Origin of the sequence: Paraburkholderia sp. WC7.3g (assembly GCF_050436345.1) — a bacterium.
In the GTDB taxonomy this organism is placed as follows: Bacteria; Pseudomonadota; Gammaproteobacteria; order Burkholderiales; family Burkholderiaceae; genus Paraburkholderia; species Paraburkholderia podalyriae.
This window is the reverse complement of sequence record NZ_JBNDMA010000004.1, coordinates 1,209,428-1,267,098: the sequence shown is the minus strand read 5'-3', so window position 1 is coordinate 1,267,098 and position 57,671 is coordinate 1,209,428. Positions and strand designations below refer to the sequence as shown.

Annotated in this window: 41 protein-coding genes and 9 pseudogenes (2 of these 50 running past the window's edge); 17 read left to right on the top strand and 33 right to left on the bottom strand. The window is 61.2% G+C overall.

What is annotated here, in order from left to right; translation table 11 throughout:
* From OKW43_RS39345 to OKW43_RS39300, 10 genes are all read right to left on the bottom strand, one after another.
* Positions 1 to 1,065: the 5' portion of an aminotransferase class III-fold pyridoxal phosphate-dependent enzyme gene (locus tag OKW43_RS39345; protein ID WP_376776492.1), read on the bottom strand. 294 nt of this gene lie to the left of the window's left edge; only the first 1,065 of its 1,359 coding nucleotides appear in the window; the start codon lies at positions 1,063 to 1,065; its stop codon lies off the left edge, out of view.
* Between the two features lie 5 nt (positions 1,066 to 1,070).
* Positions 1,071 to 1,802 carry an HAD-IA family hydrolase gene (locus tag OKW43_RS39340; RefSeq protein ID WP_429454073.1) on the bottom strand — a complete coding sequence of 244 codons (732 nt, stop codon included), beginning with the start codon at positions 1,800 to 1,802 and terminating at the stop codon, positions 1,071 to 1,073.
* Positions 1,799 to 3,238, bottom strand: a complete 1,440-nt coding sequence (locus OKW43_RS39335) for an NAD-dependent succinate-semialdehyde dehydrogenase (RefSeq protein ID WP_187638453.1) — start codon at positions 3,236 to 3,238, stop codon at positions 1,799 to 1,801. Before OKW43_RS39335 ends, OKW43_RS39340 begins: the two co-directional genes overlap by 4 nt.
* 83 nt (positions 3,239 to 3,321) lie before the next feature.
* Positions 3,322 to 4,074 (bottom strand): PAS domain-containing protein, encoded by a 753-nt coding sequence (locus tag OKW43_RS39330; RefSeq protein ID WP_429454071.1) that lies wholly within the window; start codon positions 4,072 to 4,074, stop codon positions 3,322 to 3,324.
* A 39-nt stretch (positions 4,075 to 4,113) separates the two neighbouring features.
* Complete coding sequence (locus OKW43_RS39325; protein ID WP_429454069.1) at positions 4,114 to 5,085, bottom strand: WD40/YVTN/BNR-like repeat-containing protein; 972 nt, start codon at positions 5,083 to 5,085, stop codon at positions 4,114 to 4,116.
* 29 nt (positions 5,086 to 5,114) lie between these two features.
* Positions 5,115 to 7,475 carry an efflux RND transporter permease subunit gene (locus OKW43_RS39320; RefSeq protein ID WP_429454067.1) on the bottom strand — a complete coding sequence of 787 codons (2,361 nt, stop codon included), beginning with the start codon at positions 7,473 to 7,475 and terminating at the stop codon, positions 5,115 to 5,117.
* Positions 7,476 to 7,537: 62 nt separating this feature from the next.
* Positions 7,538 to 9,361, bottom strand: a complete 1,824-nt coding sequence (locus tag OKW43_RS39315; RefSeq protein ID WP_429454065.1) for a DUF1302 domain-containing protein — start codon at positions 9,359 to 9,361, stop codon at positions 7,538 to 7,540.
* 73 nt (positions 9,362 to 9,434) lie between these two features.
* Positions 9,435 to 10,796 carry a DUF1329 domain-containing protein gene (locus tag OKW43_RS39310; protein ID WP_187638457.1) on the bottom strand — a complete coding sequence of 454 codons (1,362 nt, stop codon included), beginning with the start codon at positions 10,794 to 10,796 and terminating at the stop codon, positions 9,435 to 9,437.
* A 453-nt stretch (positions 10,797 to 11,249) separates the two neighbouring features.
* A complete protein-coding gene (locus OKW43_RS39305; RefSeq protein WP_429454063.1) occupies positions 11,250 to 11,990 on the bottom strand; it encodes a response regulator transcription factor in 741 nt (246 codons plus the stop codon).
* Positions 11,980 to 13,422, bottom strand: a complete 1,443-nt coding sequence (locus OKW43_RS39300) for an APC family permease (RefSeq protein ID WP_187638459.1) — start codon at positions 13,420 to 13,422, stop codon at positions 11,980 to 11,982. The genes OKW43_RS39305 and OKW43_RS39300 overlap by 11 nt, the downstream gene beginning before the upstream one ends.
* 1,003 nt (positions 13,423 to 14,425) lie before the next feature.
* Between OKW43_RS39300 and OKW43_RS39295 the strand changes: the two genes are divergently transcribed.
* Positions 14,426 to 15,172: a TetR/AcrR family transcriptional regulator gene (locus OKW43_RS39295; RefSeq protein WP_429454061.1), complete on the top strand. Its 747-nt coding sequence runs from the start codon at positions 14,426 to 14,428 to the stop codon at positions 15,170 to 15,172.
* A gap of 814 nt (positions 15,173 to 15,986) precedes the next feature.
* On the opposite strand, the gene OKW43_RS39290 is transcribed toward OKW43_RS39295, so the two are convergent.
* The gene (locus tag OKW43_RS39290) at positions 15,987 to 16,196 is read right to left on the bottom strand and encodes a hypothetical protein (protein ID WP_429454059.1); all 210 of its coding nucleotides are present in this window, start codon (positions 16,194 to 16,196) and stop codon (positions 15,987 to 15,989) included.
* Positions 16,197 to 16,378: 182 nt separating this feature from the next.
* Here OKW43_RS39290 and OKW43_RS39285 point away from each other — a divergent pair, with 182 nt between their 5' ends.
* From OKW43_RS39285 to maiA, 5 genes and pseudogenes are all read left to right on the top strand, one after another.
* A complete protein-coding gene (locus OKW43_RS39285; RefSeq protein WP_429454057.1) occupies positions 16,379 to 18,070 on the top strand; it encodes an FAD-dependent oxidoreductase in 1,692 nt (563 codons plus the stop codon).
* Between the two features lie 5 nt (positions 18,071 to 18,075).
* The gene (locus tag OKW43_RS39280; RefSeq protein WP_187638462.1) at positions 18,076 to 18,306 is read left to right on the top strand and encodes a DUF2783 domain-containing protein; all 231 of its coding nucleotides are present in this window, start codon (positions 18,076 to 18,078) and stop codon (positions 18,304 to 18,306) included.
* A gap of 30 nt (positions 18,307 to 18,336) precedes the next feature.
* Positions 18,337 to 19,671 carry a homogentisate 1,2-dioxygenase gene (gene hmgA, locus OKW43_RS39275; protein ID WP_429454054.1) on the top strand — a complete coding sequence of 445 codons (1,335 nt, stop codon included), beginning with the start codon at positions 18,337 to 18,339 and terminating at the stop codon, positions 19,669 to 19,671.
* Positions 19,668 to 20,974: pseudogene (fahA, locus tag OKW43_RS39270) on the top strand (fumarylacetoacetase). Before hmgA ends, fahA begins: the two are co-directional and overlap by 4 nt.
* Entirely contained in the window at positions 20,971 to 21,654 is a 684-nt protein-coding gene (gene maiA / locus OKW43_RS39265; RefSeq protein ID WP_429452100.1) for a maleylacetoacetate isomerase, read from the top strand. The pseudogene fahA and the gene maiA overlap by 4 nt, the downstream one beginning before the upstream one ends.
* A 76-nt stretch (positions 21,655 to 21,730) precedes the next feature.
* On the opposite strand, the gene OKW43_RS39260 is transcribed toward maiA, so the two are convergent.
* Positions 21,731 to 22,585: an IclR family transcriptional regulator gene (locus tag OKW43_RS39260; RefSeq protein ID WP_429454052.1), complete on the bottom strand. Its 855-nt coding sequence runs from the start codon at positions 22,583 to 22,585 to the stop codon at positions 21,731 to 21,733.
* A 51-nt stretch (positions 22,586 to 22,636) separates the two neighbouring features.
* Positions 22,637 to 23,360: pseudogene (locus OKW43_RS39255) on the bottom strand (IclR family transcriptional regulator); the annotation flags it as partial.
* Positions 23,361 to 23,602: 242 nt separating this feature from the next.
* Between OKW43_RS39255 and OKW43_RS39250 the strand changes: the two are divergent.
* A complete protein-coding gene (locus tag OKW43_RS39250) occupies positions 23,603 to 24,562 on the top strand; it encodes an MBL fold metallo-hydrolase (protein WP_187639616.1) in 960 nt (319 codons plus the stop codon).
* A gap of 153 nt (positions 24,563 to 24,715) precedes the next feature.
* Positions 24,716 to 26,042 (top strand): annotated as a pseudogene (locus OKW43_RS39245) (MFS transporter).
* 15 nt (positions 26,043 to 26,057) lie between these two features.
* On the opposite strand, the gene OKW43_RS39240 reads toward OKW43_RS39245, so the two are convergent.
* Positions 26,058 to 26,216 (bottom strand): hypothetical protein, encoded by a 159-nt coding sequence (locus OKW43_RS39240; RefSeq protein WP_429452109.1) that lies wholly within the window; start codon positions 26,214 to 26,216, stop codon positions 26,058 to 26,060.
* Here OKW43_RS39240 and OKW43_RS39235 point away from each other — a divergent pair.
* From OKW43_RS39235 to OKW43_RS39225, 3 genes and pseudogenes are all read left to right on the top strand, one after another.
* A pseudogene (locus OKW43_RS39235) lies at positions 26,139 to 26,690 on the top strand (ATP-binding cassette domain-containing protein); the annotation flags it as partial. The gene OKW43_RS39240 and the pseudogene OKW43_RS39235 sit on opposite strands and share 78 nt — an antisense overlap.
* 173 nt (positions 26,691 to 26,863) lie before the next feature.
* Entirely contained in the window at positions 26,864 to 27,886 is a 1,023-nt protein-coding gene (locus tag OKW43_RS39230; protein ID WP_429445436.1) for an IS30 family transposase, read from the top strand.
* 81 nt (positions 27,887 to 27,967) lie between these two features.
* A pseudogene (locus OKW43_RS39225) lies at positions 27,968 to 28,225 on the top strand (porin); the annotation flags it as partial.
* Between the two features lie 837 nt (positions 28,226 to 29,062).
* Here the strand turns inward: OKW43_RS39225 and OKW43_RS39220 are convergent.
* Positions 29,063 to 30,076, bottom strand: coding sequence for an IS110 family transposase (locus OKW43_RS39220; RefSeq protein ID WP_429454050.1), 1,014 nt, complete (start codon positions 30,074 to 30,076; stop codon positions 29,063 to 29,065).
* Positions 30,077 to 30,215: 139 nt separating this feature from the next.
* Entirely contained in the window at positions 30,216 to 31,565 is a 1,350-nt protein-coding gene (locus OKW43_RS39215) for an IS4 family transposase (protein WP_429454048.1), read from the bottom strand.
* Positions 31,566 to 31,681: 116 nt separating this feature from the next.
* On the opposite strand from OKW43_RS39215, the pseudogene OKW43_RS39210 reads away from it, so the two are divergent.
* Positions 31,682 to 37,087 (top strand): annotated as a pseudogene (locus OKW43_RS39210) (AAA family ATPase).
* Between the two features lie 352 nt (positions 37,088 to 37,439).
* Here OKW43_RS39210 and OKW43_RS39205 read toward each other — a convergent pair.
* The 12 genes and pseudogenes from OKW43_RS39205 to atzF all read right to left on the bottom strand — a co-directional run.
* A pseudogene (locus tag OKW43_RS39205) lies at positions 37,440 to 37,791 on the bottom strand (DDE-type integrase/transposase/recombinase); the annotation flags it as partial.
* A gap of 415 nt (positions 37,792 to 38,206) precedes the next feature.
* Positions 38,207 to 39,466 (bottom strand): IS6 family transposase, encoded by a 1,260-nt coding sequence (locus tag OKW43_RS39200; RefSeq protein WP_429454046.1) that lies wholly within the window; start codon positions 39,464 to 39,466, stop codon positions 38,207 to 38,209.
* A gap of 70 nt (positions 39,467 to 39,536) precedes the next feature.
* Entirely contained in the window at positions 39,537 to 40,367 is an 831-nt protein-coding gene (locus OKW43_RS39195; RefSeq protein WP_429454044.1) for a GntR family transcriptional regulator, read from the bottom strand.
* Positions 40,327 to 40,776 carry an oxalurate catabolism protein HpxZ gene (gene hpxZ, locus OKW43_RS39190; RefSeq protein WP_429454043.1) on the bottom strand — a complete coding sequence of 150 codons (450 nt, stop codon included), beginning with the start codon at positions 40,774 to 40,776 and terminating at the stop codon, positions 40,327 to 40,329. Before hpxZ ends, OKW43_RS39195 begins: the two co-directional genes overlap by 41 nt.
* Positions 40,773 to 41,438, bottom strand: coding sequence for a cysteine hydrolase family protein (locus tag OKW43_RS39185; protein WP_429454041.1), 666 nt, complete (start codon positions 41,436 to 41,438; stop codon positions 40,773 to 40,775). Before OKW43_RS39185 ends, hpxZ begins: the two co-directional genes overlap by 4 nt.
* A 5-nt stretch (positions 41,439 to 41,443) precedes the next feature.
* Positions 41,444 to 42,442, bottom strand: a complete 999-nt coding sequence (locus tag OKW43_RS39180; RefSeq protein WP_429454039.1) for a formamidase — start codon at positions 42,440 to 42,442, stop codon at positions 41,444 to 41,446.
* Positions 42,443 to 42,445: 3 nt separating this feature from the next.
* Complete coding sequence (locus OKW43_RS39175; RefSeq protein WP_429454037.1) at positions 42,446 to 44,080, bottom strand: ABC transporter ATP-binding protein; 1,635 nt, start codon at positions 44,078 to 44,080, stop codon at positions 42,446 to 42,448.
* 2 nt (positions 44,081 to 44,082) lie between these two features.
* Entirely contained in the window at positions 44,083 to 44,775 is a 693-nt protein-coding gene (gene biuH / locus OKW43_RS39170) for a biuret amidohydrolase (RefSeq protein ID WP_018424443.1), read from the bottom strand.
* A gap of 47 nt (positions 44,776 to 44,822) precedes the next feature.
* Positions 44,823 to 45,749, bottom strand: coding sequence for an ABC transporter permease (locus OKW43_RS39165; RefSeq protein ID WP_429454035.1), 927 nt, complete (start codon positions 45,747 to 45,749; stop codon positions 44,823 to 44,825).
* A complete protein-coding gene (locus tag OKW43_RS39160) occupies positions 45,742 to 46,875 on the bottom strand; it encodes an ABC transporter permease (RefSeq protein ID WP_429454033.1) in 1,134 nt (377 codons plus the stop codon). Before OKW43_RS39160 ends, OKW43_RS39165 begins: the two co-directional genes overlap by 8 nt.
* Positions 46,876 to 46,919: 44 nt before the next feature.
* On the bottom strand, positions 46,920 to 48,017 hold the full coding sequence (locus OKW43_RS39155) for a BMP family ABC transporter substrate-binding protein (RefSeq protein ID WP_429454031.1): 1,098 nt from the start codon (positions 48,015 to 48,017) through the stop codon (positions 46,920 to 46,922).
* A gap of 63 nt (positions 48,018 to 48,080) precedes the next feature.
* On the bottom strand, positions 48,081 to 49,922 hold the full coding sequence (gene atzF, locus OKW43_RS39150; protein WP_429454029.1) for an allophanate hydrolase: 1,842 nt from the start codon (positions 49,920 to 49,922) through the stop codon (positions 48,081 to 48,083).
* A gap of 521 nt (positions 49,923 to 50,443) precedes the next feature.
* Here atzF and OKW43_RS39145 point away from each other — a divergent pair.
* Positions 50,444 to 50,743, top strand: coding sequence for a hypothetical protein (locus OKW43_RS39145; RefSeq protein ID WP_429454027.1), 300 nt, complete (start codon positions 50,444 to 50,446; stop codon positions 50,741 to 50,743).
* A gap of 519 nt (positions 50,744 to 51,262) precedes the next feature.
* Here the strand turns inward: OKW43_RS39145 and OKW43_RS39140 are convergent.
* On the bottom strand, positions 51,263 to 52,069 hold the full coding sequence (locus OKW43_RS39140) for an IS5 family transposase (protein WP_429454025.1): 807 nt from the start codon (positions 52,067 to 52,069) through the stop codon (positions 51,263 to 51,265).
* Between the two features lie 44 nt (positions 52,070 to 52,113).
* On the opposite strand from OKW43_RS39140, the pseudogene OKW43_RS39135 reads away from it, so the two are divergent.
* A pseudogene (locus OKW43_RS39135) lies at positions 52,114 to 52,563 on the top strand (SET domain-containing protein).
* Positions 52,564 to 53,016: 453 nt separating this feature from the next.
* On the opposite strand, the gene OKW43_RS39130 reads toward OKW43_RS39135, so the two are convergent.
* The 4 genes from OKW43_RS39130 to OKW43_RS39115 are packed head-to-tail and all read right to left on the bottom strand — an operon-like array spanning position 53,017 to position 55,759.
* A complete protein-coding gene (locus tag OKW43_RS39130; RefSeq protein ID WP_429454757.1) occupies positions 53,017 to 53,298 on the bottom strand; it encodes a hypothetical protein in 282 nt (93 codons plus the stop codon).
* Positions 53,207 to 53,590, bottom strand: a complete 384-nt coding sequence (locus OKW43_RS39125; RefSeq protein ID WP_429454023.1) for a hypothetical protein — start codon at positions 53,588 to 53,590, stop codon at positions 53,207 to 53,209. The genes OKW43_RS39130 and OKW43_RS39125 overlap by 92 nt, the downstream gene beginning before the upstream one ends.
* Positions 53,591 to 53,622: 32 nt before the next feature.
* On the bottom strand, positions 53,623 to 55,440 hold the full coding sequence (locus OKW43_RS39120) for a PHA/PHB synthase family protein (RefSeq protein ID WP_429454021.1): 1,818 nt from the start codon (positions 55,438 to 55,440) through the stop codon (positions 53,623 to 53,625).
* Between the two features lie 7 nt (positions 55,441 to 55,447).
* Positions 55,448 to 55,759 (bottom strand): high-potential iron-sulfur protein, encoded by a 312-nt coding sequence (locus OKW43_RS39115; RefSeq protein ID WP_187639399.1) that lies wholly within the window; start codon positions 55,757 to 55,759, stop codon positions 55,448 to 55,450.
* An 844-nt stretch (positions 55,760 to 56,603) separates the two neighbouring features.
* On the opposite strand from OKW43_RS39115, the pseudogene OKW43_RS39110 reads away from it, so the two are divergent.
* From OKW43_RS39110 to OKW43_RS39100, 3 genes and pseudogenes are all read left to right on the top strand, one after another.
* Positions 56,604 to 57,007, top strand: a pseudogene (locus OKW43_RS39110) (amino acid permease); the annotation flags it as partial.
* 38 nt (positions 57,008 to 57,045) lie between these two features.
* Complete coding sequence (locus tag OKW43_RS39105; RefSeq protein ID WP_429454019.1) at positions 57,046 to 57,300, top strand: amino acid permease C-terminal domain-containing protein; 255 nt, start codon at positions 57,046 to 57,048, stop codon at positions 57,298 to 57,300.
* Positions 57,301 to 57,315: 15 nt separating this feature from the next.
* Positions 57,316 to 57,671 carry the beginning of an aconitate hydratase gene (locus tag OKW43_RS39100; RefSeq protein WP_429454017.1) on the top strand. Its footprint extends 1,612 nt past the window's final position, so only the first 356 of its 1,968 coding nucleotides appear in the window; it begins with the start codon at positions 57,316 to 57,318; its stop codon lies beyond the right edge, outside the window.

The window sequence follows — 57,671 nt, the reverse complement described above, 5'->3', positions numbered from 1 at the left end:
ATATTGGCCCTGCGTTGCCGCATTTGCCGCCACGTTCTCGCGCTCCACAATCTCCAGCGCGGCGAGTGCAGCTGCTGCTGCGACGGGATGGCCGCTGTACGTGTAGCCGTGCGAAATGGCGGCGCCCGACGCGTCCCCGGACATGAACACATCCGCGACCTTGCGAGAGATCGCTGTGGCCCCCAACGGGACGTAACCGGACGAAATGCCTTTAGCGAGGCACCACATGTCGGCCTTGACGTTCCAAAGGCGTGTACCGAACAGCTGGCCGGTGCGGCCGAAGCCCGTGACCACCTCGTCGGCGATGAGAAGCACGCCATAGCTGTCACAGATTTCCCGCACCAGCGGCCAATAGTTCGGCGGAGGAACGATTACCCCGCCCGCGCCCTGCACCGGCTCCGCAATGAATGCGGCCACCGTGTCCGATCCTTGGAACTGGATCTCGCGCTCAAGCAACTGCGCACAGATCTCACCAAGTTTGATCGGATCGTCGGTATAGGGGTTGCGATACACCCAAGGCGTGTCGATGTGAAAGCAGCCCGGCAGGAGCGGCTCGTACGGACGTCGAAAATTTGCGTTTCCGTTGACGCTCATCCCGCCGAAATGCACGCCGTGATAGCCCTGCTTTAGCGAAATGAACTTCGTGCGATCACCTTGTCCTTTTAGCTTCCAATACTGACGTGCGAGCTTCAGCGCGCCCTCCACCGCATCGGAACCGCCGTTGCTGAAGAAGACCGATGCCACGCCATCGTCTTTCATCATCCCGACGATACGTGCCGACAGCTCGATTGCCCGGGGATGCGACGTGCCACGGAACGTGTTGTAGTACGCCAGTTCGTCGAGCTGAGCGACGATTGCATCGCGGATCTCTGTCCGGCCGAACCCCAGGTTGACACTCCACAGCCCCGCGACTCCATCGAGTAGCTTGTGGCCATCTGCATCCCAAACCCAGCTTCCTTCGCCCCGGGTAATGATGTCAGGTGGTGTGTCGATCATTGCCTGCGGATGGGCCATTGGGTGCCACAAGTACTTCGCATTTGCGGCCTTGAGCTCATCAAGCGTCATCCTCGTCATGCCAGTTCCTCCACCGGTAAATTGAGCCGCGCGGTAATCGCGGCGATGTTTCCTTTTACGTCCCGCAAGTCGAAGTACTGAACCTGCAACCCTGCTTTCACGGCACCGACGATGTTCCTCATCTGGTCGTCTACGAAGAGGACTTCGTCCGGATTCGTCTTGAGTGAATCGACCGCCATCTGATATGCGCGGCGGTCCGGCTTCAGGATGCCGGTATGCGTCGCATCGACGATCGCAGCCATGTCTTTGAGAACCGACATTTGCGCCAGAAACTCCGGTCCGTAAAAGAGCTCGAGTTCATTCGAAAGAATCCCGATCACGACGCCGTTCGCTCTCGCACGCCGGATCAGCCTGACCATGCCCGGCCGCACCACCGCATCAGGGTCAGTCTGCCGGGTCCTGGTCAGCATTCCGCGTACTGTCCAGTCAGGCTCTCCAATTGCGGCACCGATCTCCCGTGCGCGGATCGCCCAGTAATCCCTTTCGCTGATGTCATCGCGCTGCATGGATTGCCACAGCGAGTCAGTGGATGGATCGACCGGCCCGAGCCACGTGAGCGTTCCGGCAGGCAAGCCGAGCGTGCGCTCTGTCTCTCGATGGCGCTCAAATACCGAAACGCTGATGACACTACCGAAGTCCAGGAGCAACGCCGTGGGGATCTTTTGCGGAAACCGTGCGCGACGCTGATCGGCCGAGCCGTCTGGTGTGATGCTTGGGAGGTCGTTCACGATTGCGCAACCGAAATGAGTTTAAGGTCCGTGTAGCCAAGTAATCCCTCGAGGCCGCTCTCGTGGCCGAGTCCGCTCTCCTTGACGCCGCCGAAGGGCGTCTCCGGCTGCGAAACGCCGAAGTGGTTGATGCCAACCATTCCCGCCTGGAGGTCGCTGGATAGCCGATGCGCAAAATCAAGGCTACCGGTGAACGCATAGGCAGCGAGACCAACCGGGAGCCGGTTTGCGCGTGATATCGCGTCATCAAGATCGTCAAACACGTCCAGTACCGCGATGGGACCGAACGGCTCTTCGTTCTGGACGCGGGAGTCCAGGGACGCATGCTCAATCACGGTAGGCTCAAAGAAGTAACCGGAGCGATTCACCCGTTTCCCGCCACAGGCGATCGTCGCGCCGCGGGTGGCCGCATCGTCAACGAACGCCTGCATTTCCTGCACGCGCCGGCTCTCGATTAGCGGACCGAATTGAACGCCTTCTTCAAAACCCGATCCGATCTTCAGCGACAAGGCCCCCTTCACGAATTCATCGCGGAATGCTTCGTACTGCGCGCGATGAACAATGAACCGGATGGGCGACGCGCATACCTGACCCGCGTTGCGGAATTTTGCAGGCACTGCGAGCCGGGCAGCCTTGGCACCCTCGTAATCCTTGCAGACAATCACCGGAGCGTGGCCACCCAGTTCAGCCGTGTAGCGCTTGACATGTCTTGCCGCCTGCTCACCGAGCAATCTGCCGACACGGACAGAGCCCGTGAACGAGATCTTCGCGATCTGTGGGCTTGAGATGAGCGACGATGAAATGAATGCCGGGTCGCCAGCTACCAGGTTGACGACGCCCTCCGGCATGCCCGCATCGACAAGGCACTCCACGATCGCCATGCAAGTTGCAGGCGTCTCCTCGGCGGGCTTGATGACCACACTGCAGCCGGCCGCGAGTGCGCCACCCAGCTTGCGGGAAGGGAGGTTTGCGGGAAAATTCCATGGCGTGAATGCCGCGACGGGGCCGACCGGAACGCGCGTGACTGTCTGGCTCAACACGTTCGAAATCCGCGCGGGCACACCGCGTATGGGCAATCGTTTGGCTTCCTCTGCGAGGAATTCGATGATGTCTGCCGAGAGCGTCACCTCGCGGACCGCTTCAGCCAGCGGTTTGCCCTGCTCGAGCGTGAGAATATGTGCTATTTCCCTGGAGCGCTCACGCATCAGGGCCGTCGCCGTGGAGATGATCCGGAACCGCTCGAGCGGCAGCATGCTTGCCCAGCGGCTAAAGCTTCTTCTCGCGGCATCAGCGGCTCGTTCGAGCTCGCGGCGGCCAGCGATGGGGAGATGGCCGAGCACTTCGCCATCTGCCGGATTGACGACCGGGACAGTGCCTTCGTCAGTCTTATCTATCCACTGGCCATCAATGAACAGTCTGAGTTTTGGGTATGACATGGTGCGAGCCGTAAAAAATTGTTAGAAACATTTTCTGTCTCGCCAGGCTACCCAACAATCAACCTTTGGGTGGATTTTGCTGGTCAGGTGCTGCTCATTACCTCACGCACGGTCTTCACACTCGCTGAAACGCGCTTGATCAGCTTGTCCGAATCGTCCGCCAGCTTTTTGATTTCCGCTGCCACCACAGCGAACCCGCGTCCGCTTTCTCCGGCGCGAGCGGCCTCGACGCGTGCATTGAAAGAGAGAATAGACAGCGCCCGTATTGTTTTCAGAATGTCGTCCACATCGGAAAGAATCGCGTTCGTGGATACCGTCAGTGCCACCAGGCGCTTCTCGGCGGCCATCTGTGCCGCCCGCTCGCCTTGTACCTCTATGACCAGTCCTTCGATGAACAGGAGTTTTCCGCTATCGTCGAACACGCCACCACCTACTTCTCGTACCCATACCGATTGCCGGTCCGCCCTCCTGATGCGGTAGTCAACGGTCCACGTCTGCCTGTGGCGCAATGCGGAGGTCACCGTTTGCAAAACGTATGGCTCATCTTCCGGTTCCGTCAGCGAAGGCAGCGTCCGCACGGCGTTGCCGACGAAATCGGATGCCGGATACCCGGTAAGGGCATGAATACCCGGCGTCGCGTACACAATCGTATATTCGTCGTCATTCATACACCGATACAGGAAACCATTCATTCTCGCCGCGATGCTTTGCATGATGGCGAGTTCAAGCTCCCGTCCGGGTATTCCGATCCGCGCATTGCTGCTGGAAGCGGAAAATAAGGTGCCGCCCTGTCTCAATTGATGTTTCCCATGGCAATCGTCTGGCGTCGAGCGCATCGCGCGCTCGACGGGATCTGAGCAGCGGTCGTGCCGGAGTCAATTACTCGTCAGGACTCCGTCTTTCGAGAAAAGTGCCGGCGCCGACGCGCGCAGGAGCACGACGGCTGTGAGCGCCTCGCGATCTTGCCGGTGTTTTGTCGTCAATCGCTGCGCCTTTGCACTGCCCTCGATCAGCAGACCGTCGAGTCCGACGCCATAGAAATTCTCGCCGTTCGCAACCAGATCGGTGATCGAACTAGTCGTCCCTGAGTCGACTGCGCTCCACGTGTCTCCATCGTCCCGGCTCACGTACAGATGACCGAGCAGCCCGCCAACGAATACCGTGCCGCCCGATGCGACTGTACCGGCCCAGAGGCTGCCCTTGCCACCAGTCTGACGGTATTCCCAGGTTGCGCCGTAATCCCTTGAGCGGAGCACGAGACCTTGCTCCGCTGCAACATACAACGTCCCGTTGCCGCCTGCGAAGATCCGGAACAGATTTCGATCGGCTTTGCTCGCGCCGGGAGGCGGCGGCAACTTCACCGTAGTCCAGTGCACGCCTCCATCCTCGGTCTGGAGCATCAGTGACCACAAGCCCACCGCCCACCCGTGGAGACGGTCGGCAAAATACACCGAAAATAGCGGCTGATCCGTGGATGCGTCTGACCGTTGCAACCTCCACGTCTCGCCGCCGTCTTCGGAAGCAAGGATAACGCCCTGCTGACCCACCGCCCAGCCGTGAGAGGCATCGGCAAAGTACACGCCAGTAAGCGTCGACGTAGCGGGCACCGAACGCGCCTGGATGTATGTTCTGCCATTATCGTCTGACAGCAGCACGATTCCGTGCGCTCCGACGGCAACAATGCGCGAACCAGCACGGGCGGCGTCGAGCAACATTTGGTGGGTTGCGTCGCGCCAGACACGTGCTGGCGTAACCTGTATCTCAGTCGGCGCGGCATAGGCTGTCTGTGCAGCGCCGCAGACAGCAATGCACAACCACATCGCGATACCCTTTTGTTTCATTCCCATGATGCGCCCTTCCTAACACATGCGTCGAATCAGTGATTGAGAACGCCGGGCGCTCTCACCGGCGTGCGACGGGGGAACAGCCTCTCCAGAACGACAGCAAGCGCCGGCAATGCCGTCATCGCCATCACCAGATTGACAATGAACATGAAGGCCAGCAGTTTGCCCATGTCTGCCTGGAATTTGAGTGCCGAAAAGCTCCAGGTCGCGACGCCGATCGCCAACGTAATTGCGGTGAATATGGTGGCGACACCAACCTCGAGCATCGCATGCTCGACTGCTTTCACGATAGATTGGCCGTTGGCCATGTGCAGTTGGAGACGGTTGTAGATATAGAAGGCATAGTCGACCCCGATGCCCACTGCCAGCACCATGACCGGCAGCGTCGCGACAGTCAGACCGATCTGCAGTACCTTCATTAACCAGTAACCAATAAATGTGGCCACCGTCAAAGGCGCACAGCAGGCCACGATCGCACGCACGTCGCGATAAGCCAGAAATACCAGGATCAATATGGCAGCGTAGACATATAACATCATCGGCAGCTCGCTTTTCTGAACTTCGTCGTTGGTCGCCGCAATAACACCGGCGTTTCCTGCCGCCAGACGGATTCGGACATCTTTCATTTCATGCGTAGTCCGGTACTGCTTGACGTCTTCGAGCAGGCGGTTGAGTGTCGTCGCCTTATGGTCCGTCAAAAAAAGGTGCACGGCGCTCATGCTGCAATCTTTATTCATATATCCTTTGATCCTGCCAATTTCAGCGGATAGCCCGCCGTAGTTTCCCGGATCGATCGGCACCACGTTCATCTTTGGAAATCCCTCGTTGTAGCCCTCGTTGTAGGCCCGCAGCATTGCCGGATAGGACTGGACAGAGACCACGCCCGGCTCGCTCTTCATCGTCGAAGCGAAGTCATCTTCGAACAGTCCGACGGCCGGGTTATCGCAGGCTGAACCCGACGACTCGAAAACGACGGTCAACCAGTCGAGTCCGACATCGTAATTGCTTGCAATCGATACCGCGTCGCGATTAAAACGGGCATCCGCCCGAAGCTCCGGCGCGCCGGGCTGGAGCGTACCGATCACCCGGTCCCGGCTTTGCCATACAGCCAGCGCAAAGACAGCCACCGTGACACCCACGACTAACCAGGCATTGCGCGGCTCGGCTACCTTCGCGAGCTTCCGCAACCAGGCCGATCGTCGCTCCCGTTTGTCGAGTGCCCGGTCAGCATATGCCTTAGTGAAATTGAAAAATGATGCGGCCACTGGGAGCATCACAAGATTCGTCACGATTTTGTAGCCGACGCCGAGCGATGCCGTAATTGCGAGTTCGCGCACCATTGGAATCGGGATCAGCAAAAGCGTAACAAATGAGACAAATGCGGTGACCAATGCCAACGTGCCGGGAATCAGCAGTCCGCTGAAACTGCTGCGAGCCGCTTCCATGGTTCCGCGCCCGTGCGAGAGTTCTCGCACGATGTAGTTCACCTGTTGTATGCCATGCGAGACACCGATCGCAAACACCAGAAACGGCACAAGGACGGCGAGCGGATCCAGCCCGAAGCCGAGGAGTCTGAGCGTACCGAATTGCCACACAAGAGAAGTCAACGAGCAGATGATGGGCAGGACAGTGAACCGTATCGAGTGGCTATACCAGTACACTGCGAGTGCCGTCAATAACAGCGCGATGCCGCAGAAGCTCAGGACCGCTTTTGCACCATCGGCAATGTCGCCAATCTGCTTCGCGAAGCCGATGATCTGTATCTCATACCCAGCATCTTCGAATGGCTTACGAATACGTGTATCGAGCAGATGGTTAAATTCGACATAGTCGAGAGTCCTGCCCGCGCTATCTCGCTCGTTCAGCTCGGCGGTAATCATCGCGCTGTCTTCGTTATGCGAAACAAGTGTGCCGATATACCCGCCGCCGGTTGCCGACTGGCGAATCCTGGCCACGACCGCCGGGGTCAACTGATCCGGCGTGACCGTACCATCGATGACCGGATTGGCACGAAACCCGTCTTCGGCGATCTCGTTGACAAATGCGTTCGGTGTCCACAGCGACAGCACCCCCTGCCGGTCGACGTTCGGCAAAAAGGTGACCGCCTGCGTGACACGATATAGGCGGGTCAATCCTTCTCGAGTCCAGATAGAACCAGTCCGGGCGCGCACGACAACCGTAATGCGGTTTGCTCCGAAAAGGTCCTTGCGGTACTTCTGGAAAGTCTGGATGTATTCATGGCCGACCGGCATCTGTTTCTCAAAACCAGCCTCCATACGCAGTTGGGCCGCAAAGAAAGCCATCGCAGTGGTAAACAGGGCAATCGTCAGCATGACGATTGCACGATGTCCGAAAAAGAAATGCTCAAGGCGGAGGACGATACGATTCAGCACGGAATCTTCCCTTCAAAGGTCGCGGCGCGCACAACGGCGCGTCGTATTACAATCCCTACATGTCAGAAGTTGCGAGTGGCGAACACGCCGACAAAATTTCGATCCGCAAATGGTTGGCCCACTGTATTGTGTCCTCCGAAGAAGGCTGTGTAGTTAATGCCAGCCTGCCAGACGGCAGGGTTCTGGTTAAACAGAACGTAGACGTTGACTGACTTCGCCCCCTGCATGTAGTTGGCGATAAACGTAGGCGTATAACCGTAGAGAGCATCGGAGAATGTGATGCCTGGAGTCACCTGCCAACCACGAATCAACGTGCCGTCATAGGTCCAGTTGAAGTCGACGGTCGCGCCGATTGAACTCGCTGTACCCTGTGCCGCGATGATCGGATAGCCAAGGCTCGAACCGTTATTCAGCCATGCGAAGTAGCCGGCCGCCGGCACCTGAGTCACGCTCTGGCCATTGATCGTGCTCGTCACGCCGCTCGAGCTCAGACCTGGGTAATAGATCCAGGTCAGTTCAGCCGTCAGCACCGCCATGTCGGCATGAATCAGCTTGAGGAACGGATACTCGCTTTGCGTAAGACTGAGCTGGCCGTTGATGTCATATTGAAGCTTCTTCCTGTCGGCCCATTGCGCGCAATTAGCACCGCTCACAGCGTTGGTATTGGCATCGAGCGGTCCGTTCGCCCCGAAGCAGCCGGAAAGTGCCACAGCATCGTGGGGGCGGTACGACAGCTCGGTGCCGATTGCCCAATCTCCGAGCGCAAAATTTGCGCTCACGCCGAAAAGCTGGCGACTGTGAAGGTACGACCACTGGCTGGAACCATTTGCCAGCGTCGAAAGTACCGGTGACTTGTCGGTGTAGTTTTCGTAGTAAAAGCCAAAGTTAACGTCAATGCTCTTCGGCTTGTAGCCAAGCTTCACACCGAACTGCGGCCTGGTGTTGGTCGGTAACACTGTCGATACGGGAATGCCGATCGAGTTGTAGGGCGGACCCGCGAACTGCCCGTTAACCAGCCCCTGATTGATCCCGGCAAGGGTTGTCGAGTTTCCGCTCTGCGGCCCGGCGATCGTACCAGCATCGAGCCCGCCGACGTTAAAATTGTTCGAATTAACGGTGGCCGGCTCCGCGCCACGTCCGAAGTTGTCGGCGACAGACCAATACGAGCCGACCGGAGGATAGCGGTTTCCGTTCCACTGGAACTGATAATAGCCTTCCGTACTGAATCCATGTCCAAGCCCGGTCGCAAAGCTCAACATCGGAGCCGGTATCAGCGCCTGCTTGATCTGCGCGCCAGGTATCAGCAACGTCTGGATGTCGACAGCATTGGTGGCGTTGATGCCACCTTGTGCAAAATAGCTCTCGCCCCAGTTAATCACCTGATTACCGAAGCGCACGTGGGCAGCTTGGCCACCAACTGTGAAATCCTTTTCGACCCAAAGGTCAAGCAGGCGTACCGGATATTCGACCTGTGCCAATGCGGTGCTCGATAGAGGTGTCCGCGCAGTATCATGTACGATGAAGTCGTACATTCCCGTGCCACGGACCATTAACTTGTAGCCTTCGCTCGGCATCGTCAGCAACAACTCGCTCGTGGCGCTGATATACGTGCTGAATGGCTGGCCCTTCCGGTAGTTCAGGTTGCCATTATCACCAAAAGACCATTGATCAACGTTGGCTGCAGCACCGCACCCGTACGCATTCGGATCGCCCGTCAGCGAACAGCTTGGACTTTTTGTACGAATGGCAGCACCGGCGGTCAGGTTGGTTACCCACGAACCCGTAAGGTCCCCAAAACCGGTAGTAAAGTCGTAGCCGTACGCATTACCCGTTACTGTACCGAGCATCGCCAGTGATATTGACGCGCCTACCCCTACCCTTTTCATCCCTGATCCCCATTTGTGGTTTTTGCGGAGGGCGTGCGTCTGTCAGGCGCACGCTCATCTCAACGCTTGCGGCCTACCGTTCGCTAATAGACCGCAGGTTCTCTGCTGTGTAGAAATCGGAACTGAACTTTGGATCGGTCGACTGCTCGACGTAACGCACGTCACTTCCCGCACCAATGACACCCTGATCGGCGACATATCGTCCAGACGTCACGTTGTACTGGACGAAAGGTTCGACATCGCACGTTCCACCCAACTCCCAGACGGGAATGGGATAGCCTTCCTTTGCCTTCCAAAGCTTGCCCTGTCCGTCATAGTCTTCCCCCGCGAGCGCCAGATAGGTATCTTCGTCAAGGTAAACGACCTTCTTCTGCGACACGTGCCGCATATTCGGCTTGAGCACGGCCTCGAGGACGTACACGCGATGCAACTCATAGCGGCGGGCCGACGGGTCGACCGAGTCCTGCTTGTACACATCACCCACACTCTTCTTGAAGTCATACATCCCAAAGTCGTTGTACGGGACGTACATCTCTTTCTTTCCTGCGAGCTTCCAGTCGAAACGGTCGATATCACCGTTAAAGAGCCATGGTTCGTCAACCGTGTACTGATTTTCGAACCCGATTTGCGGGGCGTCGTAGTCGTATGACGGCATACGGCGCACACGGCGCTGTCCGGAGAAGTAGTAGTAGGTCGGAGCTTCATTGTTGGCAAAATTGAAAGTCTGCACGAGACCCTGCCCCGCGAGTGCGGCTGGCGACTCGTAGGCGAAGTAGATCGAGAACAGCGCTCCATCGGCCTGCACCGCATTTGACCCCTTCTTGCCCCAAGGGAAGTACAGGGTCTGGTGGCTGACCACATCGATCCAGTCGGAGCTTCCGGGGCGCGGCGAAACAAGCGTATTAAGTTTGTTCCACTGGATGCCCACACCTCGATAACGCGTCAGGTAATTCCAGATTGCCTGCTGGCCGGTCTTTGCCGCCGGAAAAGGCACTCCTGGCAGTACGGCATTTTGAAGATGATTACCGCTCGCATCGAGCTTTGCCTCACCAGCATTCTTTTTGATGTTGTCCTGAACCCAGTCGGGGTATCCGCAGTCGCGATGCGTTGGGTAGACCTCCATGCGGTAGCCCTTGATCTGCTTGAACAGAGCGAGTTGCCCCGGCGACAGCTTGTCTGCATACTGCGCAACGTTGTCAGCCGTGATTGAGAACAGTGGCTTTTCCGACTTGTACGGCGAGTAGTCGCCCCGCGGTTTGCCCGGCGACCAGCCCGTCGGCGTTGCCTGAACGCCCCCATAAACAGGGATCTGGCCATCCTTGCTGGCCCCCCGTTCCGCCCCGGTTACGGTCTGGCTTCCGGCACCCTGCGCCCAAGCCGCCACAATGACAGCGCTGCATACGATTGCCAGCGCGGGTTTGATATAGAAGTGCATCGCCGACCCCTCTCCAAGAGAAACTTGATGCTGGGCATGACAATCGGGCGACCCGTTGATTCATGACCAGTTGAGGCAATTCTCAGCAGCCTAAATTGTCGCCGCGATCAACCGAAGGGATGATTTGACGGGCTCCAGGTCCTATGGATAACCCCGATATGGGCGGTTGATCACTTTGGGCGTGTGCGGTATGCGTCGCAGTAGAAAGTGAAGTCGCCGGCGCCACGCTGGCGCTCGGTTAGTTGTACTGATTAACTGACGAATCGCTAATGGCTCCAATTGTTGCCACATAACTGTCGCGTTCGTCGCGTGCTTAGTTTCCCGAGGCCAACCTGGGCTGCATAAGCCCGGCCCAGCAGCCAGCGCTCCCTATTTCATATTCTCGAGGATAAAAACAGCCTGGGTGTGTCGGCAGAATATCTGCCGGCACACCCAGGCGTCCTGGCACTGAGATCAATGCCCTTCGTACTCTGCGATCATCGATACGAGGCTGGCGCGATTCGGCACGCCCACTTTCTCGTATATCTTGAGAACATGCGATTTCACGGTCGCAACACTGATGTGAAGCGAATCGGCGATGCTACAGTTTGTCTGGCCTGATATCAGGAGCTCTACGACGTCGAGTTCCCGGCGAGACAGTGCAAACTCCTTGGACAAGTCCTGTCGCAATTCCGACCTGCTCCGCCCAGTGAAACCGCGCAGGTTGTACTCAATATACTGGTGCATTGAGTCCACAACGGCGGCAACCTGCGAGCAGTCCTGGTCGCGACCGAGCAACAGACTGATCCCTCCAAGAAGTCGCGTGTCGCTCCGGAAGGCAGTCTCAACGACGTCTTCGAAACCGTGTGCCTTCAAAAAACGTACGTAGTGCTGATTTTCTGGCGTAGTGATTTGTGCGACGGTCTGACTCAACAACGCAGCACGAGCCGTCTCACTCTGCAGCCGATGATATTCGAAAGGGTCGAACTCGCACATGCCAGCCTTGTATTCGCGATGAAATGCTTCCGGGACATCCAGGCGGCGAAATTTGCAGCTTTCCGTCCGTTCCTCGACGACGTAGAACGCCAGCGCTCGGACACGCGTCATCGTTGCCACAAACTCCATCGTCTCGTCGACAAAACGCGCACCGACCAGGGGACGTTCCGAGCGGAAGCGATCCGTGGGGCGACACTCCAAGTTCTGATCACACTTCATTTAGCAGTCGTCCAAGTCTGTTATACAGGGTCGGGCGTGCACTTCTGAGCCAGACGGCGAAGCCCGCACCAGCGGCTCCCACGCCAAGCGTCGCCCACGGCACCAGTTCCGACCAAATCGATTTGCTGCCGCTCAGCAAGTCCACATGGACCATGATTTGCCACAGGCACAGGAACAGCCCGACGGATGCCATCGCCGGGGCAATGGTACGCTGCCAAAGGGAAACACCACGCCCGTTCTTCCAGAAGAAACCCACGACGGCTAATGAGGCGAAGCCCTGCACAGCGACGATGCCTACGGATGCCACGACGCTCGACCACGGCAAGAGCCCCTGCAATGGATCAACTCCGCCAAGACCGCAGGCAACGATAAAAGCCAGCCCGCTTACGGTCTGTACGATGCTCGCCACGAAAGGCGTCTGCTGCACGGCATGGGTCCTCGCCAATGCGCTCCAGATAATGCCCTCACGCGCCAGTGAAAAGAAATATCGCGAGATCGTGTTATGAAAACTGATGAGGGCCGCGAGAAGACTCGTTATCATCAGCATGCCCATCGCGTCAGCAGCCCACGCCCCGACCAGTCTGGATGTCATTGCGAACCACATATTGCCGGGATCTTTTTCAGCTTGAACCAGCGCGGCTTCGGGACCATAGGCGGCGATGATCATCCAGACCGAAACTGCGTAGAGGACCATGATCAACGTGATCGCAGCGTAGGTCGCTCTCGGAATCGTCTTCAGAGGATTCTTCGCCTCTTCCGAATAGATTGCGGTGGTCTCAAAGCCCATGTACGAGCCGATGACAAACACCAACGAAGGCCCAAAGCCGCTGGTCAACACGATGGACGGCGCAAACGATGCAAGCGGAAAACCCTTCGGGCCGCCGCCATTCAGCACTACCGCAGCATCAAAGATCAGGATGATGGCGATCTCGCACAGCATCAGAAGGCACAAAAATCGCCCGCTGAACTCTACATTACGATAGCCAAAATAGTGGACCACGAGCGCTGTACCAGCCGCACTGAGCCACCATGGCACGGCTGCGCCTACATGGTCATGAAGCCATTGACTCAGAAAGAACCCCACCATCGCGTAGCAGGCGAGCTGAATAGCGTTGTATGCGAGCAAAGCGAGGAACGCTCCGCCTACCCCCGCCGGTCTGCCTAGACCCGCAGCAATATAGGCGTAAAAGGCACCCGCGTTCCTGACATGACGGCTCATTGCCGCGTAGCCGACACTGAAAAGCAGATAGACGGCTCCGGCAATAATGAACGATCCAGGGACACCCGCACCATTGCCCATAGCAATGCTCACCGGCACCGCACCGACGAGGGCCGTCAACGGGCCATTTGTTGCAATCACTAAAAACACAATCGACGTCAATCCCAGCGCGTCCTTGCGCAGCGCATGCTCCTCGCCAGCCTCAGTCTTCATAGCGTTCCTCTCCTACATCCCTATTAGTCATGACTTTCAGAATACATATCTGTGAATGCAAGACGGTTCTTTGGCCGAAATACGCGACACAGCCATGGTTCCGGTTTGCCTCTACTTCTGGATCGCTCCTTCAGCGGCGGTCCGATAGACAGCGTAGTACGCCAGAAACACAATGGGCCGGTTCAACGACGACACAGATGCCATCGATGATGTCTCAACTGCACCGCCTAAATCATGTCATCCGACCTAGTTACCTTTTATAGCCCGGCAATAAACCAACAGCAAGTAAGTGGAAGCACCTAGCCGAGCGCACTGCATCCGGCTCCCCCATCGGCTACGCACGCAATGGGAAAGCCGTTCCGGGTTTCGTTCCTCTCTGCGGAGGCAATTGGGGGAAGCGCATGAGAGCGGCCAGACTGCCTGTTTCGTACCTCCCTATAGCCGATCTGCTTTGCAAACTAGGTCATGTGACATATACTCATTTGGCGGACGGGCGGTCCGTGCTGGAGTGGATGCTGCGACCGAGTAGTCGCTTTTCCGGTGATATGCATTCGAACCGATGTGGCGCCGCGAAGACGCTGCAGAAAGGAGTGACGGCGCGCCGGTCAGACGGCGTCAATCGGCGTCAGGCCGCTGCGGAAGTACAGTGAAGAGCGAAGGAGAAGTTCATGGCTAGCACCGGAAAGTCATTGCGTCAGATGGTCGACTACTGGCTCGCCCCCTGCGAGGGCGAACGCGTCAAGGTTGCGAAGTTCAGAAACAGGCGGTTAACCCGGGAGCGGTATGTATGCATTGAGGCATCGAGGCCAGCAGGGCCAGTAGCCATGTTTTTCTTCCGTCACGATGATGGCAACTGGTGCATATACCCGCCACGCCTGGAACAGCCCGCGATGAGCCTGACGCCATGGAGTGGGTCTTGCACAGACGCGGTCGCATGACCGACAATGGGTTTTTGAGACCAACTAGTCGGCAATAACCTATTTGAGTGTGCCGCAATTAAACCATGGCCAACAAAACGTTTCCTGGCGAGGGTCCGTTACAGACGCGACGAGCGCCATTCGATACAGTGACTCAAGCACGGGCGCGCATTGACTCGGGTGCCGAAAACGGAAAACGAGCATTGACCGAGCGGGGGCGCAATGCCGTAGTGCGCATCTTGAAATGCGCGACCGATATTTTCGTCGCGGAGGGTTATGGCGGACTAACTATGCGGAAGGTTGCATTGAACGCGGGCATAGCCCTCTCCAACTTGCAGCACTACTTTCCAACCCGGGAGGCTTTGTTTGCCGCACTCATGAGGCAGACGATAACAGAATACGCTGAAACGAACGACAGCATTAGCCAGGATACCTCGCTCACCGCCGAGGAACGATTGGAAAAGATTGTCCGACTGCTGATCGAGGACGACAAACAACCTCGCACGCAGAGCCTGTTCATCAACATGTGGGCGCTCGCCCAAACCCAGGATTTTGCCCGCGAGATTATGGACGAGGCTTACGCTGTACAACGACGGATGATTCGTACCTTCGTCGAAGCCGTAAACCCGGACTTGCTGCCATCGGAGCTTTCGTGCCGCGCAGCGCTAATAACCTGCCAAATTGAAGGCCTGCTCATCTTGATTCCCCAGAGGAACCGCTTTCCCTCTGATGTTAGAGGAATCGAGGACGAGGCGGTCCGAGCTATTCTGGCTCTCGCTCGGGCGGAGAGTTCGCGCAGCAATGTTCAAAAGGCCCGACCAATAAGGCCTTGACGCTTCGCGGCGGTTGCCAGCTAACCTCGTCACAAGGCTACTTTCGAGGGACGGAATAAACCGGAGTTCTTCGGCGACCTCTGTAACGACGACGGTGCCGTAAATGAGGCCGCGCTTCGACGGTCGCGTCGCGCTCGCTCACAAGCGCTGGAACCGCAACCGGCGCGGCCACGGCAGCACCTATGCGCAGCGAAGGCGCGCACGTCTACATGCTCGGCCGGCGCGAGGCGCCGCTCGAGGTGATGGCGACTGTGACTGGCGCCATCGCAGTAGTCGCCGATGCAGCCGACGCGGTGCAGGTCCGCTCGGCGCTCGGGCGGATCTTGCAGCGTCACAACCGGCTCGACGCCGCGATAGCCCAAAGCCGCCGGCCTAGGCGTCGCCGCGCTCGGAGACCAGGCGACGACTGCGGCGCAGCACGTGCCGCGTCAATCTCGCCCTCGCGTTCCTCATCATGCGTGAAGCGCCGCCGATGCTGATCGACAGCTGCGGCGCGATCGTCGTCGTGAGTTCGTTCGCGAGTCTCGCAGCCGTGCCCGACGCGGCAAGGGTATGTCAACGCAGACGCTTCGTCATGCGACAAGCCCCTTCTGTTTTGCTCGCAGAGTGATGACCAATCCGTAAGTAGATTTCATCTATCGGCTTTGCGCTGTCCGCTGTCCGGACTGTGCAAGAAGTCCAGCGTGTACCGCCCCCTGAGCTTGTTTTCCAAGGGGCCAGAAGTAGCCGTACCTTTCGGGCGCGACGGCAGGAAGTGGCGAGATGACACTCATTTTCCTTTCGAATCAGCTGCTTGATGGCACTTTGGCGAAAATCACACGAATTCCGGCCGACCCTCCGGTAGGACCCTGGTGGTCTGCGCCGCGCCCGGAAGCGCCTTCCGCTCGCGTTCTGTTCCCTTCGCGTCGCTAACTCGCCCCGTCTTTCCCTGCATGAACGCACTGCGCTGCATCACGGTCGCACTCGCGATCCATCCGGCGTGGTGTATGACTTCGCCAGCTTCTTCGCTCTCCACGGCCAGCATGGCATCGCCTTTCAAGGCGCGACCCGACCGTTCCGCGACTCCGTCGGCCCGTCTTCACCACCCGCATCAGGGTAAACACAGATTCGTCCCGATCAAAAGCTGCATAGAATGACAAACATTAGCAAGGAGCAATGTTACTTGCTATAGATTAATACGACTGACCCGCAGCACACGGAGACACGATGCAGATCGATTATCAAACGATGCGGTTCGACTACGAGCGAGCCGCCGACCACGACGCCGCGACGCCCGCTACCTATCCGGTCGTCGTGATCGGAGCGGGCCCTGTCGGGCTGAGCGCCGCGATCGATCTGGCGCAGCAGGGCGTGCGTACCGTGCTCGTCGATAACGACGACACACTGTCGAGCGGCTCGCGCGCCATCTGTTTCGCCAAGCGGACGCTGGAAATTTTCGACCGCCTCGGCTGCGGCGCGCAGATGGTGGACAAAGGCGTGAGCTGGAACGTCGGCAAGGTGTTCCTGCAGGACGAACTGATCTACACGTTCAATCTGCTGCCCGAAACGGGCCACGCCCGCCCCGCCTTCATCAACTTGCAGCAGTACTACGTCGAAGGCTATCTGGCCGGGCGCGCACGGCAGACGGCCAATCTGCAGATGCGCTGGAAAAGCAACGTCATCGGTCTGACGCAGCACGACGGCTATGTCGAATTGCAGGTCGAAACCCCCGACGGCGTCTACCCGATGCGCGCGCAATACGTGATTGCCGCCGATGGCTCGCGCAGCGCGGTGCGCAAGGCGCTCGGTCTCGATAGTCGTGGCCGTACGTTCAAGGACCGCTTCCTGATCGCCGACGTGAAGATGAAGGCGCCGTTTCCGACCGAGCGCTGGTTCTGGTTCGATCCGCCGTTTCACCGCAATCAGTCGGTGTTGCTGCATCGTCAGCCCGACAACGTCTGGCGCATCGATTTCCAGCTCGGCTGGGACGCCGACCCGGTTGCGGAAAAGCAGCCGGAGAAAGTGATTCCGCGCGTGAAGGCATTGCTGGGCGAAGACACGGAGTTCGAACTCGAATGGGTCAGCGTCTACACGTTTTCGTGTTTACGGATGGACAGTTTCCGGCATGGCCGCGTGCTGTTCGCGGGCGATTCGGCGCATGGTGTGTCGCCGTTCGGCGCGCGCGGCGCGAATAGCGGCGTGCAGGACGCCGACAACCTTGCGTGGAAGTTGCGGCTGGTGGTCAACGGCGACGCGCCGCCTTCATTGCTCGACACCTATGCATCGGAGCGCGAATACGCGGCCGATGAAAACATCCTGAACTCGTCACGCGCAACGGACTTCATCACGCCAAAAAGCGCGATCTCGCGGATGTTCCGCGATGCGACGCTCAAGCTCTCGAAAGACTGCCCGTTCGCGCGACGCATCGTCAATAGCGGGCGACTGTCGATTCCCGCCGTGTTGCGCGACTCGACGCTGAACACGCCCGACGCCGCCGACGCCGCGTTCTCCTGCACGATGGTGCCCGGCGCGGTCTGCACGGACGCGCCCGTGAAGGTGCAAGGCGACGACGCGTGGTTCCTCAACCAGACGGGCCACGGCGGCTTTACGGGCGTGCATTTCTGCGGCCATGGAGACGATCTTTCGGCGTGTGCCGAACAGCTTGCCGCGCTCGCCCGGCTCGCGGTTCCGGTGCGCACGGTGATCGTCGTGCCGCGCGGCGCTGCGGCGACGGCCTTGCCGGGTATGCCTGGCATCACCGTGGTCGAAGACGTCGAGGGCATCGTCACGCATCGCTTCGATGCGCGTCCCGGCACCTTCTATCTGCTGCGACCCGATCAGCATGTCTGCGCACGCTGGCGCGCGTTCGACATCGGATCGGTCGCGAAAGCCGTCAATCGCGCTACGTGCAACGGATGACCATCATGACCACGCTGAATATCGAAACCAATATCGCCGACCCTGACGCGTTCTACGAAAAACTGATCGACGCGCACAACGGTCTGACCGACGAACAAAGTCATTTCATGAACGCGAAGCTGGTGCTGCTGCTCGCCAACCATATCGGCGATGCCAGCGTGCTGGCCACGGCGCTCGCCATCGCCCGCGCAGACGCCGCGCCCGATAACGACGCCGTGCCGCAACAGCCGAACTGATCCAACATTTCCCGTTCCACGGAGAAGCAGATGCCGGAAAACACACATGGACTGACACGGGTGCCGGACAACCGATACCAGTCCGGATTTGGCAACGAGTTCGCCACCGAAGCCTTGCCGGGCGTGCTGCCCGTGGGCCGGAACTCGCCTCAGCAGGTCGAAAGAGGGCTGTATGCCGAGCAGTTGTCGGGCACCGCGTTCACCGCGCCGCGTGCACACAACCGCCGTTCGTGGCTCTACCGGATTCGTCCGGCCGCCGTTCACAAGCCGTTCATGCGGCTGTCGAACGACCGGCTGGTTGGCGACTTTTCGACGGTGCCGACGACGCCGCCCAACCAGTTGCGTTGGGACCCGCTGCCGATGCCCGATGGTCCGGTGGACTTCGTCGATTCGCTGGTGACGATGGCGGGCAATGGATCGGTGGCGTCGATGAGCGGCTGCGCGATTCATCTGTACGCAGCCACCGCATCGATGCATGAGCGCTTCTTCTATTCCGCCGACGGCGAATTCCTGATCGTGCCGCAGCAAGGCCGCCTGACGATTGCGACCGAACTCGGCGTACTCGATGTCGAGCCGTTCGAGATTGCGGTGATTCCGCGCGGCGTACGTTTTTCGGTTGCGCTGCCGGATGGCGAGGCGCGCGGCTACGTATGCGAAAACTTCGGCGCGTTGCTCGCGCTGCCGGACCTGGGACCGATAGGCTCCAACGGCCTCGCGAATCCGCGCGACTTCCTGACGCCTCATGCGGCTTTCGAAGATCGCGAAGGCCGGTTCGAACTGGTCGCCAAATTCGACGGTCATCTGTGGCGCGCGGATATCGGGCATTCGCCGCTCGATGTGGTGGCGTGGCATGGCAACTATGCGCCGTACAAATACGATTTGCGGCACTTCAATACGATCGGCTCGATCAGCTACGACCATCCCGATCCGTCCATCTTCCTCGTGCTGCAATCGCCGAGCGATACGGAAGGCGTGCACTCGCTCGAGTTCGTGATTTTCCCGCCGCGCTGGCTGGTCGCGGAAAATACGTTCCGCCCACCCTGGTTCCATCGCAATGTCGCAAGCGAGTTCATGGGACTCGTGCACGGCGCGTACGACGCAAAGGAAGAAGGCTTCGTGCCGGGCGGTGCGAGTCTGCATAACTGCATGTCCGGGCATGGGCCGGATGCGGAGACGTTCCGCAAAGCATCGGCATCGGACACGACCCAACCGCATAAGGTGGACAACACGCTCGCATTCATGTTCGAGACGCCGCGCGTGATTCGCCCGACTGCGTTCGCACTGGAAACCTCGCAATTGCAGGCCGAGTATTTCGAATGCTGGCAAGGTCTGCGGAAAAACTTCAAGCTGGAGACGCAAGCATGACGAACCCCACTTCGATGACGTGGCAAGCGGCAAACGATCCGCGCCGTAAAAGCTGGGTCGAATCTGCAAACGATCCAGCCAGCGACTTTCCGATCCAGAACCTGCCGTTCGGCGTGTTCAGTGACAGCAACAATGCGACGCCGCGTGTCGGTGTCGCGATTGGCGATCGCATCGTCGATCTCGCCGCGCTTGCGGATAACGGGCTGCTGACACCGGGCCGCGACGTGTTCGCGTGTGCGTCGCTGAACCGCTTTATCGCGCCCGGACAGGCGCAGTGGCGCGCAGTGCGCGCGCAGCTGTCGTCGCTGCTCGATGCGAACACGGCCTCGTTGCGCGACGACGCTTCGCTGCGCGAGAAGGCGCTGGTCGCGCAAGCCGATGCCCGGATGCATCTGCCCGTCGAGATTCCGGGCTATACGGATTTCTATTCGTCGAAGGAACATGCGACCAACGTCGGCTCGATGTTCCGCGATCCGAAGAACGCCCTTCTGCCTAACTGGCTCGAAATCCCGATTGGTTATAACGGCCGCGCGTCGTCGGTGGTCGTCAGCGAAACGCCCGTCAGGCGACCCAACGGCCAGATCAAGACGCCCGATAGCGATCGCCCGATTTACAGCGCGTGCCGCAAGCTCGATATCGAACTGGAGACGGGTTTTATCGTCGGCACGAATACGACGCTCGGCGAGCCGGTTGCGTGCGAACAGGCTGAGGCGCATATCTTCGGCATGGTGCTGCTCAACGACTGGAGCGCCCGCGACATCCAGCAGTGGGAATACGTGCCGCTCGGACCGTTCATTCGAAAGGCTTTGCCACCACGATTTCGCCGTGGATCGTGACGCTCGACGCGCTCGACCCATTCCGCTGCGCACAGCCGGAACAGTCGCCGCAGCCGCTACCGTATCTACGTCACGCGGGAAGACACGGCTTCGATATTCAACTTGAAGTCGATCTGCACGGCGCGGGCGAACGCGAGACGTCTACGATTTGCCGCACCAACTTCAAATACATGTACTGGACGATGGCGCAGCAACTCGCGCATCACACCGCTTCCGGCTGCAACCTTCGGGTCGGCGACCTGATGGGCTCGGGAACGATCAGCGGCGCGACGCCGGATTCGTGCGGCTCGCTGCTGGAATCGACGTGGAACGGCCAGCGCCCGCTCGCGCTGCCTTCCGGCAACACGCGCGCGTTCCTCCAGGACGGCGACGAAGTGGCGATACGCGGATGGTGCCAGGGCGACGGCTATCGCGTCGGCTTCGGCACATGTTCTGGGAAGATCCTGCCCGCGCCGGAGCTTGCGTGAGCGATCCCACGCTGCATGGCTATTTCCGCAGCTCGGCGTCGTATCGGGTGCGGATCGCGCTGGCGTTGAAAGCGATTCCGTTCGATCAGTCGCCGGTCCATCTGGTGCGCGACGGCGGCGAGCATCTGAAGCCCGCATATCGTGCGATCAATCCCGAGGGGCTCGTACCGTCGCTGACGCATAGCGTTGGCGATCAGACGCATGTGCTCACGCAATCGCTTGCGATCATCGACTATCTGGACGAGGTATATCCGGAGCCGCCGCTGTTGCCTCGCCTGGCGCTGGATCGCGCGTATGTGCGCTCCGTGGCGTTGCAGGTGGCGTGCGACATTCATCCGGTGAATAACCTGCGCGTGCTGAAGTATCTGAGCGGCACGCTCGGTATCACGGACGAGCAGAAGAGCGCGTGGTATCGGCACTGGATCGATCTTGGCTTCGCTTCGCTGGAGAAGCGGCTGTCGGTCGATCCGCGCGTCGGCACGCTCGTGTTCGGCGATACGCCGACGCTCGCCGACCTCTGCATCGTGCCGCAGGTCTGGAACGCGCGGCGCTTCGACGTGCCGCTCGACGCCTATCCGACGATAGTCAGGATCGCCGGTCACGCGATGAGCCTTCCCGCTTTCGCAGCCGCCGAGCCGTCCATGCAACCCGATGCGGAGCCGCCGCCCCGCTCCGCTTAACCCCGCGCCGCGCGTCGGCATCAGCCGCACAGCCGGTCGCGGAGTCAATTGCAGGGTCGATCGCAGAGTCGCAAAGTCAGCCGCCGATCCAGCCAAAGCGCCACGACAGCCGGCGCGTCGCCGCGAGCAGTTTTTGCGCGGTCGCGCCGTCGAAACTGTGGTCGAAGCTGCCCGATGGTCCGATCAACGCGACCACGAGGGCAATGCTGCCGGTGTGATCGAATACGGGCGCGGCCAGCGTACCGATACCCGGCACCGGCGCATCGAGCGCATTGTCGATGCCGTCTGCCATGACCTTCGTGCGTCGCGCCTGATAAGTGTGCGTCAACGACGGCGCGGCTTTTTTCGCAGATACCACCACGTCGGCCGGATTCGCGCCCGCCAGCCGGATCGATTCCTGCGCCAGCAGGCCGATCAGCACGTCGTCGGAGAGGTACGCGGCAAACACCCGCCCGATCGCCGTATTCACGAGCGACATCACCGTTCCAACCCGCAAGCTGACGTGCTGCGGTCGCGCGGATTCTTCGAAGCGGATTACGGTCGGCCCGAGCGGTCCGAGAATCGCGACCGCGACGCTCATCCCCGACTCGGCGGCCAAGGTGACGATCTCGGGTTCGGCGTCGCGTATCGGCGACATCCGCTGCAATGCGATCAGACCTAGCTCCATGCTGAGCGGCCCCGCATTGAAATAGCCCGCGTCGTCGCGACTGAGCAGACCCACCTTGAGCAAACTCACCAGGTGTGGGAACGCCTTGGCGGCGGGCATATCGGCGGCGGCGGCCAGATCGCGCAGCGACAGCGGGCGACCCGCGGAAACCAGCGCGAGCAACAGTTCGCCCGTGCTGTCGAGCGCGCTGATGCCGCGTTGCGCTTTCGGATCGCTGGTTTGGGTTACGTTAAAACCGGACGTGTCCGGAGTGTCGGTGTGCATGGTTTCAATTCGAGGTGACGAGCGCTTCGGTGACTTGCCGGGTGGTTTCGATTAACTGGCGAGCCACGTCGCCGTTCCAGCCGACGTCGATCGATCCCGAAGAACCGATTGCCGTCAACGCAAGCTGCATTCGCTGCTGCGCGTCGAACACGGGCACACTCAGGCTGCTGACGCCCGGACTCGGCGCGTCGACGCCGCGCTCGATCCCGCGCGCGCGGATGGCGTCGAAGCGTTTGAACCATTGCGCATCAACCACCGGCGTCCTGGCCGCGCTGTTACCCGGCGACGATGCATCGGGCGCGAGCGCCTGACTGCGCGCCATCTGGCGGACCTGCTCGTGCGCGTAAAACGCACAGAAGATGCGGCCCGTGGACGTGGCTTCGAGCGACATCACCGTGCCGATATGCAGATTCACATGCAGCGGAAAACCGCCGCGCTCGTATCGCACGATGGTCGGCCCTTGCGCGCCCGCCACACAGATCGCCACGCTGAAGCCGACTTGCTGGGCAAGCGCTGCCGCGTACGGCGCGGCGATCCGGTACACCGGTTGCTGTTCGATATGCATGAGCCCGAGGCGCAACGACAACGGGCCTGGCTCGTAATTGCCCGTCAGCGCGTCGCGCTTGACGAGGCCAAGACGCGTCAGGCTCACCAGATACGTGTGAGCCTGCGCGGAAGACAGTTGTGCCTCGCCCGCCAGTTCGGTCAGCCCGAGCGGGACGCGATGCCGTGCCAGCGCTTGGAGCAGACGCCCGCCTACCTCGACGCTTTGAATGCCCCGTTGCTTCCTCTCGACCGACGCGTCAGCCGTCGTGTGACCCGGACTTTCGCCCGATGCGGATTTGACCAATTCGGTGCCTCGCGATGGAAGGGATAGATGGTATCCGATTGAGCCCCAACCCCCAATCTACGGAGTTTACCCTAGTTTAGTTAAAGGCAAGGTGCTTTGCTATTGACAAACTTTCGCATGACGACGACCATAGCTCATCCCCAACGAGTCGCATAACGGAGACAGACATGGCAAAGGCTTTTGCATCCCAGGCCGACCTGGAAGAAAAGAAAATCACATGGACCCAACTGTCCGAGAACGCATATGCGTACACGGCGGAAGGCGACCCGAATTCAGGCGTCATCATTGGCGACGATGGCGTGCTGATCGTCGATACGACTGCCACGCCCGCGATGGCGCAAGACCTGATCGCGAAGATCCGCAGCGTCACCGACAAGCCGATCAAATATGTCGTGCTGTCGCACTATCACGCGGTGCGCGTGCTCGGCGCGTCGGCGTATTTCGATGAAGGCGCGCAGCAGGTGATCGCGAGCCGCGGCACCTATGAAATGATCGTCGAGCGCGGCGAAGCCGATATGAAATCCGAAATCGAGCGCTTTCCGCGTCTGTTTGCTGGCGTCGAAACCGTTCCCGGTCTGACCTGGCCGACTCTCGTGTTCGAAAAGGAAATGACGCTTTTCCTCGGCAAGCTCGAAGTGCGCATCGCGCATCTCGGCTCGGGCCACACCAAGGGCGATACGGTCGTCTGGTTGCCATCGCAGAAAGTGCTGTTCTCCGGCGATCTGGTCGAATACGACGCGGCCTGCTATTGCGGCGACGCGCAACTCGAACAATGGCCCGCGACGCTCGAGGCATTGCGCGCGCTGAATGCAGACAAGCTCGTGCCGGGACGCGGCCCCGCGCTGCTCAATCCGGCTGACGTGAACAAGGGCCTCGACTACACGAAAGACTTCGTCACCACGCTGTTGCAGGCAGGCCATGACGCATTCAAGGACAAGCTCGACCTGAAGGGCGCGATGGCGCTCACGCGCAGGGCGATGGACCCGAAGTTCGGCCAGGTGTTCATCTACGAACACTGCCTGCCGTTCGACGTTTCGCGCGCGTATGACGAAGCGAGCGGCATCACGCATCCGCGTATCTGGACCGCGCAGCGCGACAAGGAAATGTGGGCCGCGCTGCAGGACTGATCGCGAAACAGGGCGCGGCACGCGCTGCGCACTGATCGCACGAAGCACACCTGGAAAGGCCGTCCGGCCTTTCACCGTTCAGAACATGAAGGCGCACAGACGCCTCGGGCTTGCTCGTCTCCAGTCAGACGCGCAACGCATATGGAGCGAGACATGCAACATTCCCTCGATGGCGACGCCATTCGGCAAGTCGCCCCTGTCACGGCCGATCACCTGATGTTTCAGAAGGTCGCGTGGCGCATCATTCCGTTTCTGTTTCTCTGTTATGTCGTGTCTTTTCTGGACCGCATCAATATCGGTTTTGCGCAATTGCAGATGAAGCACGATCTCAGCTTCAGCGATGCCATGTATGGGCTTGGCGCAGCCGTGTTCTACGTCGGCTATGTGCTATGCGAAGTGCCGAGCAACATCCTGCTCGCCCGATACGGCGCACGTAAGACCTTCATGCGCATCATGCTGCTGTGGGGCATCGCGTCGATGTGCATGATGTTCGTATCGAAGCCCGCGCACTTCTATATCCTGCGATTCATGCTCGGCGTGTTCGAGGCCGGCTTCTTCCCCGGCATCGTGCTGTATCTGACCTACTGGTTTCCGCGCGAATCGTCGCGCGGCGGTGATGTCCGTGTTCTTTGCGGGCGTCGCGGTAGCGGGCGTGCTGGGCGGTCTGTTTTCCGGCTGGATCATGCGCGACATGAACGGCGTGATGGGACTGTTCGGCTGGCAATGGATGTTCGCAATCGAAGGCGCACCCGCCGTGATCCTCGCGTTTCTCACGTGGCGTTACCTGGTGGACAAGCCGCACCACGCGAACTGGCTCACCCACGAAGAAAAGGACCGGCTCGTTGCACTCTGCGCGCAAGGCCAGGCGGAGGACAGCAAGCACGACGGTCGCAGTTTCGCGGCGGCGCTGCTCAATCCGCGCGTCTATCTGTTCGCGTTCGTTTACTTCTCGCTGACCTGTGCGTCGCTCACGTTGAACTTCTGGATGCCGCTGATGATCCGCGATTTCGGCATCAAGGATGTCGTGTCGGTGAGTCTCTATACCGTCGTGCCGAATGCGATCGGCGCGATCGGTCTGATGTTGATTGCGCGTCGTTCCGATCGCACGGGCGAGCGGCGCAAGCACTTTGCGTTTTGCACGATCGGCGGCGGGCTGGCGCTGGCGGCACTGACGCTGCATCTGAACAGCTTTCCCACGATGCTGGCGATTCTGTCGCTTGCCGCCGTATTGATCTTCGCCGCACTGCCGATCTTCTGGTCCGTGCCGACGAGCCATCTTTCCGGCAAGGCTGCGGCATCCGGCATTGCGTTTATCAGCAGCATCGGGATCACGAGCGGCATCGTCAGCCCGTGGGTGATCGGCCAGATTCGCACGAGTACGGGCAGCATGGATCTCGCGGTCTACCTTCTCGCAGGTTTGCTGGTGCTGAGCGGGCTGGCGTTGATGGTCGGCATCAAGGCCGATGCGGTGAAGGCTTAAGTCATCTGGCCGCGCTCAGGCGTCCCCAGCAATGACGCCACGCACGACTTTCGCCTTTGTCGATATCTGTTTCGCAAGCTTGTCGGTTTCATCGGCAAGCTCGGCTATCTCGACGTCGCGGACCCGAAGCAGCTGCAGCGTATCCGGAAGAAACTCTCGATGGTGTTCCAGCATTTCAATCTCTGGGCGCATGTGAACGTTCTCGAGAACATTGTTGAAGCGCCGGTACATGTGCTCGGGCTGCCACGTCGCGAGGCGGAAGAGCGCGCGCGTGAATACCTGGAGAAAGTCGGACTCGCGCCGCGCGTGGAGAAGCAGTATCCGTCGCATCTCTCGGGAGGGCAGCAGCAACGTGTCGCGATTGCGCGCGCATTGGCGATGAACCCTGACGTCATGCTGTTCGATGAACCAACATCTGCACTCGACCCGGAGCTGGTAGGTGAAGTTCTCAAGGTAATGCAAAAGCTCGCAGACGAAGGACGCACAATGATTGTGGTTACGCATGAAATGGGGTTTGCCCGCAATGTATCGAATCATGTGGTGTTTCTTCATCAAGGACGCACCGAGGAAGAGGGGCTTCCTGAGGAAGTATTGACTAAGCCGTGCAGCGAACGACTCGGGCAGTTTCTCTCTGGGAGCCTGAAGTAGCCCGCGACCGTGAGAAAACTGCCGGCGACGTCTGATTTTTCATCAGTAATGCTGATAGATCAGATACGGATCATACGCGGTTAATTCGGTCCGTCGATAAAGAAGTTTTCACGTAGTTATATTCGGCGCGATCAAATTTGAAGTGCAACACCTTGCTCGTGTAAGGTGTGCCAATGCAAAAAAGAAGTTACCAACAACTGCAGCCTGAAGAACGCATGACGATTGCAAGCATGAAGCAGCAGGGTTCGAGCGTTCAGGTCATCGCCCGAACACTCGGGCGCGCGGCGTCAACCGTGAGCCGCGAGCTGACCAGGAACACGTGTTCTGCCGTGGGCTATGCGTCTGCACCAGCGCAGGCGCTCAGCACGAGCCGACGCGAGGCTGCGCGCCCGTGTCCCAAGCTGCACCCTCAAAGCGTGTCGTGGCGCGTGGTACTCACCCTGCTGGAATGGAAGTGGTCGCCCCAGCAGATCTCAGGTACCCTCAAGCGCATGTGGCCCAACGATCCGACCCAGCATGTCTCGCACGAGACCATCTACACCGCCATCTATGCCCAGCCACGCGGCGAGCTGCGCCGCCAGCTTATCGCCTGTCTGCGCCACGGCCACAGCACGCGTATGTCACGCAAGCGGGGCACTGACCGGCGCGGCCAGATCCCCGACATGGTGAGCATCCATGTGCGCCCGCCTGAGGTCGATGACCGGGTGATGCCAGGCCATTGGGAAGGCGACTTTATCAAGGGTGCCGGCAACCAGTCTTCCGTCGGCGTGCTGGTTGAGCGCACCAGTCGCCTGGTGCTGCTGGCGAAGATGGACGACGCCACCGCCGCCTCGGCCCTGGCCGGCTTCACTGCGAAGCTGAATTCGATCGCTGCGCCCCTGCGCCAGAGCTTCACTTACGACCAGGGCAAGGAAATGACCCGCCATCAGGAGCTCAGCGCCGCCACCGGCGTGCGCGTGTACTTCTGCGATCCGCACAGCCCCTGGCAACGCGGCACCTGTGAGAACACCAACGGGCTGCTGCGTCAGTACTTGCCAAAAGGCACCGACCTCTCGATCTACAGCCAGGACGAACTCGATGCCATCGCCGACAGCCTCAACAGCCGACCGCGTGCTACGCATGCATTTCATTCGCCATTCGAGGTGTTCGAACGTATGCTCGCAACCGCTTCCATAACTTCAGCTTCCGTTCATTAACCCGCTGTTGCGCTTCACCTTTGAAACCGCCTTCTAATATTCGGAGACTTTAATGAAAAAAGCACACTTGCTGTACTTTTTATTTCCACTATCGCAACGCCGGTATTCGCTCAATCTACTGCGACGCTTTACGGTCTGATTGATGAAGACTTCGATTACACCAACAATGTCGCAGGTTCGAAGGTGTATGAACTCCGGAGCGGCTACGCTCAAGGTAGCCGCTGGGGTCTTAAAGGAACAGAGGATCTTGGCAGCGGGCTGAGCGCGATTTTCAAACTGGAGAACGGCTTCAATGTCAACAATGGTCGCCTCGAGCAAGGCGGGCTGATGTTCGGCCGTTAGGCATACGTCGGAACTTCCTCAAGGTTAATACGTTCACATTCAGTTCCGCGGCAACCGTCCCTGCGACCTTCGCCAGCGCCTGCTCCCTGAATTCGACAGAATACGTCTGTTTGGCCTTCAACCTGCACGTCTGAGTTCTTCAAGCTAAGAATTCAGAGCCGACATCTGTGTGACGCCGGGGTGTCCAAGGTGTACGCTGATGCTTGACTTCTGCTGCGCGCCTTGCTGACCATGGCGATGCCGTGTTGTAATTTGATTTTCCAGTGCACCCTGCGAGTTGAGACGGGCGCATGTTGGCGTCCCCTCCTTAACCCAATGACAAACAGCAGTCTGACCATGACTGCAGCGGGCGGCAGATGAACCCCCCTCCTATGGTTCCGGCGCCGATGGGTAACAGCCTCCAGGTCTTGTGCTCAGGATTACCCACACCCATTAGCGGGCCGGTGTCAAGCGAGCAGCAAACTACCTGGCCGCGATAGCGGCCAGTCTCAACCTTCCAGTTCCCGATCGCAGCAGCCGGGCGCATCCGTTTCTTCAACTGGTGGCTGCGACGGATCGCGCCACACACCCATGTGGATCAGGCGAGCGGCGATGCAACCTGCCGTCGCCCTGGCGGCTTCATTCCGCCCCAGAAGAACGTTGGTACCGCAGTGCGTCCATGTGGTTGCACAAGTGCAGGGGCTGCCCCGGGGGCGCCAATCGGTAGCTGGTTCGCACTGCAGGCGGTCCGCTTTTAAAGTGCTCATCGGGGACGGCGGCACGACATCCCATTCAAATTGGATGGGCTTTGAGGCCAGTGGGTAATTGGGGCTTGCCGGTCGCCGTCATCAACCTTTATGTAAAGCAGCGTGTGACATCAAACGGTTTGTGCTCCTTCAGAATATGGAAGCATGCACGGGCCAGTTTGTGGGCCAGCGCCTTGCGCGCCACGATGGAGTTGGTTCGGGCCTTCTTGCGTTCGTAAAATCGCCGGGCTTCAGGACAGTAGCGCTGGGCGAAGTTCGCTGCCTCGACGAACGCCCAGCACAGGTACGGATTGCCGTTCCTGACATTGCCTTCGCCTTTCTTCTTTCCGTTGCTCATGCGTTGGCTATCCACGCAGCGCGCGTAGGAGGCGAAGTTGCCGGCGCTGGCGAAGCGCTCAATCGGGCCGACCTCCAGCAGGATGACGGTTGCAAGAATCCGTCCGATGCCAGGCACGGTTGCCAGCAGTGCGCGGGCGGGGTTCGGTGTGACTTTTTCCTGAAGACGTTTTTCGAGGACATCGATCTGCGTGCAGAGCGTTGCGATGACCGCAACGTTTGCACGAACCGCGAGTGCGACGTCCTCGGGCAGTCCCATCAGGTTGATTGCTTCGTCGTCTAGCCGACGGACCTGGTTGCTCGTGATGCGTTTGCCGAGCTGACGCGCAGTAACGTTTTCTACCGCGAGGATGTGGCTGGTGCGGTTGCGCACCAGTTGCATACGCCTGCGGGCCAGGTCCCGCACGTTACGCGCTTCGGGGGGCAGAATTGTGCCCGTGGGCACGATGCCCAGTCGCAACAGGTGGGCCAGGTAACGCGCGTCCGTCTCGTCACCGCTATGCTTGAGCCCCTCGTATTGCTTGATCGCCGTCGTGTGCGCAAGATGAACCGTGAAGCCCTCTGCCTGAAGACCGTCGACGAGCCAGTACCAGTTGTACGTCGATTCGATTACGACGCCGGCGAGGTCCGGCTGGCAGGACGCGAGAAACGCGAGAATTCCTGACAGTTCGTTGGGTAGCCGCTTCTCGGCGACTACCCGGTCCGTCTCGTCTGTCACGCTTATCACGCTATTTGTCGAATGCAGGTCAATGCCGCAATATTTCATTTCGGGCCTCCCGTTCGGGTAGGGTGATTGGGCACACTCACTTTAACCCCGCTGCCCTTCAGGGCAGCGGCCGGAGGCCCGCTAGATGATTTTCAAGTAATGTGATGGTGCTATTCGTTTTGCCTGAATATTCGGTACATCATCGTGACTTCGTGCAGGACAAGAAATCCACGCCAGATGACGGTAGGACCAGGTGGACATCATGCTTTCGAGCGAGATATCCGCCGAGTCTGGCGATCCACAAGATTACCTGCGCCAGTGATGGCGGTTTATCCGGTATTTCAGTACTGCCATGCGTACGACAGTAGAGGGCTCGCCACTCGATTGGCTGCAGCAATACTTCGCATGGCAGATTGCCATCAAGCCTGGCAAGCAACATGGAGTACAGGATTCTCCAGCTTACGACGGCGAACAATGCGGTGGCGCGGACGAATCGATCGAGATTGCCAAATTGGCGGGCTTCAATGCGACAGCCACTTTTAAGCACACGATGCCACGATTCAATCGTCCATCGGCGCGCATACCATGCCAGACGCTCAAGGGCCTGAGCGTGCGTTTGTGTAGGCACCGAAGTCAGTAGAAGCCATTCCAATGGCTCTGCTCCTTCGTCCAAGTTCGTTTCCTGTGCATGAATTGCAAACACTTCAATTTCGGGAAGCTTCTCGCGACGACGATTTTGTGGCGGACGAAGGCGTACGGGCATGCAGCGCACAACCAGCCGTGCGGTGCGTGCGGGGCGGTTTTCGCGTGCAGGCACCTGCAGTTGGGCCTCTCCAAGCACTGGCGAGGCCAGCACGGTTTCCCACAAATATCGATCGGGGTGAGCAACGCGTCGGTTCCACGACGCGCGCACCAACCAGTCGACGCCGGCAGGTCGCTGCGCCAGGAACACATCATAGACATCGCCTTCACGGTCGCTCACGCCAATGACATGCGTGCACGGACAGTGCGCCTTGAGTACGCCCAGTTGCTCGATGCCTTCGAGCCATTTCGCGCTCTCTTTTTGTTGTACGGTTCGTTGCCCGCGCAGATGTTTCTTGCCCAACTCCTCGTGCCTACGTATCCAGGTCTTCATCCCGATCAGCCCGAGTGGCAGCCCCTCTGGCGTGAGCGCAAGCAGACTGTGTATCAGGAAACCACGCACGTGTGGATCGGAGCCGTACCCCAGACCTTCGGTTGCCCGCAGATGAGACAAATTGAACTCGGTGGTGTCCTGAACAGCAAGGACGACTGGCACCTGTTGCATACGACACAGCGTTTGACCGATGTGCGCACCCAGCACGCCATCGACATCCACGTGCGGGTTGTCGAAAAAACGATATGCCGCCTTCAGCTCCGAACCATTGAACGACTGCGGAAAAGAGCAATGTGGGCCCACCGAAAGCTTGCGTGCCAGCGTCACGAGCCGTCTGGTCAGGCGAGCGTCGCCGAGCTCGGCGGCGCCAAACTCTTCATTTGCCCAATCATCAAGGTCAGAGGTGTCCGACAATGCCCGGCATCACAGATCACGAACCGGATCAAAGTTAACATCGGTCGTTACCGTTTACAAGCCATCGCCCTTCAATCGCACAGTCGCGAGCGACTTATGGGTAATCCTGAGAGGTCTTGTGGGAGGATGACGAGCGCGTCTTCTGTCGAGGGCGGCGCCAGGGCGATGGCGGCGACAACGTACTGATTGCGCGGCCCGCTGCCGAGCACCCATCACCCGTCAGCCTGGATCGCCTCGCTCACGAATTTGGACTGAAGGATGAACTGGACGGCGCGTGGGCAGTGCGACCGCTGGAGCCGGTGCACGAAGGCGGCCGGACCCTGCTGGTCCTCGAGGATCCGGGCGGTGAGCCACTCGAGCGGCTACTCGGCGCGCCCATGGAGGTAGGGCGTGTTGTAGGCCTCGCCGTCGGCATCGCCGCGGCGCTGGGCAAGCTCCACCAGCGCGGCCTCGTCCATAAGGACCTCAAGCCCGCCCATGTCCTGGTGAACTGCGCGGACGGACAGGTGCGACTCACCGGGTTCGGTATTGCCTCGCGGCTGCCGCGCGAGCGGCAGCCGCCCGAGCCGCCCGAAACCATCGCCGGCACGCTCGCCTACATGGCGCCCGAGCAGACCGGACGGATGAATCGCTCGATCGACGCCCGCAGCGACCTCTATGCGCTCGGTGTCACGCTCTATCAGATGCTCACCGGCGCGCTGCCGTTTACGGCCGCCGACCCCATGGAATGGGTGCACTGCCATATCGCCCGAAAGCCGGTGCCGCCCAACGAACGGGTGGAGACGGTCCCGGCTCAGCTCTCCCACGTTGTCATGAAGCTGCTCGCCAAGACCGCCGAGGAGCGCTACCAGACCGCCGCCGGCGTCGAGCGCGACCTGCGACGCTGCCTGGCCGATTGGGAGCGTCAGCACCGCATCGATGCCTTCCCGCTGGGCGAACACGACACGCCCGACCGGCTGCTGATCCCTGAAAAGCTGTATGGGCGAGCACGCGAGGTCGATACCCTGGTTGCCGCGTTCGATCGGGTCGTCAAGCGCGGTGCGCCCGAACTGGTGCTCGTCTCCGGCTATTCCGGCATCGGCAAGTCGTCCGTCGTCAATGAACTGCACAAGGTGCTGGTGCCGTCGCGCGGGCTCTTCGCCTCCGGCAAGTTCGACCAGTACAAGCGCGACATTCCCTATGCGACGCTGGTCCGGGCGTTTCAAGGCCTGGTGCGGCCGCTGCTCGGCAAGCGAGACACGGAGCTGGCGAGCTGGCGTGATGCCCTTCTGGAAGCGCTGGAGCCCAATGCGCGGCTCATGACCGACCTCGTCCCCGAACTGAAGCTCATCATCGGGGCCCCCCCGCCGGTCCCGGAGCTTGAGCCGCAGTAGGCACACAGCCGTTTCCAGCTCGTGTTCCGGCGCTTCATGGGTGTCTTTGCCCGACCCGAACATCCGCTGGCGCTGTTTCTCGACGATCTCCAATGGCTCGACGCGGCGACACTCGATCTGCTGGAGGATCTGCTGACCCGGTCTGACCTGCAGCATCTCATGCTGATCGGCGCGTATCGCGACAATGAAGTCGACGCCGCTCATCCGTTGACGCGCAAGCTCGATGCGATCCGCCTAGCAGGAGCGCAGGTGCAGGAGCTCACACTCGCGCCGCTCGCTCGCGAGCACTTGGAGCAGTTGATTGCGGATGCCCTTCACGGCGAGCCGGAACGCGCCGCGCCGCTGGCGCAGCTGGTCCATGCGAAGACCGCCGGCAATCCGTTCTTCGTGATTCAGTTTCTCTACGCGCTCGCCGAAGAGGGGTTGCTCCGCTTCGATCATGACGCGGCGTGCTGGCGCTGGGATCTCGCTCGCATTCATGCCCAGGGTTACACCAAGAATGTCGTGGACCTCATGGTTGGCAAGCTAACTCGCTTGCCAGTCGAAACGCAGCGGGCGTTGCTGCAGCTCGCCTGTCTCGGCAACGTCGCTGCGATCGCGATGCTTGCGATCGTTCTCGGAACTTCGACAAAGCAGGCCCACGCGTCGTTGTGGCCGGCGGTCCAGCAGGGACTGGTCGAGCGGCTGGAGGGCTCCTACAGGTTTGTTCACGACCGGATTCAGGAAGCCGCCTATTCGCTGATCCCGGAAGCCTCACGCGCCGAGGGCCATCTGCGGATCGGGCGGTTGCTCGCCGCGCAGACGCCGCCGGAGCAGCGGGAGGAGGCGATCTTCGAGATCGTGGGTCAGCTCAACCGCGGTGCCGCGCTGATCACCCAACAAGAGGAACGGGACCAACTTTCTGAGCTCAACCTGCTCGCGGGCCAGCGCGCCAAGGGGTCGACAGCCTATGCCTCGGCGCTCACCTATCTCGTCACCGGTGCTGAACTATTGGAGGACGATTGCTGGGAGCGCCGGCATGCGCTGATCTTTGCGCTGGAGCTGAACCGGGCTGATTGCGAATTCTTAACGGGCCAGTTATCTGTCGCTGAAGAGCGGTTGGCGGCGCTGTCTAGTCGCGCCACGACAACGGTCGAACAAGCCAAGATTGCATGCCTGCACATGGATGTCTGCACGACCCTGGATCAGAGCGGCCGCGCGGTCGCTGTGGGTCTTGACTACCTTCGGCTTGTCGGTATTGAGTGGTCACCCCATCCGCAAGATGACGAGGTGCGACGCGAATACGCGCGCGTCTGGTCACTGCTTCGGGGCCGGGCCATCGAGGATCTCATCGACCTGCCACTGATGAAGGACCCGGCCTCCCTCGCGACCGTCGCGCTTCTGAGTAAGCTCTTGCCGCCGGCCGTGTTTACCGATGCGAACCTGGCTTCCCTGGCGAACTGCAAGGCGGTCAGTCTAAGCCTCGAAGTCGGCAACTGCGATGCTTCATGCGTCGCCTATGTCATGCTCGCCAGGATCGCCGGACCGCGTTTCGGCGACTACCAGGCCGGATTCCGGTTCGGCCAGCTCGGCTTCGAGCTGGCCGAACGACGTGGACTAAAACGCTTCGAGGCGAGCACCTATCTTTGCTTCGCGGTTTTCGTCGTGCCCTGGATGAAACACGTGCGTGCTTGCTGTGATCTGCTGCGCCGCGCGTTCGACGCGGCGAACCGGATCGGAGACCTCACGCATGCAGCCTATTCGTGCGACGGTCTCAACTCGGACCTGCTCTTCGCCGGCGATCCTCTGCCCGAGGTGCAAGGCGAAGGCGAACGTGGCCTCGCGTTCGTCGAGAAGGCGCGCTTCGGCCTCGTCATCGACATCATCGCAGCGCGGCTCGCATTGATCCGGATGCTCCGTGGCTTGACGCTGAAATTCGGCTGCCTTGACGACGGGCAGTTCAATGAGCTTCGTATCGAACAGCATTTGTCCAGCAATCCGGCCTTGAAGCTGGCTGCGTGTGGGTACTGGATTCGGAAATTGCAGGCGCGCTATATGGCCGGCGACTATGCGGCGGCCATGGACGCCGCATCGAAGGCGCAACGGCTGCTCTGGATCTCATCCGCGCACCTCGAGGATGCCGACTATCACTTTTACGCCGCACTGGCCCGAGCCGCCTGGTGCGCCTGCGCACCAGCCGAGGAGCGACCGCAGCACCTGGACGCTGTGGCTGCGCATCACAGGCAACTGGAGATCTGGGCGGAAAACTGTCCGGAGAATTTCGAGAACCGCGCCGCGCTGGTCGGTGCGGAAGTCGCTCGCCTGGAGGGGCGCAATTTCGATGCTGAGCGTCTGTACGAACAGGCTATTCGCTCGGCCCAGGCAAACGGCTTTGCTCACAATGAGGCGCTCGCCAATGAACTTGCGTCCCGCTTCTACGCGGCACACGGTTTTGAGAAAATTGCCCGTGTGTATTTGCAGGACGCCTGCTACTGCTACCTGCGTTGGGGAGCCGACGGGAAGGTACGGCAACTCGAGGAAGCGTATCCGCACCTTAGGACTGGAAAGTCCGCGCCCGCCCCGACGAGCACAATCGCGACGACGGTTGAACACCTCGACCTCGCCACTGTGATCAAGGTGTCGCAGGCTGTGTCGGGCGAGATCGCGCTGGACAAGCTGATCAAGACGCTCATGCGCACGGCGATTGAACAGGCCGGCGCCGAGCGCGGCCTGTTGATTCTGCCACGCTGCGGTGAGCAGCGCATCGCTGCAGCAGCTACGACCGGCGGCGACACGTTCAACGTGCAGCTGTACGACGAGCCCGTCACCGCGACGGTGCTGCCGGAGTCGGTCCTTCACTATGTCCTGCGCACCCGGGAGAGCGTCATGCTCGACGATGCCGCAGCCGAGCCCCCGTTTGCTTCCGATCCTTACATCCGTGGGCAACGCGCCCGTTCCATTCTCTGCCTGCCCCTGATGAATCAGGCGAAGCTCATCGGTGCGCTGTACCTCGAAAACAATCTGACCACGCGCGTCTTCGCGCCGGCCCGGATTGCGGTGCTTCGGCTCCTTGCTTCCCAGGCGGCGACTTCGCTCGAGAATACCCGCTTGTACCGCGAACTCGAACAACGCGAAGCGAAGATCCGGCGCCTTGTCGACGCCAACATCATCGGTATTTTCATATGGGATCTCGATGGTCACGTTCTCGAGGCCAACGACGCGTTTCTGCGCATCGTGGGATACGAGCGCGAGGACCTCATGGCGGGCCGGCTACGCTGGATGGACCTCACGCCACCAGAATGGCTCGCCCGTGACCTGAGTCAATGGATACCACAACAGAAAGTGACTGGGCGCCTGGAACCGTTCGAAAAGGAGTACTTCCGGAAAGACGGCAGCCGCGTGCCCGTGCTGATCGGCGTCGCCACGTTCGACGAGGGCGGAAACGAGGGTGTCGCTTTCGTGCTCGACCTGACGGACCGCAAGAAAGCAGAGCACCGCTTGCGCGAGTCCTACGAGATGCTGCGGGAACTCACCTCCCGTCGCGAGACGGCTCGGGAGGAAGAGCGCAAGCACATTGCTCGGGAAATGCACGACGAACTGGGGCAACACCTCACCGCGCTTCGTATGAGGGCGTCGGTATTAGCTATGCAGTTTGGCGACGGCCACCCTCAGCTCGTCGAACAGGCCCGGGGATTGACCTCCCTGGTGGACACCACCATGCAGGTTGTCCGGGGCGTCATCGCGTCGCTACGCCCTGCTGCACTCGACGCAGGCATTGTGGCTGCGCTCGAGTGGCTCGCTGCCGAATTCAACCGGAATCCGTGCACGGTGTGTCGCCTCCGCGTGCAGGACGAGACTCTCGTGCTGAGCGAGGACCGCGCTATCGTGCTGTTTCGCGTCGCCCAGGAGGCGCTGACCAATGTTGCCCGTCACGCTGCGGCCATGCAGGTGACCATCACGCTCGAGCGAACGCCGGATGCCTGTCTGCTGGAAGTACGGGATGACGGAAAAGGATTCGATCCTCTGGCGACCAGAAAGAGATCGTTCGGGCTGGCGGGGATGGAGGAGCGCGTCCTGATGCTGGGTGGCCAAATCAATCTTGTCAGTTCGCCGGGAAACGGCACTACGATCAAGGTATGTCTTCCCGTTCATAAGGGGGTGCCAACGTAGTCGTCCAGAACCGGTTTCAAAAAGACTCCCGAGGGGCTACTAAACAGCGCCAACGGGGTGTGCGGTTATGAACCGTTGCGACCAATCCGGCGCTTGGTCAATTAGGCATCGGATCGGAACGGTTCTGGTAATCGCAGTAAGCGAATCGGCTTTGTCGAGATAAAACCGGAGCGATCGCAGGTGAGACCTTGTTCAGAGACCGGTCGACGGATTTTGGGTTACCTCGTTGATTTCGCACACGCAATGGATTTGCCGCGAAATACGCGACGGAGATGCTCTGCATACGAAGATCCGGTGGGTTGTGTCGCAATAAGGGCGGCAGGATAAGTAAGTCCCCTATGGTCGGGAATGCTCAAATGACGAGCGAATGGAATTGCTCGGCAACAGTCCGCTCTGCGCCAGCATCTTTCATTTGGTCCTCCCTGATCATATGCATCAGTTCGATGCCCGACAGGATGATGCGGGCGCAACGAAAATCCTAGAAACCCATCATGTTTGACGATACGTTTGATCGCGCGCTGGTCCTGTCCGACAACGTTGTTCAGATATTTGACCTGGCGCACCTTGATGGGCGTTTTCCGTTCGGCGTTGATCACTTGCAGCACGGCCAGATTGGCACCGCTTTTGTCTACGGCGATGGTCTCCGGTTCGCCGTTCTGATCGATGGATTTCTCGAAGTAGCGACACGCGGCAGCCGCGATTCGTGACGGCGACTCCGGCCTTCTCGGCGCCGATCTTCTTGCCGTTCGGGCTGCGCCCGACGGCGACCGGCACGAGGTCGTAGCGCTGCGGCTCTGTCGGCGCCTTCTCGCCCTCGAACTTCACGTAGATGCCGTGCGACGCGAGCGCTTCCGCTTCCTCGACGATGGGCGCCGTGTGCAGCGACGCCTTCGAGAGAATACAAACAACGTTCAGGCACACGCAGCACAACGCCGAATACCGTTCGCCGAGCGCTATCTTCATGCCGGGATCGGCAGCGCAGAATGCGGCCGAGTAGGCGTCTCAGAAAGGGGGAAATCCGATTAGTCTCGCGACATGCTCACCTTTCCGGGACCTGAAACGTCTGCACCATACTCTCTCATTGCCACGTCGAGAGCCCCGAGGCATGGCTACGCGCCCTCATGACGACTCGTCAAATGCACTGAGCTCCGCGAGCGTTATCGGCTTTAGTGGGGGCCGCACACGTTGGAAACCAACCGCAGCAACAGAGCGACATTGCGCAGACGCAAGCAAATTGGCAACCGTGTAGCCGCATTGACGGCCCTGACACGGGCCCATGCCCGCGCGCGTGAACGCCTTTAGCTGGTTCGGTCCCGGCTGGCCGAGTTCCGCGGCCAGCCGCACATCGCCAGCCGTTACCTCTTCACAGCGACAGACAATCGTCTCATCGGGCGGCGTGAAAATCTCCGTACGCGGCCGATAGATCGAATCAAGCAGAGGCCGCATCGCCAGCTCATGTGCGAGCCGCCGACGCAGCGGCGCTGCAAGCTCGCTTGCGCGCCCGGCCGACAGTGCGCCCGAGGAAAGCGCGACGCCGATAGCAGCAAGTTCACCGCGTGTGCACGCAGCTTTTGCGCCGCCGATTCCAGCGCCGTCGCCTGCGACATAGGGCTCCGGTGCAAATAGACGGTCTGGACGAGATTTCTGTAGAACGGAGACCTCATCAAGCAGACAGCACGGCCTTCCAAACTGCGGGCGCAGCGGTATCTTTGAGGTCGAGCTTCGCGAGGCTGAATTGGCCTTTGCGAATACGATGTACCAATTCGATACCTGAGAGAGTGATCGCTGCGTTCCTGAAACGTTTGAAACCGAGCATGACTTTCGTCCGGGACTTGATATTGCGGTGGTCCTGCTCGACCAGATTATTGAGATATTTCGAGGATCGGACCGTGTCCCCTCAGGCAGCAAGCCATCGACCTGCATTTCGCGCGCAGCGCGATGCGAGGCCGCATAACCATCGAGCGTGATGGTCTTCGGTGGCTGCCCCTGATGCTTGATTGCCTTTTTGAAAAAGGCTTTTGCCGCCTTCACGTCGCGCCTGGCGCTGAGCATGAAGTCTACCGTCTGGCCTGCCCGATCCACCGCCCGATAAAGATAGACCCACTTGCCGCGCAGTTTGAGATAAGTCTCGTCGACGCGCCACGACTGGCCAGTGGGCCTGCCAAAGCGGTTCCACCGTTTAACGAACTCCGGCGCATAGCGCCGCACCCAGCGCAGGATCGTCGTGTGCGCCAGCGAGAGACCTCGTTCCGCCATCATTTCGACCAGATCGCGCAGGCTAAGCTTGTAGCGCAAATACCAGCGAACACACAGAATGATCACTTCACGGTCAAAGTGACGGCCTGCGAACAGTTCGTCCAGGCTCTTCAGTTTGCTCATCGTCGGCTCTCAATTTGTTCAGGCCGACACCTTAACCGATTCGCACGCGCGCTATTTGCACCGGAGCCCCTCAACTCACAAACGGCAACTTGCTGTCCCGCGCCTGCGCGAGCATCGAAACAGTGATCTTGCGGACTTCGAGCTTGCTCTGCGTCACATGCGCGCGCAGCATAATGCCTGCTTCGGCGAGCTTTCCGCGTTCGATCAGCGTGAGCATCGTGGCGTGCTCGTCGTAGGTTGCGTCGGTGCGATGCGGCTTCAGGAAATCGAGGCGTCGCACGATGCGAATGCGCTCGGTCACTTCGTTATGCACGCGTAGCATTTCGGTGTTGCCCGCGGCTTCCACCAGCCCGCGATGAAAGCCTTCGTCGAGCCGGAACATGCGCGCCGGATCGGTCTCGCGTGCGTCGCGCGGCACGCACCAGATGGCCTTGAGCGCGTCGATCGCGCGATTGTTCGAGCCGCTCGTCACACGCTCTATAGCAGCCAGTTCGAGCACGATGCGCAGGTCGTACAGCTGATCGAGCCGCTCGAAGTCGATGTTGCACACTTTCCAGCCGCGCCGGAAGCCGACTTCCAGATAGCCTTCGCGTAGCAGACGGAACAGCGCGTCGCGCATCGGTGTGCGCGACACGCCGTAATGCTGCGCGATGTCAGTCTCCGAGAAGCGATCGCCCGGAAACAGCCGGAAGTCGAAAATGTCCTGCTTGAGTTGCAGATACACCTGCTCGGCAAGCGGGTTCGCCCCATAGACGACTTTCGACGCATCAGGCGCCACGTAGTCGGGTTCGTCGATCGGGTCTTTAGCTTCGGTCAGCCGTTTGGGTTCGATGACCAGTCTCCTGCAATTCGTCCCGACATTATCCGCGTTTCCCGTGGGCGGCTTGCACGTCGGGCACATCGGGTGCGTCGATCAGGCTCACGTGCGCAGCAACGACGATCCAGCCGCCGAACGGCGCATCGTGCGCGCCAAGCCGCACCCACGACTGCATCTGACGGCCGACGAGCGGCGTCGCGTCGCTGGTGAACGTGGTGCTGACCGTCGCATAGTCGCGGCCGAACGTCGTCACGACCGTGCGATGCCGTCTGCGCGAAGCCGGCACCGGCACGCACGATTCCCGCCACGCGCGAATCTCCTCGCCGCCGTGCTGGATTTCGGCAATTCCATAGCGTACCGTTTCCGGTGCGTCCCAGAACAACACGTTCATCGTGTCGATGTCGTTATCGACCAGCGCGCGTTCGTAGGCTTCGAACACGGTGGTCACTTCGGCGACGATCGCCGGGTCGTTGATGACAGGCGATGTGGTCAAGCGTCGGCCTCCAGCAATTGTTCGAGCGTCGCAGTCCAGCCGACGATGCCGCCTTGCGAACGGATCATCGCCAGCGCTGCTTCCTTGAACGCGGGAATGTAGCTCGCGGTCGCGCCTTCGATCACGAGACAGTCATAACCGCGATCATTCGCTTCGCGCATCGAGGTCTGCACGCACACTTCAGTCGTTACGCCCGCAAACACGAGATGCGTGACGCCGCGCATCGCAAGCTCTTCGCGGAGCCGCGTCGCGTAGAACGCACCCTTGCCCGGCTTGTCGATCACGAGTTCACCTTCAAGCGGCGCGAGCGCGTCGATGATTGCATTACCCGGTTCGCCTCGCACGAGTATGCGTCCCATCGGCCCTTTGTCGCCGATGCGCGCGCTCGGCTGCCCACGCAGACGTTTCGCCGGCGGACAATCGGACAGATCAGGCACGTGCGATTCGCGCGTGTGCACGACGTGCCAGCCGTGGGTGCGCGCATGCGCGATCAGCCGCGCGACATCCGGCACGATGTCCGCGAGCAGCGACACGTCGTTGCCGAGCGCCGCGCCGAATCCGCCCAGCTCGATGAAATCGCGTTGCATGTCGATCACGACGAGCGCCGTCTTCGACGGCTCGAACGCGAACGGCGACGGTAACGCCTGGTTGACGGTCGGCATCGCAGTCAACCCTTGTAAGTGCGGTCCGGCGGTGCGAAGCCGCAAGGAGTGCCATCGGTCACGCGCACCTCGGCCTCCCAAGGCAAACGATATTCGCCGCGCACCATGTCATGCATGAACGTATAGGGGCAATCCTGCGCGCCGCCCTTCACCGCAACGTAGCCGCGGTGTCCGAACTGATAGATGTTGTTTTCGACGCCCCAATGGATACGCGCCTCGCGCACGAGATCGGGCCGCATCTCGCAGACGATGACCTCGTCAGGGCGATGACTGCCCTCCACCATCACCGTTCCGTCGAAATCGCAGAACATGCCCTCGCCCATCGAATCGAACGTGCCGTCGCTGCCGCACAGACAGACGCTCGCCGTCTGCGCGAGATTCTGGAACGCGTTCGACTGATTGGTGATGCGCCACGCGTGGCGGATCGGCGCGGTGTATCCCGCCGTGCGCAGAATCACTTCTGCGCCCTTGTAGGCGGCTTCGCGCGCCATCTCCGGAAACATGCCGTCGTGGCAGATGATGAGGCCGAGCTTCACGCCGCGCGGCCCGGTGCAGACCGGCACGCCGAGATTGCCCGGCTCCCACGGCTCGACCGGCACCCACGGATGCAGCTTGCGGTAGTAGAGCTGGATCACGCCTTGGTCGTCGATGATCAGTCCGCTGTTGTATGGATTGCCGCCTGGATTGCGCTCCATGATCGAAAAGCAGCCCCAGATGCGGTGCTCAACGCACGCCGCCTTGAACGCGGCCACTTCGGGGCCGTCGAGGCTGCACATGATGGCGTCGTCGGTGCGCATGGAAAGGCCATGCAACGCGTATTCCGGAAACACGACGAGATCCATCGCCGCGTTGTTGCGCCGCGCTTTGCCGACCAGTTCGACCACGCGCTGCGTCTGCGCCGCGAGCTGCGCGGGCGTTTCTACATTGGGATTCTGCAATTGCACGAGGCCGATTACGACGCCCGCGGGCGAGCGGTTCAATCCGCCGAGTCCACTCGAACTCATCTGTCATGCTCCATGAAAGGCGGCGGCAGTGTCCGCCGCTTCGGGTTGCCGATCGTCGTTGTGGCCCGCCATGTGGCGCCCGAGCACCACGCGGTCCGCGTTTTCCACTGCGGTTTCGAAAACGAGCCGGCCTTCCGCGATTACTGCGATGCGGTCGGCCAGTTCCAGCAATTCGTCGAGGTCTTCGCTCACCAGCAGCACCGCCGCGCACGCGTCGCGGGCCGCGAGAATGCGCGCGTGTATATCGGCCACCGACGCGAAGTCGAGGCCGAACACCGGATTGGCGACGATCAGCACATCGACCGGCTGGCCGAGTTCGCGAGCCAGTACCGCGCGCTGCACGTTACCGCCCGACAGCGTGCCGATCGCGCGCTCCGGCACCGGCGGCCGCACGTTGAACTCGGCAACGCGCTTTTCGGCGCGTTCGCGTAACGCGCGACGGTTGAGCCGCCAGCCGCCCGCGCGCAACGGCGCGCGATCGAAGTCGCGCAACGCGAGGTTTTCCGCGACGCTCAGATTCGCGACACACGCATTACGCAGCGGCTCCTCGGGCAACGCGAAGACTTTCAGGCGCGTCATCGCTTCGCGCGTCGCGCGGTACGCTTCTCCCTTCACGCGCATGTCGCCCGATCGCACGCTCCGCTGGCCGACCAGCGCCTCGATCAGCTCCTTCTGGCCATTGCCCGACACGCCCGCCAGGCCGAGAATCTCGCCCGCGCGCACCGCGAGCGACGCATCGCGCACCGCCACGTGTCCGCGATCGTCCACCACCGTCAGCGCCGACAGTTCGAGCGCCACCGGCGCATCGGCGACAAGCGGCCGGCGCGCGGGCCGCACGTCATCGATGCCGGCCGTCGCGCGCGCGTCGAAACCGGCGTCGCTGCCCATCATCCACGATGCGAGGCGGTCGCGGTCGGTGTCGCGCACCGCGCAACTGCCGACTAAGCGGCCCTTGCGCAGGACCGTGACGTCGTCCGCGTAGGCCATCACTTCGCGGAATTTGTGCGTGATCATCAGCACGGTGAGTTCGCTGCGCGTCGCGAGATCGCGCATGAGGCCCAGCACTTCGTCCGCTTCCTGCGGCGTCAGCACCGAGGTCGGTTCGTCGAGAATCAGGAAGCGCTGACGCAGATACAGTTGCTTCAATATTTCGAGCTTCTGCTTTTCGCCGGCCGCGAGACTCGACACCGGCGTGTCGAGTGCGAGCCGGAACGGCATGCCGCGCATGAACGCGCCGAGCGCCTTGCGTTCGGCTTGCCAGTCGATTTTCCACGGCATCCGGCCACGCGCGAGAAGCAGGTTCTCTTCCACCGACAAACCCGCCGCCAGCGTGAAATGCTGGTACACCATGCCGATGCCGAGCGCCTGGGCATCGCGGGGCGAAGCAATGCGCACTTCGCGGCTGTCCGCGGCGATCTGGCCGCTGTCGAGCACGCCATAACCGACGAGACCTTTCACGAGCGTGCTCTTGCCCGCGCCGTTCTCGCCGAGCAGCGCGTGCAGCGTGCCTGCGCGCACCTTGAGCGTCACGTCGTCGAGCGCGCGGAAAGCACCGAAGCGCTTGCTCGCGCCGAGCACCTCGATGCCGAGCGCGCCGGTGTGTGACGACAGCGGTTTCATGCTGGCGAGCGTCGACATGATCAGCGTCCGAGCGCCGCGATCAGCGCGCTGGAATCCGACACCGTGCCGAACACGCCGCCCTGCATCAGCACCATGTTCAGTGCCGCGTCGTGATTGCCCTTGTCGGTCGCGCCGCAGCAGTCGGCGAGAACCGTGCATTCGAAGCCGCGGTCGTTCGCTTCGCGCATCGTCGTATGCACGCACACGTCGGTCGTGATGCCGGTCAGCACCAGATTGACGATGCCGCGCGTGCGCAGAATGAGTTCGAGATCGGTGGCGCAGAACGAGCCCTTGCCCGGCTTGTCGATGACGATCTCGCCCGGCAGCGGCGCGAGCTCGTCGATGATGTCCCAGCCCGGTTCGCCGCGCACGAGGATCTTGCCACACGGACCGTCGTCGCCGATGCCGATACCGTCCGTGCCCGCGCGGCGGCTGCGCCAGCGTTTGTTGGCGGGAAGATCCGACAGATCGGGCCGGTGTCCTTCGCGGGTATGGATGATGGTGAAACCCTGCTCGCGCATCGTTGCCAGCACGCGGCTGATCGGTTCGATCGGTGCGCGCGTCAGCGACAGGTCGTAGCCCATCTTGTCGACATAGCCGCCGATGCCGCAGAAGTCCGTCTGCATGTCGATGATGATGAGCGCCGTATTGTCGGCGCGCAGCGCGCCGTCGTAGGGCCACGGATACGGTCGGGCTTCGATGAAACGGGCCATGTCGGACTCCCGGTGAGACGAAAAGTAGGTTGATCGCTTCGGCGGTTTCAGCGCGTGAGACTCAGTTCGCCGGGCGCACCTGCGAGCGTGCGATCCGGCCGGCAGTTGACGATCATGATTGCGAGCGTGAGCACGTACGGCGCGGCGTTGAACAGGTAGTAGCCGCTCGTCACGCCGATCGCCTGCAGCGCGGGGCCCAGTGCGCCGGCCGCGCCGAACAGCAGCGCCGCCCACAGACAGCGCAGCGGCTGCCAGCGCGCGAAGATCACGAGCGCGACGGCCATCAACCCCTGACCGCTCGACAGGCCTTCGTTCCAGCTGCCCGGATAAACGAGCGACAGATACGCGCCGCCGACGCCCGCGAAAACTCCGCCGACCGCCGTCGCCGCGATGCGTACGCGCGTGATCGGATAGCCCATCGCCCGCGCGCTCTCCGCGTTTTCGCCGACGAGCCGCAGCGTCATGCCCCAGCGTGTGGAGCGCAAACCCCATTGCAGAACGAACGCAAGTATGACGCCGATCAGAAAGAGTGGATTCACGTGCAGCGCGTTATGCAATTGCGGCGATGCGCTCCACGCGCCGAAGTCGAACGAGCGCAGCATCGCCGCCTGCGGCTCGATGAACGGCTTGCCGAGATAGAACGCGAGGCCGGTGCCGAACAGCATCAACGCGATACCGAACGCGATGTCGGACACGCGCGGCAGCGAGCAGGCGAGTCCGTGCAGGCAGCCGAGCAGCAGGCCCGCGCATCCGGCAATCAGCACGCCCAGCCACGGCGAACCGGTCAGGTACGAGCCTGCGTAACCGCTCATCGCGCCCGACACAAGAATGCCTTCGAGCCCGAGATTCACGCGACCGCCCTTCTCGGTCAGGCATTCACCGAGGCTCACGAAAAGATACGGCGTGCTGACGCGAATCGCGCCCGCAAAGAGCGAGAGCAACAACACGGCAACGGGCGAGTGCAGATCAGGCATGAGTTTGCTCCAGCGGATGCGGCAGTCCGGATTGCGCGACCGCCTGCAACTTCACGCGCCACGCGGCGAGCCGGCCGCCGAGCGCTTCCCACGCGAGCAGGTTTGCGAACAGCAGCCCTTGCAAGACGAGCGTCGTTGCGTCGGGCAGATCGAGGCGGCGTTGCAGCAGACTGCCGCTCGCCTCGATGCCGCCGATCATCAGCGCGCACGCGATGATCGCTAGCGGATTCTGCCGTGCAGCGAATGCGACGAGGATGCCCGCGTAGCCGTAACCCGCGAGCAGCGACGCGTTCGCGCTGCCCTGCACCGCCGAGACTTCGAACACGCCGGCGAATCCTGCGGCGGCGCCGCCGAGCACGCATGCGGTCAACGCCAGCGAGTTGACTGGCAGGCCGACGAGGCGCGCGGCGCGCGCGTTGCCACCCGTCACGCGCATCGCGAAACCCTTGGTGCTGTGACGCACGAAGATCCACGCGCCGACGCACGCGAGCGCGCCCCAGAAGAGTCCCCAATGCACATCGAGTCCCGGCAGCGAGCCGACCGTGAACGCATCGGGCAGCGGCAGCGTCGACGGCTTGTTCAGGCTCGCCGGATCGCGCAACGGCCCTTCGACCAGATGCTTGAACAACGCAATCGCGATATACGACATCAGCAGCGAACTGATGGTCTCGTTCACGCCGCGCCACTGCCGCAACGCGCCGACCGTGCCGATCCACGCACCGCCGACGATCATGCCCGCCAGCGCCATCGCGGGCGTCGCGACGAACCACGGCGTGCCGTGCGGCAGCAGTTGCGGCGTGACGGCCGCAGCGAGTCCGCCGAGCGCGAGCGCGCCTTCGCCGCCGATCACGATCAGGCCGACCTGCGCAGGCAGCGCCACGCACAGCGCGGTGAGCATCAACGGCGCGGCGCGCAGCAGCGTGCTCTGCCACGCGAACGCCGAGCCGAATGCGCCTTGCGCGATCAGCACGATCGCGTCGCCCGCGGGCTGGCCCTGCACGAGCAGAAAGATCGCGAACAGCAGCAGCGTGCCGGCGACCGCCGCGAGCGTCGGCAGTGCGGGCAGCACGCCGAGCAGCGCGCGGGCAATGCCGGGCGACGTCACCGTGGAAGCATGAGCACGCATGGTCTCTCCTTCAGTTGCGCGAATTGCGCTGTCAGCACGCTGGATCAGATCTGGCCCACCACACCCGTGACGAGATAATTCATGCTTTCGAGCGTGATGTCGGTCTGAGCGTAGGCCGTGCCGGACGCGATCGCGGTGCCGCCCTTGTTGTCCTTCAGCGGGCCCTTGAAGATGACGAACTGGCCGGCCATCATCTGCGCCTTGACGGCGTCGGCTTTGGTCTTCGCCGCGGCCGTCACCATGGCGCCATAGGGCGACATCTTCACGAAACCCTCCTTGAGGCCGCCGCGCAGAATGTTCGGCTGCGGCGTGCCGGTCTGCGCGTCAGTGACAAGCGTTTTGTACGGCGTCGCCCAGTCCCACTCGGCGCCCGTCAGATAGCCCTTCGGCGCGAGCGCCGCCTGGCTCGCGTGGTAACCACAGCTCATCGCGCCGCGCTTCTCCGCCGTTTCGATCACGACCTTCGGACCGTCGACGTGGCAGGTCAGCACGTCGCAACCCTGATCGACGAGACTGTTGGTCGCTTCGGCTTCCTTGACCGGCATCGACCAGTCGCCCGTGAAAATGACATGTGTCGTGATGGACGGATCGACCGACTGCGCGCCGAGCGTGAACGCGTTGATGTTGCGCAGCACCTGCGGAATCGGCTTGGCCGCGACGAAACCGAGCTTTTTGCTCTTGCTCATGTGGCCCGCGACGACGCCGTTCAGGTACTGGCATTCGTCGATGTAGCCGAAGTAGCTCGCGATGTTCGACGGGTTGCCCTGCTTCCAGAGGCCGCCGCAATGTGCGAAACGCACCTTCGGATACCTGGCCGCCATCTTCAGCACGTGCGGATCGAAGTAGCCGAACGAGGTGGCGAAAACGAGCGTCGCGCCGTCCTGCTCGATCATGGCTTCCATCGACTTCTGCGCGGCCACCGTTTCCGGCACATTTTCTTCTTCGACCACCTTCACGTTCGGCATCTTTTTGATGACCGCGGCGGCCTGGGCCTGCGCCTGGTTGTAGCCATAGTCGCCCTTCGAGCCGACGTAGATCACGCCGACGGTGAGCTTTTCGGCAGCGAACACGCTTTCGAGCGGCAGCAGGCTGCCGAGCGCAAGCGCGCCCGCCTGCTTGATGAAGTCGCGACGTTGAGTCATGGTGTAGTTTCCTTGAGTTGGCCGTTCACTGCGTTCTGAATGCTGGATTTCCGATGACGGGCATCAGGCGTTCGGCTGCGGCGCGCGGTGCGCGAGATACGCGCGCCAGCCGCCGTAAGCGGTAATGTCGAGGGCGCCCGCGTCGTGCGCGATCGCCGAGGGCTCACAGACGAAGCCCTTCACGCTGCGTCCGTCGATGGTCTCGAGCGTGCCGATGGCGAGCGGCGCGGGCACGGCGGCGACGAACGCGCCGAAGGTGCGCAGCGGCACTTCCCACAGTTCGATAGCGATGGCTTCGCCTCCTGCCACGTCGCCCGTCCGGCGCACGAGGCCGGGTTTCGGCGGCAACGTGCCGGCGAGTGCATAGAGCCGGTAGCGAGGCGCGGTCATCGTGGCTTCGACGAAGCGCGCGCCGGCTTGCAGCAGTTGCCAGTTCAACGGCTCGCCCCGCAGATGCGCACCGACCACGGCGAGCATGACGACCGGTTCCTGGATCGGCAGCGGCTGGCTCGCGATCGCGTCGGCATCGCGTTGCTCGACGGCTTCGCTGAACAGCGCCTGAATGCGCGCGCCGAGCACCGCGAGCTGCTGGTCCGCGCCCGATGGTCCGATCAGCGTCACGCCCGCAGGCAGACCGTCGGCGCGCGGCACGCCGGGCACGGCGAGCGCACACAGATCCAGCAGATTGACGAAGTTCGTATAGACGCCCAGACGGCTGTTCACCTCCACGGGATTGGCCTGCACGTCGGCGATGGTCGGGTGCGTCGGCGTGGTCGGCACGATCAGCACGTCCGCATGCTCGAAAAGCGCTGCAGCTTGGCGCGCCAGCCTCGCAAGCGCGTACTGCCCGTCGAACGCGGCGGCCGCATCGAAACGCTCCGCCTGGCCGATCACCTTCGCGACGGTTGTGTCGATATCGTGGTGATGTGTCATAAAAAACGTGCCGAGCGCGGCGCGGCGCTCGGCCACCCACGGGCCGTCGTAAAGAAGCGCGGCGACCTGCTGCAACGGCGCGAAGGTGAATGTCGACGGCGTCAACGCGAGATGCCTGGCGATGCCATCCATGGTCGCGGCGAAGGCGGCCGATGCGTGGTGGTCGTCGAAGAACGTGAGCGTGTCGGGAATCGCGATGCGCAATGGCGCGTGTTGCAAACCGCGCGAGAGCAGCGGCCTGGAGTAACCGTCGTGCGGGTCGTAGAACGCGAGCCGGTCGAGCACTTGCCAGGCATCGGCGACGTCGTGCGCGAACACCGACAGCGTATCGAGCGTGCGGCACGCCGGCACGACGCCGCGCTTGCTGACGAGCCCGAGCGACGGCTTGAGCCCCACCAGCCCGTTGAAGCCCGCAGGCACGCGTCCGGAACCCGCGGTATCGGTGCCGAGCGAGAACGCGACGATGCCCGTCGCGACCGCAATCGCCGAACCGGAGCTCGATCCGCCCGACACGTATTCATCGCGCGTGATCTGACGCACCGCGCCGTACGGCGAACGCGTGCCGACGAGACCCGTCGCGAACTGATCGAGATTGGTCTTGCCGACGAGAATCGCGCCCGCGTCCAGCAGACGCGCTACCGCGAACGCCGTTTCGTCCGGCGTGTAGGCGAAGGCATCGCATGCGGCGGTGGTCGGCAGGCCGGCGAAGTCGACGTTGTCCTTCACCGCGAACGGCACGCCGAAGAGTGGCATGCGGGCGAAGAGCGCCGGGCCTTCGTCGGCGAGCAGACGTTCGAGTTCGGTGGCGCGCGCGACGAGCGAGGCTTCGGACACGCGAAGGATCCACGCTTCCGGACGATGCGTGGTGGCAAGACGTTGCAGCACTGTGACGACCGTGTCGCATGGCGATGTTTCGCCTTGACGATAAGCGTCTAGCAGCGCGCGAACCTTGAAGGGAGCAATGCGTTCCATGAGTTCAATCTTGAATACAAGTCGAGCGATGGAACGCAGGCTTTATGCCAGATTTGCCGGCACAGACCGGAAATGCTTATCCGGAAAGGCTTTGCGACTATCAACGACTATTTCCTGACGGCACAGGTCGGGCGGCGCAGAACCAGACGCGTTTCATCGTGGACCGTTTCGCGGTGTGCTTCGGTGCACTGATTCACGGAGGCTGTGCACGGCGCAGCCGCTTGCTTCAACTAGCGTGATCGACAACCACACATGGCCGCGCTCAGACACGCGCCGCCGCCATCCGGCCAGGTGTACGGCTTGCATCGCCCGGCGCTGCGCGGCGATCGATGCGCCAAATCTCGCAAATGCTCGTTGCGTCGCCGGACCATAATGTCGTCAAAAACCGCCGGGTTGATGCCCGCTCCGGCAAGCGACCGATCTGATGCTGCTGTGGCAGCGCCATAGTCCCGCGCAGTTCAAGGGGTGAACAACATCCGCCGGTGCAAGCACTGCCGCCGCGGACAGCGCGAAATGTGCCGATGGGGAAGAAGAACGGTCGCGCTTATCCTGCGTGGCAGTTCATAGGCGATGTCCCATCGCATTTACCTGCGGTCCTTAAGATCCTTCACGGCAATTCAAGGTTACAAGTCAACACCTTCTTCATGACCGAACAGGACGCGCTAAACGAACTGTGCCCCGCTGAAGTGCTGGCCGGGATACCGTTTGAAGACCGCACGCAAATTCCGCCGGAGCAAAAACGACTGCCCACGTTGCCGGCGAAGACGCGGTTGACCAAGGTCAGTGCTCTAGCGAGGATGGAGGCGGCTGGCTCGGATTGAGCGACTACCCGATGTCAAAAATGAAGATGTGAAATACAGGTTACCTCAAGAACTGAAAGGATTAGTCCCAACTGCGGAGCAAATCTTTAGAGCGATCGGCGAGGTAAAAATACTCCTACGAGCCGGACCGAGTGTTTGTTCGCGCGGTAGATGACCCGCGATATGTCGAAACAGCATCACCCTCCAAGGCTCACCGCTTTGGCCCGCCAATTGACTTTGTCAATGCCAATGGTGTGCTGCCTTTTACATGGGTCTATCTCGCCGCTCGCGAGGCTTGGAACGAGACATCATCGCGATCCAGACCGGGTTCGCCCTGCCTCATGCACAGAACTGAACCACCGGTCGTCCTGGAGATGCGGTTGTGGCGAAGTCTGGGATACAGGCGCGGGCAATTGACTGTTAGTTGTGTGCTGCACGACGGCACGCATTGAATGGGGGCGGCTGCAGCGATATGCTCCCATCCCGAACGAATCGGAAATACCATCATGCCTTATGGAAGGAAAATGCCACTAGAGGGTGTTAGGCACTTTTGTTAAGGGCTGCAAAGTGAACAAGCATAAGCACGGAGAATACGACGAAGTGCAAACCGGCCAAGGTTTCAGGCAATCGCTCATAGTCTCTGGCCAGTCGGCGGAAGCGGTTGAGCCAGCCGAAGCTGCGCTCGACCACCCAACGGCGCGGCAACAGCACGAAGCCCTTTTTCGCCTCCGACAGCTTGATTACCTGAAGCTCTATTCCTTCGTCGAGTGCTGCCTGCGCAGGCTCTTCGCCGGTGTATCCCTGGTCCGCGAACGCCACCTTGACCGTCTGGCCGGTGGCCTGCTGAACCTGACGGGCCAGTTCTCCGACCTGCGCGCGTTCCTGTTCGTTGGCCGGCGTAACATGCACAGCAAGCAGTTGCCCCAAAGTATCAACCGCCATGTGGACCTTGCTGCCGCGTTTGCGCTTGTAACCGTCATAACCGGCGCGAGGTCCACTTTCGCAGGTCGACTGCAGCGTCCGTCCGTCGAGAATGACCGCGCTGGGTTGGCCACGACGCTTCTGCGCGATCCGGATGATCGAACGCAGGTCATTGACCATAGCCTCGAAACAGCCGGCCTGAATCCAGCGTTGCGTCTGCTGGTAGACCAGTTCCCAGGGCGGAAAGTCATTTGGCAACAAACGCCATGGTGCACCGGCGCGTACGATCCAGCGCAGCGCGTTGAACATCTCGCGCAGTTCGTAACGGCGTTGCGGTGCGTCCTTGTTCATCAAGGTCAGGTACCGAGCGGCGAAGTACCATTCTTCGTCCGACACATCCGTTGGGTATGGCCTGCGTTTTTTCATCCTGCCCGGATACCAGGTCCGACAAAAAGTGCCTAACACCCTCTATGCGGCTGCGACGCATCACAGCACGACGTTCCTCGGTCCACGGCAAAGGACTGTTCGCGCTGCAGCCCATCGCTGCAGGCGATCGGCTCATCGAGTACAAGGGCGAAGTGACCAGTTCGCGCCGCGCCGCCGCCAGCCAGTAATCCGAAAACGGGCATACCTTTGTTTTTGGTCTGTCCGACGGCCGTGTAATTGATGGCAGCCGCAGCGGCAACAGCGCCCGCTTCCTGAACCATGCATGCACACCCAACTGTGAGGCAGTCGAGGCCGGCGATCGGGTTTTTATTCATGCGGTCACTGCCATCAAGCCCGGTGACGAACTTTTCATTGACTACGGCCTCGTCGTCGATGGCGATGTCACCGAGGAGGTTCGGAAAATGTACGCCTGTCATTGCGGCGGCTCTGCATGCCGTCAATCGATGCTCGGCGAGACAGCGACTTCGTCGTAAACTAACCGACGAACGTCTCAGGGCACCCGAGAATGCTCGCCATGCTTTTAACTCAATGCGCGACGCGCGATCAGACCGTCAGCGCAGACTGATGTCGACGCTGAACCAGCCTTCAAGCATGCGCCAAAATCAACGATAGCTTCCGGGGCCCAGCGGTCGCTCGCCTTGGCAGCCTTGCGACGAGTCGTCGGCCATTGCCGACGTTGGGGCGGTCTGGGCTGTGCGTCAGCAATGTGGCGGATTGCTGACGGCGGCGGCATCGAGCAGCTAGACGGCAGCTTCCTGCATCAGCGAACTCACACTCCCGTTTAGGTTTGTTCGATGCCTGCCCTCGACCATGGAGCTCGTGAGCGAACGACCACGTGTACGGGCAGGCATCGAACAAACCTAAACGCGGAACAAACCTAAACGCGTGCTGCCGATCGCAGCCTCGCGAGGTTCAAGCAACATATGTCAATTGCATGAGGCGGCACGTGGCCATCTACGGCCGTTCGTTCGTGCCCTCAGACTGGCACTCAAACGTCGGCTGCGCGCAAGATTCAGTAGCCGGCTTTCCACTAACTGCGCCTCGCGAAGCGGCGCGACAAGCTGAAGCAATGGTTCGTTCGGGAAGCAGACCGTCCCTTCTGGCAGGGCCGCCGCGTCACCGGTAAAATGCAGGTCCGAAAGCGACGCGATGAATTCCGGCGTGAATTTTCCGCTTCGTTGCAACCAGTCGCAATCGTCGTCGCGCAGACGCAGCGTCGTCAGGTACCCGATGGCCTGTTCCAGCCCCCGCTGCGACAAGGAAATTGCGCTGCGGCGGCAGGGTCCGGATGAACAGTTCGAACACCGCAAGCTCGTTCATCCCACGCTCGAAATACGCCTGCAGCATGGTGAGTTCATACAGGTCGGTCAAAAGCGCGCCGTCGGCGGACGGCATCCCGGACATATTGCATTGCTGATCGACATTCTTCGCCTCCTGATGCCTGGCGGAAGGGCCTCTGTTGTTCGCGCATGCCGTTACGGGCAGCGGCAGGCAGCCCATGCCATCGTCGTGGATCCGCGCTGCTGCTGCACTTAAGGCTCGAGCACATATGTGCCTGGCGCGGCGCAGAGCCCCGATTCCGTGGTCATCGCGCGAGGGGCGATCCTGTCGCCGGAATGCGCGACGAGCCAGTTTTGCCAGCGCGGCCACCACGAGCCCTCCTGTGCCGGAGTCTGTGCATGCCACTCGTCCGGGTCCAGATAGGGGGCGTCCTTGCCCCGTGTACTGAGGCGGTAGCTGCGTCCGGCGTGCCCAGGCTCGGAGACAATCCCGGCATTGTGGCCGCCCGAGGTCAGCAGGAAACTAATCTCCGCGCGGCTTAACAGATGCAGCTTGTAGACCGAGCGCCACGGCGACACGTGATCCCGTTCGGTGCCCACCACAAACAGCGGCAACCTGAGATCGGCGAGCGCCACCGCACGGCCGAGTGCGTGGTACCGACCCTCGGCGAGCGCATTGCGCAGGTAAAGCTCGCGCAGCGTTTCACTGTGCAGCCGGTATGGCAGGCGCGTCGTGTCCGCGTTCCAGGTCATCAGGTCCGTGGGCTTGGTATGCTCGCCGAGAAGATACTCGTGCATCATCCGTGACCAGATCAGGTCGCGCGAATGGAGCAACTGGAAGGCACGTGCCAGCTGCCGGCCGTCGAGATAGCCCTGGTCCCACATGAGCGCGTCGAGATCTGCAAGTTCGCTCCACCCGACGAACAGACCCAGTTCACCGGGCTCGCTGAAATCAGTCTGCGCCGCGAAGAGCGTCACCGTCCTGAGGGGCGTCCTGCTGTCTCGCGCAAGCGCTGCCACACCGATGGCAAGCAACGTCCCGCCCAGGCAATAGCCGGCCGTATGGATCGAGGAGGCGCCGCTCAACTGGCACACGCGTGCTATCGCATCGAAGACACCGCGCTCCAGATAATCGTCCAGCCCGAAGTCGCGCGCGTCCTCGCGCGGGTTTTTCCACGACACCATAAAGACGGTGTGGCCCTGCTCCACCAGATAGCGTACGAGCGAGTTGTGCGGCGACAGGTCGAGAATGTAGTACTTGAGGATCCAGGAAGGCACGATGAGTACCGGTTCAGGCCATACCGCAGTGGTTTGCGGTGCGTACTGGATCAGCTCGACCAGTTCGTTGCGGTACACTACCCTGCCGGGCGTGATTGCGACACGCTGCCCCACGTAGTGGGCGACGCACCGCTGGGGCGAGGTGCGCGGGCTGTAACCGGCCAGCACCTCCTGCTGGTCGTCCAGCCAATGGCGCCCGCCCTCGACGAAATTGCGCCCGCCCGTCTCCGTCATCGCGCGCAGCACTTCCGGGTTGAGCCACCAGCAATTGCTGGGCGAAAGCATATCCGTCCACTGCCGCGCTGCAAAACTGACCATGTGCTGATGGTGCGGCGTGACACCGTCCAGACCCGTGGTGGCATTCTGCCAGAACGACTCCGTCTGGAAGAACGCATCGCGCAGCAGACTGAATGGCCAGCGTCCCCAGTCCGGATCGGCGAAACGCGGATCGCCCACCAGGCTGGGGTCCGCCGTGGGGCGAGCAGAATCTGGCTGCAGACGTGGCATCAGCCGAAAGAACTGTTGCACGCATTGCTGCCAAAGCGCGTACTGTTTGCCCGGCGAACGGGCCAGGTGCAGCGACCAGTCCAGCCACGCCAGTTGCAGCGCGGGTGCCGGTACCCAACCGACCGCCCGGCCGAATAGCGCACGCGTCTGTCGATCAAGCAGCCCGGCAGCGACATCGGGCGGCGTCCCGGTGCATCTGCCGTCAACAGGACGCTCGCCCAAGGGCGCAGGGCCCGCAGATGCTGACGATCCGGCGTGTTTGGGTCGGGTGACGGTTTCAGTCATCGTTTCGTCAAGCCTTTTTCACGTAAGCATTACACCATCCCTTCGCATAGACCAGCTTCCCACCGTAGATCGGACACGGACCGGTCCCGGCGCCGGGCTTGCCCTGATAGAGCTGGCAATTGGCGCACGTCTGCCCGGTCTGGTACCTGGGAAACTTTGCCTTGTCTACCTTCGCGGCGTCCATCTTGTATCCAAGCGACACCGCCGTCGGGTCATTTTCAGGGAGCACTGTAGCGTCCGCTTGCGACGCGCCGGGAAGGACCGTCGCTGATGCAACAGAAGCGGTAAGTATCATGAAACGACGACGGGTGAGTGACATGGCAGGACTCCTTTCCCACAGCGGAACCGACGGTTTCAGGCATGACGTCAGTCTTCTGGCCGATCAGGGCGGGAGGAACCGATCGGTCCCTGCAGGATCTGGCCTCACCAACCGATGAAGCCGACGCATCACTCGCTTAGCAAGCATCGTACCTGCGATTTCATCGACCCGTTTGGACGTTTGTTGTTGCGGGCCCGCTGCGCGTGAAATGGCTGGCCTGTCAGGATCCGGACTTCATTCTGGCCTTCGAACATCCGGCGATCCCTGCGATACCCGCCACCCGCGTTGACTGCAAAATAAAGTCGGGGCGCCATGATTTACCCCGGAATTTGGGCGCATGCATGGTGGGCGCATGCATGGGGCCTCATTGGTCACTCACGCGGCAGCCAGCGACCGCACGAGGAGGTGCGCATCGAATGGCTTTTCGCATCGCGGGTAGTCGCGATACGCAGCATCGAGCGCCTCGGCGCCCCTCGGCGCCCTAACCGGTAACGAAGACGAAGCGAACATGGCTCCGCGTCAGCGCGTCGGCGATGGAATACGACTTTTCGCCATGAAGGTTGACGTCGAGTACCGCGCCATCCATCCAGCGTATCAGCCTCGTCCTCAACAAAGGCCAGCGCCTCCTCGGCCCAGCCGATCGGGCCCACGACCGTTGTGCCGGCTTCAGCAAGCAGCGCGGCGAGACCTGGCGCGACCAGAAATAGCGGCGCACGGTGGTTCGTTGCTTGCGGTCCCGCGATGGGGGACGAGGTACGAAGGATGCGCCGGAAATCGCATGCGCAGCTGGCACCGGCCCGACAATACCGCTTCGCCATCGAGACTTGCGGGCCCGGAGCGCACCATGACGCTGTTGCAAACAAAACCCATCGACGTGCTAGAGGCCCAGGCGGCCCAGACTGAGGAGGAACTGCAGTAACGGGGGCGAACACGCGCTCCGGCGCGCGCTCTCCGCGCTGGACCTCAGCCTGCCTGGCATCGGCTGCATCATTGGCGCCGGGATTTTCGTGCTGACCGGACACGCGGCCGCGGCGAATGCGGGACCGGCGGTGGTGATTTCCTTCGTGCTCGCCCTACACTTATATTTACGCGACACTGGGCGAACTCGTCGCGTGGATTATCGGCTGTGATCTGATCCTCGAATACTGTATTGGCGCCACTACCGTCGCGATTGGCTGGTCTGGCTATGTCGTCAGTCTGCTGCGCAGTTTCGGCGTAACCATTCCCGACCGGTTCGCACGCGGCCCGCTCGCCTACGATCCGGTCGCCGCAGGACCAGCACGCCAGTGCAAGCGATTGTTAAGGCGAACAGGGCACTGGCGGCGATCGGCCTGATGCTCGGATTGCCGGCCGACACCTGGCTACGTCTCGTCAACTGGATGGCTATCGGCACCGTTATCCATTTCAGTTACGGGATCCGGCACAGCACGATACGCGCCAGGATCGATCCAGCGGTCACGGCTGCTGCCCCGCACATGAGCGCAGACATCTCCGCTCTCTGGCGAACCGGAGTCAACCGTCGCCGGTACGGTCCTCCGTGAACCGGCTTCGGAGGATTGGGCCATGCGCATGAATGTCGCACACAAGCTGATCCGGTCTCACCTGATCGAGGGCGACATGACGCCTGGGGGGAGATCGGCATCTCGATTGACCAGACGCTGACGCAGGATGCGACCGGCACGCTCGTGATGCTGGAGCTCGATGCCATGGGACTGGACCGGGTGAGGACCGAAGTCAGCGTGCAGTATGTGGACCATAACCTGATCCAGGAGGACTACCGCAATGCCGACGATCACCTCTTTCTGAAGAGCGCCGCGCAACGCTTCGGCCTGTGGTACTCACGGCCCGGCAACGGGGTCAGCCATCCGTGTCATCAGGAGAACTTCGGCAAACCGGGCAGGACGCTGCTCGG

Bases quoted from the DNA above. Each gene is read 5' to 3' on its own strand.
- OKW43_RS39335 (WP_187638453.1), bottom strand. From the start codon at position 3,238: ATGTCATACCCAAAACTCAGACTGTTCATTGATGGCCAGTGGATAGAT.
- OKW43_RS39330 (WP_429454071.1), bottom strand. From the start codon at position 4,074: ATGCGCTCGACGCCAGACGATTGCCATGGGAAACATCAATTGAGACAG.
- OKW43_RS39325 (WP_429454069.1), bottom strand. From the start codon at position 5,085: ATGGGAATGAAACAAAAGGGTATCGCGATGTGGTTGTGCATTGCTGTC.
- OKW43_RS39315 (WP_429454065.1), bottom strand. From the start codon at position 9,361: ATGAAAAGGGTAGGGGTAGGCGCGTCAATATCACTGGCGATGCTCGGT.
- OKW43_RS39310 (WP_187638457.1), bottom strand. From the start codon at position 10,796: ATGCACTTCTATATCAAACCCGCGCTGGCAATCGTATGCAGCGCTGTC.
- OKW43_RS39305 (WP_429454063.1), bottom strand. From the start codon at position 11,990: ATGAAGTGTGATCAGAACTTGGAGTGTCGCCCCACGGATCGCTTCCGC.
- OKW43_RS39300 (WP_187638459.1), bottom strand. From the start codon at position 13,422: ATGAAGACTGAGGCTGGCGAGGAGCATGCGCTGCGCAAGGACGCGCTG.
- OKW43_RS39295 (WP_429454061.1), top strand. From the start codon at position 14,426: ATGGCCAACAAAACGTTTCCTGGCGAGGGTCCGTTACAGACGCGACGA.
- OKW43_RS39290 (WP_429454059.1), bottom strand. From the start codon at position 16,196: ATGCTGGCCGTGGAGAGCGAAGAAGCTGGCGAAGTCATACACCACGCC.
- OKW43_RS39285 (WP_429454057.1), top strand. From the start codon at position 16,379: ATGCAGATCGATTATCAAACGATGCGGTTCGACTACGAGCGAGCCGCC.
- OKW43_RS39280 (WP_187638462.1), top strand. From the start codon at position 18,076: ATGACCACGCTGAATATCGAAACCAATATCGCCGACCCTGACGCGTTC.
- hmgA (WP_429454054.1), top strand. From the start codon at position 18,337: ATGCCGGAAAACACACATGGACTGACACGGGTGCCGGACAACCGATAC.
- OKW43_RS39260 (WP_429454052.1), bottom strand. From the start codon at position 22,585: ATGCACACCGACACTCCGGACACGTCCGGTTTTAACGTAACCCAAACC.
- OKW43_RS39250 (WP_187639616.1), top strand. From the start codon at position 23,603: ATGGCAAAGGCTTTTGCATCCCAGGCCGACCTGGAAGAAAAGAAAATC.
- OKW43_RS39240 (WP_429452109.1), bottom strand. From the start codon at position 26,216: ATGCTGGAACACCATCGAGAGTTTCTTCCGGATACGCTGCAGCTGCTT.
- OKW43_RS39230 (WP_429445436.1), top strand. From the start codon at position 26,864: ATGCAAAAAAGAAGTTACCAACAACTGCAGCCTGAAGAACGCATGACG.
- OKW43_RS39220 (WP_429454050.1), bottom strand. From the start codon at position 30,076: ATGAAATATTGCGGCATTGACCTGCATTCGACAAATAGCGTGATAAGC.
- OKW43_RS39200 (WP_429454046.1), bottom strand. From the start codon at position 39,466: ATGAGCAAACTGAAGAGCCTGGACGAACTGTTCGCAGGCCGTCACTTT.
- OKW43_RS39195 (WP_429454044.1), bottom strand. From the start codon at position 40,367: ATGTGCCCGACGTGCAAGCCGCCCACGGGAAACGCGGATAATGTCGGG.
- OKW43_RS39185 (WP_429454041.1), bottom strand. From the start codon at position 41,438: ATGCCGACCGTCAACCAGGCGTTACCGTCGCCGTTCGCGTTCGAGCCG.
- OKW43_RS39180 (WP_429454039.1), bottom strand. From the start codon at position 42,442: ATGAGTTCGAGTGGACTCGGCGGATTGAACCGCTCGCCCGCGGGCGTC.
- OKW43_RS39175 (WP_429454037.1), bottom strand. From the start codon at position 44,080: ATGTCGACGCTCGCCAGCATGAAACCGCTGTCGTCACACACCGGCGCG.
- biuH (WP_018424443.1), bottom strand. From the start codon at position 44,775: ATGGCCCGTTTCATCGAAGCCCGACCGTATCCGTGGCCCTACGACGGC.
- OKW43_RS39165 (WP_429454035.1), bottom strand. From the start codon at position 45,749: ATGCCTGATCTGCACTCGCCCGTTGCCGTGTTGTTGCTCTCGCTCTTT.
- OKW43_RS39160 (WP_429454033.1), bottom strand. From the start codon at position 46,875: ATGCGTGCTCATGCTTCCACGGTGACGTCGCCCGGCATTGCCCGCGCG.
- OKW43_RS39155 (WP_429454031.1), bottom strand. From the start codon at position 48,017: ATGACTCAACGTCGCGACTTCATCAAGCAGGCGGGCGCGCTTGCGCTC.
- atzF (WP_429454029.1), bottom strand. From the start codon at position 49,922: ATGGAACGCATTGCTCCCTTCAAGGTTCGCGCGCTGCTAGACGCTTAT.
- OKW43_RS39145 (WP_429454027.1), top strand. From the start codon at position 50,444: ATGGGGAAGAAGAACGGTCGCGCTTATCCTGCGTGGCAGTTCATAGGC.
- OKW43_RS39140 (WP_429454025.1), bottom strand. From the start codon at position 52,069: ATGAAAAAACGCAGGCCATACCCAACGGATGTGTCGGACGAAGAATGG.
- OKW43_RS39125 (WP_429454023.1), bottom strand. From the start codon at position 53,590: ATGGGCTGCCTGCCGCTGCCCGTAACGGCATGCGCGAACAACAGAGGC.
- OKW43_RS39120 (WP_429454021.1), bottom strand. From the start codon at position 55,440: ATGACTGAAACCGTCACCCGACCCAAACACGCCGGATCGTCAGCATCT.
- OKW43_RS39115 (WP_187639399.1), bottom strand. From the start codon at position 55,759: ATGTCACTCACCCGTCGTCGTTTCATGATACTTACCGCTTCTGTTGCA.